The 57,671-nt window shown below is 72.7% G+C and carries 38 protein-coding genes and 1 pseudogene (1 of these 39 running past the window's edge); 16 read left to right on the top strand and 23 right to left on the bottom strand.

Going from position 1 to position 57,671, the window contains the following annotated elements; genetic code table 11:
- From ACIBVQ_RS36955 to ACIBVQ_RS36920, 8 genes are all read right to left on the bottom strand, one after another.
- Positions 1–394, bottom strand: the start of a protein-coding gene (locus ACIBVQ_RS36955) for a beta-ketoacyl synthase N-terminal-like domain-containing protein (RefSeq protein ID WP_399183337.1). Its footprint begins 749 nt before the window's first position; only the first 394 of its 1,143 coding nucleotides appear in the window; its start codon is at positions 392–394; the stop codon falls past the left edge of the window.
- Positions 394–1,596, bottom strand: coding sequence for a beta-ketoacyl-[acyl-carrier-protein] synthase family protein (locus tag ACIBVQ_RS36950; protein ID WP_399183335.1), 1,203 nt, complete (start codon positions 1,594–1,596; stop codon positions 394–396). The genes ACIBVQ_RS36955 and ACIBVQ_RS36950 overlap by 1 nt, the downstream gene beginning before the upstream one ends.
- 72 nt (positions 1,597–1,668) lie before the next feature.
- Positions 1,669–1,938, bottom strand: a complete 270-nt coding sequence (locus ACIBVQ_RS36945; RefSeq protein WP_352015745.1) for an acyl carrier protein — start codon at positions 1,936–1,938, stop codon at positions 1,669–1,671.
- A 182-nt stretch (positions 1,939–2,120) separates the two neighbouring features.
- A complete protein-coding gene (fdh, locus tag ACIBVQ_RS36940) occupies positions 2,121–5,312 on the bottom strand; it encodes a formate dehydrogenase (protein WP_399183333.1) in 3,192 nt (1,063 codons plus the stop codon).
- Positions 5,313–5,364: 52 nt separating this feature from the next.
- Entirely contained in the window at positions 5,365–6,711 is a 1,347-nt protein-coding gene (locus tag ACIBVQ_RS36935) for a hypothetical protein (RefSeq protein ID WP_399183331.1), read from the bottom strand.
- Positions 6,712–6,730: 19 nt separating this feature from the next.
- A complete protein-coding gene (locus tag ACIBVQ_RS36930) occupies positions 6,731–10,150 on the bottom strand; it encodes a hypothetical protein (protein WP_399183329.1) in 3,420 nt (1,139 codons plus the stop codon).
- Complete coding sequence (locus ACIBVQ_RS36925; protein ID WP_399183327.1) at positions 10,147–12,798, bottom strand: hypothetical protein; 2,652 nt, start codon at positions 12,796–12,798, stop codon at positions 10,147–10,149. The genes ACIBVQ_RS36930 and ACIBVQ_RS36925 overlap by 4 nt, the downstream gene beginning before the upstream one ends.
- Positions 12,799–12,815: 17 nt before the next feature.
- Positions 12,816–14,636 (bottom strand): DUF4407 domain-containing protein, encoded by a 1,821-nt coding sequence (locus tag ACIBVQ_RS36920; RefSeq protein ID WP_399183325.1) that lies wholly within the window; start codon positions 14,634–14,636, stop codon positions 12,816–12,818.
- Positions 14,637–15,288: 652 nt separating this feature from the next.
- Here ACIBVQ_RS36920 and ACIBVQ_RS36915 point away from each other — a divergent pair.
- Both ACIBVQ_RS36915 and ACIBVQ_RS36910 read left to right on the top strand, forming a co-directional pair.
- Complete coding sequence (locus ACIBVQ_RS36915; protein ID WP_399183323.1) at positions 15,289–15,960, top strand: helix-turn-helix domain-containing protein; 672 nt, start codon at positions 15,289–15,291, stop codon at positions 15,958–15,960.
- On the top strand, positions 15,957–16,982 hold the full coding sequence (locus ACIBVQ_RS36910; RefSeq protein ID WP_399183321.1) for a zinc-binding alcohol dehydrogenase family protein: 1,026 nt from the start codon (positions 15,957–15,959) through the stop codon (positions 16,980–16,982). The genes ACIBVQ_RS36915 and ACIBVQ_RS36910 overlap by 4 nt, the downstream gene beginning before the upstream one ends.
- Positions 16,983–17,105: 123 nt before the next feature.
- On the opposite strand, the gene ACIBVQ_RS36905 is transcribed toward ACIBVQ_RS36910, so the two are convergent.
- Positions 17,106–19,490 (bottom strand): M4 family metallopeptidase, encoded by a 2,385-nt coding sequence (locus ACIBVQ_RS36905; RefSeq protein WP_399183319.1) that lies wholly within the window; start codon positions 19,488–19,490, stop codon positions 17,106–17,108.
- 432 nt (positions 19,491–19,922) lie between these two features.
- On the opposite strand from ACIBVQ_RS36905, the gene ACIBVQ_RS36900 reads away from it, so the two are divergent.
- Positions 19,923–20,702 (top strand): IclR family transcriptional regulator, encoded by a 780-nt coding sequence (locus ACIBVQ_RS36900; protein ID WP_352015754.1) that lies wholly within the window; start codon positions 19,923–19,925, stop codon positions 20,700–20,702.
- Here ACIBVQ_RS36900 and leuA read toward each other — a convergent pair.
- On the bottom strand, positions 20,699–22,441 hold the full coding sequence (gene leuA, locus ACIBVQ_RS36895; RefSeq protein ID WP_399183365.1) for a 2-isopropylmalate synthase: 1,743 nt from the start codon (positions 22,439–22,441) through the stop codon (positions 20,699–20,701). The two genes, ACIBVQ_RS36900 and leuA, sit on opposite strands and share 4 nt — an antisense overlap.
- Positions 22,442–22,640: 199 nt before the next feature.
- Here leuA and ACIBVQ_RS36890 point away from each other — a divergent pair, with 199 nt between their 5' ends.
- From ACIBVQ_RS36890 to ACIBVQ_RS36880, 3 genes are all read left to right on the top strand, one after another.
- Complete coding sequence (locus tag ACIBVQ_RS36890; RefSeq protein WP_362918336.1) at positions 22,641–23,336, top strand: FCD domain-containing protein; 696 nt, start codon at positions 22,641–22,643, stop codon at positions 23,334–23,336.
- 49 nt (positions 23,337–23,385) lie between these two features.
- A complete protein-coding gene (locus ACIBVQ_RS36885) occupies positions 23,386–24,180 on the top strand; it encodes a GNAT family N-acetyltransferase (protein ID WP_399183317.1) in 795 nt (264 codons plus the stop codon).
- Positions 24,181–24,327: 147 nt separating this feature from the next.
- A complete protein-coding gene (locus ACIBVQ_RS36880; RefSeq protein ID WP_399183315.1) occupies positions 24,328–25,455 on the top strand; it encodes a right-handed parallel beta-helix repeat-containing protein in 1,128 nt (375 codons plus the stop codon).
- A gap of 2 nt (positions 25,456–25,457) precedes the next feature.
- On the opposite strand, the gene ACIBVQ_RS36875 is transcribed toward ACIBVQ_RS36880, so the two are convergent.
- From ACIBVQ_RS36875 to ACIBVQ_RS36860, 4 genes are all read right to left on the bottom strand, one after another.
- Positions 25,458–25,673, bottom strand: a complete 216-nt coding sequence (locus ACIBVQ_RS36875) for a hypothetical protein (protein WP_362918342.1) — start codon at positions 25,671–25,673, stop codon at positions 25,458–25,460.
- A 209-nt stretch (positions 25,674–25,882) separates the two neighbouring features.
- Positions 25,883–27,121 carry an MFS transporter gene (locus ACIBVQ_RS36870; RefSeq protein WP_399183312.1) on the bottom strand — a complete coding sequence of 413 codons (1,239 nt, stop codon included), beginning with the start codon at positions 27,119–27,121 and terminating at the stop codon, positions 25,883–25,885.
- 96 nt (positions 27,122–27,217) lie between these two features.
- A complete protein-coding gene (locus tag ACIBVQ_RS36865; RefSeq protein WP_352015760.1) occupies positions 27,218–27,670 on the bottom strand; it encodes a VOC family protein in 453 nt (150 codons plus the stop codon).
- A gap of 438 nt (positions 27,671–28,108) precedes the next feature.
- On the bottom strand, positions 28,109–28,384 hold the full coding sequence (locus tag ACIBVQ_RS36860) for an SAV_915 family protein (protein WP_352015761.1): 276 nt from the start codon (positions 28,382–28,384) through the stop codon (positions 28,109–28,111).
- A 508-nt stretch (positions 28,385–28,892) separates the two neighbouring features.
- Between ACIBVQ_RS36860 and ACIBVQ_RS36855 the strand changes: the two genes are divergently transcribed.
- The 5 genes from ACIBVQ_RS36855 to ACIBVQ_RS36835 all read left to right on the top strand — a co-directional run bounded on the left by ACIBVQ_RS36855 (position 28,893) and on the right by ACIBVQ_RS36835 (position 38,949).
- Entirely contained in the window at positions 28,893–29,621 is a 729-nt protein-coding gene (locus ACIBVQ_RS36855) for a lytic polysaccharide monooxygenase (RefSeq protein WP_352015762.1), read from the top strand.
- A gap of 229 nt (positions 29,622–29,850) precedes the next feature.
- A complete protein-coding gene (locus ACIBVQ_RS36850) occupies positions 29,851–31,107 on the top strand; it encodes a hypothetical protein (protein WP_399183309.1) in 1,257 nt (418 codons plus the stop codon).
- The gene (locus ACIBVQ_RS36845; RefSeq protein ID WP_399183307.1) at positions 31,104–33,212 is read left to right on the top strand and encodes a CHAT domain-containing protein; all 2,109 of its coding nucleotides are present in this window, start codon (positions 31,104–31,106) and stop codon (positions 33,210–33,212) included. Before ACIBVQ_RS36850 ends, ACIBVQ_RS36845 begins: the two co-directional genes overlap by 4 nt.
- Complete coding sequence (locus ACIBVQ_RS36840) at positions 33,209–37,933, top strand: hypothetical protein (protein WP_399183305.1); 4,725 nt, start codon at positions 33,209–33,211, stop codon at positions 37,931–37,933. The genes ACIBVQ_RS36845 and ACIBVQ_RS36840 overlap by 4 nt, the downstream gene beginning before the upstream one ends.
- On the top strand, positions 37,930–38,949 hold the full coding sequence (locus ACIBVQ_RS36835; RefSeq protein ID WP_399183303.1) for a hypothetical protein: 1,020 nt from the start codon (positions 37,930–37,932) through the stop codon (positions 38,947–38,949). Before ACIBVQ_RS36840 ends, ACIBVQ_RS36835 begins: the two co-directional genes overlap by 4 nt.
- A gap of 8 nt (positions 38,950–38,957) precedes the next feature.
- On the opposite strand, the gene ACIBVQ_RS36830 is transcribed toward ACIBVQ_RS36835, so the two are convergent.
- The 7 genes from ACIBVQ_RS36830 to ACIBVQ_RS36800 all read right to left on the bottom strand — a co-directional run bounded on the left by ACIBVQ_RS36830 (position 38,958) and on the right by ACIBVQ_RS36800 (position 53,351).
- On the bottom strand, positions 38,958–40,826 hold the full coding sequence (locus ACIBVQ_RS36830; RefSeq protein ID WP_399183301.1) for a hypothetical protein: 1,869 nt from the start codon (positions 40,824–40,826) through the stop codon (positions 38,958–38,960).
- The gene (locus tag ACIBVQ_RS36825) at positions 40,823–44,611 is read right to left on the bottom strand and encodes a DUF5682 family protein (RefSeq protein WP_399183299.1); all 3,789 of its coding nucleotides are present in this window, start codon (positions 44,609–44,611) and stop codon (positions 40,823–40,825) included. Before ACIBVQ_RS36825 ends, ACIBVQ_RS36830 begins: the two co-directional genes overlap by 4 nt.
- Complete coding sequence (locus tag ACIBVQ_RS36820) at positions 44,608–45,825, bottom strand: AAA family ATPase (RefSeq protein WP_399183297.1); 1,218 nt, start codon at positions 45,823–45,825, stop codon at positions 44,608–44,610. Before ACIBVQ_RS36820 ends, ACIBVQ_RS36825 begins: the two co-directional genes overlap by 4 nt.
- Positions 45,826–45,988: 163 nt before the next feature.
- Complete coding sequence (locus tag ACIBVQ_RS36815; RefSeq protein ID WP_399183295.1) at positions 45,989–50,941, bottom strand: DNA-binding protein; 4,953 nt, start codon at positions 50,939–50,941, stop codon at positions 45,989–45,991.
- Positions 50,938–51,804: a DUF4132 domain-containing protein gene (locus ACIBVQ_RS36810; RefSeq protein WP_362918360.1), complete on the bottom strand. Its 867-nt coding sequence runs from the start codon at positions 51,802–51,804 to the stop codon at positions 50,938–50,940. The genes ACIBVQ_RS36815 and ACIBVQ_RS36810 overlap by 4 nt, the downstream gene beginning before the upstream one ends.
- A 202-nt stretch (positions 51,805–52,006) precedes the next feature.
- Entirely contained in the window at positions 52,007–52,201 is a 195-nt protein-coding gene (locus ACIBVQ_RS36805; protein WP_362771951.1) for a hypothetical protein, read from the bottom strand.
- A 487-nt stretch (positions 52,202–52,688) separates the two neighbouring features.
- Complete coding sequence (locus tag ACIBVQ_RS36800) at positions 52,689–53,351, bottom strand: GNAT family N-acetyltransferase (RefSeq protein WP_399183293.1); 663 nt, start codon at positions 53,349–53,351, stop codon at positions 52,689–52,691.
- Between the two features lie 177 nt (positions 53,352–53,528).
- On the opposite strand from ACIBVQ_RS36800, the gene ACIBVQ_RS36795 reads away from it, so the two are divergent.
- Positions 53,529–54,191: a GPP34 family phosphoprotein gene (locus ACIBVQ_RS36795; RefSeq protein ID WP_399183290.1), complete on the top strand. Its 663-nt coding sequence runs from the start codon at positions 53,529–53,531 to the stop codon at positions 54,189–54,191.
- A 280-nt stretch (positions 54,192–54,471) separates the two neighbouring features.
- Positions 54,472–54,753 (top strand): hypothetical protein, encoded by a 282-nt coding sequence (locus ACIBVQ_RS36790; RefSeq protein WP_399183288.1) that lies wholly within the window; start codon positions 54,472–54,474, stop codon positions 54,751–54,753.
- Between the two features lie 249 nt (positions 54,754–55,002).
- Here the strand turns inward: ACIBVQ_RS36790 and ACIBVQ_RS36785 are convergent, their stop codons facing one another.
- Entirely contained in the window at positions 55,003–55,401 is a 399-nt protein-coding gene (locus tag ACIBVQ_RS36785; RefSeq protein ID WP_352015776.1) for an SRPBCC family protein, read from the bottom strand.
- Between the two features lie 151 nt (positions 55,402–55,552).
- On the opposite strand from ACIBVQ_RS36785, the gene ACIBVQ_RS36780 reads away from it, so the two are divergent.
- Complete coding sequence (locus tag ACIBVQ_RS36780; RefSeq protein WP_399183286.1) at positions 55,553–56,536, top strand: siderophore-interacting protein; 984 nt, start codon at positions 55,553–55,555, stop codon at positions 56,534–56,536.
- Between the two features lie 13 nt (positions 56,537–56,549).
- On the opposite strand, the gene ACIBVQ_RS36775 is transcribed toward ACIBVQ_RS36780, so the two are convergent.
- The gene (locus tag ACIBVQ_RS36775) at positions 56,550–56,849 is read right to left on the bottom strand and encodes an HGxxPAAW family protein (protein WP_399183284.1); all 300 of its coding nucleotides are present in this window, start codon (positions 56,847–56,849) and stop codon (positions 56,550–56,552) included.
- Positions 56,850–56,919: 70 nt separating this feature from the next.
- Here ACIBVQ_RS36775 and ACIBVQ_RS36770 point away from each other — a divergent pair, with 70 nt between their 5' ends.
- Positions 56,920–57,402 (top strand): MarR family transcriptional regulator, encoded by a 483-nt coding sequence (locus ACIBVQ_RS36770; protein WP_352015779.1) that lies wholly within the window; start codon positions 56,920–56,922, stop codon positions 57,400–57,402.
- Between the two features lie 179 nt (positions 57,403–57,581).
- Positions 57,582–57,671, top strand: a pseudogene (locus tag ACIBVQ_RS36765) (DNA-binding response regulator); the annotation flags it as partial.

The following is a 57,671-nucleotide window of genomic DNA, read 5'->3' as shown; positions in this document are numbered from 1 at the left end:
TCTGGGAGGCGTTGAAGCGGCGGCGCAGCGCGGTGCCGAAGTGCAGCTCGTCGGTGTCGAAGGCGACGCCGTCGCGCCAGCTCAACTCGACCGAGCGCAGCTCGCGCAGGGTGGTTCCCACGAGGATCGGCACGTCACGCAGGTCCTCGCCCAGACCCGCGTCGCGGGCCGCGACCCCCACCACGTGCTCCAGCCACCTGGACGAGCGCAGCGGCACGTCACCGCCCTCTTCGGGCCGGTCGTCGATCTCGAAGGCGAGCTTGGTCCGGTACTTGCTCAGATCGAATCCGCGCGGCTCGGCCGCCGCTCCCCAGCCCCCGCACAGCGAGGCAAAGATCTCCTCCACGTCGACACCGGCACTGGCGACCGCGCCGACACCGCAGACGGCGACCATCACGCCCCCCGGTACTTGCCGAGGATGAGCACGGCGTTGTTGCCCCCGAAGGCGAGCGCGTTGTTCTGCACCACGTTCAGCTCCGCCGGGCGCGCCTGGTTGGGCACGCAGTCCAGCGCGCACTCCGGGTCCGTTTCGACGTGGTTGATCGTCGGCGGGACGAAGCCCTCGGTGATGGCCAGCGCGCACGCCGCCGCGGCGAGGGCGCTGGCCGCGCCCATCGAGTGCCCGATCATCGACTTGATCGAGACGGTGGCGGGCGGCCTGGTGCCGAACACCTGGTGGATGGCGCGCGCCTCGGTGATGTCGTTGGCCTTCGTCCCGGTACCGTGCGCCGAGATGAAGTCGATCTCCTCCGGCTTCACTCCTGCGTCCCGGTGGGCCAGGCGCATGCAGTCGGCGATGCTGTCCCGGTCGGGCGCGACCGGGTGGTGGGCGTCGCAGTTCAGCCCGAACCCGAGGATCTCCGCGTAGATGCGCGCGCCACGGGCGAGCGCCGACTCCATGCTCTCCAGCAGGAGGATTCCCGCTCCCTCGCCGGTCAGGATGCCCTTGCGGCCTCGGTCGAACGGCTGGCAGACCTGGGGGGCGATCGTCCCCAGGCGGTAGAAGCCCGCGAAGGTCTTGCGGCACAGCGCGTCCGCGCCGCCGCACAAGGCGACGTCGACGTCGCCGCTCTGCACGGCGTCGAAGCCGTGGCCGATCGCGTAGTTGCCCGCCGCGCACGCGGTGGGCAGAGTGACGGCCTCGACGTCGGTCATGCCGAGCTCACGCGCGATGCTCGACGAGAGCCTTCCGGCACCGACGCGCCCGCTCAGCGCGGGATCGAGCCGGTCGAGGCCGCGGTCGATTCCCTGTCCGGCCAGGTTGTCGAAGTCCCGCCCCTCACCGTTGGTGGTGCCGACCGACACCAGCGCGCGTCGCGCGCGCAGTTCCCGCGGCTGCAGGCCGGCGTCCCGCACGGCCATCCCCGCCGCCGCCACCGACAGCTGACTGGCCCGGCCGAGCTCGGCCGGATCGAGACGGTCGATCGACGCGGCCGGATCGAAATCGGTGACCTCGCATGCGTTGGCGTATTCGAACCCGGTCGTGTCGAACGCGGTGATGGGTTTGACCCCGCTACGCCCTTCTCGTAATCCAGAAAGGAATTCCTGCACGCCGATGCCGATACTGGTGATCGCACCGATACCGGTGACGACCACCCGTCTTCTGAAATTTTTATCCGTCCGCGGTCCGCTCATCAACGCCCTCCTGTCCAGCCGCCGTCAGAGGTGTTATCGGGCGGACGCCTCCGTGACGACGGTGTAGACGCCCTCAAGGTTGGTCATCCTGACCAGTTCCTCCTGGTCGATGCTGACCTTGAGGGTGCGCTCAAGGGCCGCGAGGATCTCGATGGCCCGCAGGGAGTCCGCGCCGTGGTCCTCGCTGAACAGGCTGGTTTCGGTGACCCCGTCCGGGTCGATCTCGAGGATCTCGCAAATGAGGCTCTTGATCTGGGCGCGTTGCGCAGGAGCCAGACCGGCGGGCACGTTGAGTTCGGTCATTGTTCCTCCATTAATGGCATGAGCTCGCCGCCGCGGGCACATCGAACCGGTTAAGTGGAAGAAATATTCTGCGGACCGCTATACTTTTCCTATACAACCTCGGCTGCGGGAAATCATCGAGAATGCCGTCACGCGTCCAGGGCCACTGGAACACACCCCGGGTCGTCAGGCCGCCCGTCCGCTCAGCGGTCGCGGTACTCCCTGATCAGTTCGAGCAGCGCCGGGCCGGTCGGGCGCCTGCCCGGTCTCAGGTCGCAGGTGACGGCCTTGCCCTCCTGGATGTAGACGTTCGGGTCGAGCACGAGGGGCAGCAGGTCGTTGGCGGCGTCGCCGGTCACCAGCCCGCCCCCGCCCCATCCCCAGTGGTACGGCAGGCCGACCTGGTGGACCGTACGGCCCTGCAGCCGCAGCGGCCGGACGCGTCGGGTGACCAGGACCCGGGCCTCGATCGCGGTGCGGGTCGTCACGATCGTCGCCCAGCCGCCGTTGACCAGCCCGGTCAGTTCGGCCAGTTCCGGTGAGACCTCGCAGAACAGCGCCGGCTGCAACTCGGCCAGGTAGGGCAGCGGCCTGCTCATGGCGCCCGCCGTGTGGTGCTCGGTCAGCCGGTAGGTGGTCAGGACGTAGGGGAAACGTGGTGACTCAGGCGGGTTGTACGGGCTCTCCGGGCGGTCGTAGACGCGGCGGGCGGGGTTGGCCCGCCGGCCGTACAGGGGGTTGGGCAGCGGTGACTCGTGCGGCTCGTAGTGGGTGGGCAGCGGCCCGTCGGCCAGGCCGGCGGGGGCGAACAGCCAGCCCTTGCCGTCGGCCTGCATGATGAACGGGTCGGTCCCGGCCAGGGCGTCCTCGGCCTGCGCCCCCTGCGGCGGCAGGTAGCCGGGCGGCTTGGCCGGCTCGAAGTCGGGTACGTCGTGGCCGGTCCACTCGCCCTTCCCGGCGTCCCACCAGACGTAGGCCTTGCGTTCGCTCCACGGGCGGCCCTCGGGGTCGGCGGAGGCCCGGTTGTAGAGCACGCGCCGGTTGGCGGGCCAGGCCCAGCCCCACTCGGGCGCCACCCAGCTCTGCTCGTCGCCCGGTCTGCGCCGGGCAGCCTGGTTGACCTCGTCGGCGTAGACGCCGCAGTAGATCCAGCAGCCGCACCGGGTCGAGCCGTCCGCCTTGAGTTCGGTGTAGGCCGACAGCGTCCGCCCGTCGGGGCCGGTGCCGTTGATCTCCCGCAGCACGGCGGGCGCGGACGGCTCGGCGCGCTCGCCCTCCTCCGGGTAGTCCCAGGTCAGCTCGCGCAGCGGGCGGTCGATCTCGTCGCCGGTCAGCGCGGCCTTGATCCGCTTGCCGAGGTGGTAGTAGAACCACAGCTCGCTGCGGCAGTCCTCCGGCGCGTCGAGTGCCTTGTGCCGCCACTGCAGCAGCCGCTGGGTGTTGGTGAAGGTGCCCTCCTTCTCGACGTGGCTGGCGGCGGGCAGGAAGAACACCTCGGTCGCGATGTCCTCGGTGCGCATCTCCCCGGTGGCCAGTTCCGGGCCGTCCTTCCAGAACGTGGCGGTCTCGACGAGGGTCAGGTCCCGCACGACCAGCCAGTCGAGGTTGGCCAGCCCGAGCCGCTGCGCCCTGCCTCCCGAGGAACCGATGGCCGGGTTCTCCCCCACCACGAAGTAGCCCTTGACGGTGCCGTCGATCTGCCCCATCACGGTCGTGTAGTGGCCGTGGTCGCCGGTCAGGCGGGGCAGGTAACCGAAGCAGAAGTCGTTGTCCGGGGTGGCGTGCTCCCCCCACCACGCCTTGAGCAGGCTCACCATGTAGGAGCGTTTCCTGCCCCAGAAGCCCGTCTCCGCTCCGGCCCCCCGCAGGTAGTCGTCGAGGGTGTCGTGCCCGTGGGCGTTCGGCATCGGCAGGTAGCCGGGCAGGATGTTGAACAGCGTCGGGATGTCCGTCGAACCCTGGATGCTCGCGTGGCCGCGCAGAGCCATGATGCCGCCGCCCGGCCGTCCCATGTTGCCCAGCAGTAGCTGCAGGATCGAGGCGGTGCGGATGTACTGCGCGCCCACGGTGTGCTGGGTCCAGCCGACCGCGTACACCCAGGCGGTGGTGCGTTCCCTGCCGGAGTTCTCGGTGATCGCCCCGGCCAGTTCGGCGAAGTCCTCCCTGGAGACGCCGCAGACCTGTTCGACCAGCTCCGGGGTGTAGCGGGCGAAGTGACGCCGGAGGATCTGGTAGACGCAGCGCGGGTGGCGCAGCGTCGGATCGGCGGGCGGCCTGGCCTGTTCCCGCGCGCCGCCGGAGCCGTACTGGTCGGGACCGGCCACCTCCGCGTGGTAGGCCCCGCCTTCGAGCTGCTCGCCGCGCAGCCCGGCGGCGGGTTCCTCCTCGGTTCCCTCGTAGGACCAGCTCGACGGGTCGTACTTACGGCTGTCGGGGTCGAAGCCGGAGAACAGCCCGTCGAGGTCCTCGGTGTCCCTGAAGTCCTCGGAGACGATCGCCGAGGCGTTGGTGTAGGCCAGCACGTACTCGCGGAAGTCCAGCTCGTTGACCAGCACGTGGTTGATCAGCGCGCCGAGCAGCACGATGTCGGCGCCCGCGCGGATCGGCAGGTGCCGGTCGGCCAGCGCGCTGGTGCGGGTGAAGCGCGGATCGACGTGGAACACCTTCGCGCCCCGCGCCTTGGCCTCGACCACCCACTGGAACCCGACCGGATGGCACTCGGCCATGTTCGAGCCCTGGATGACGATGCAGTCGGCGTTGACGAGGTCCTGCTGGAAATTCGTCGCGCCGCCGCGCCCGAAGCTGGTCCCCAGACCGGGGACGGTCGAGGAGTGTCAAATACGGGCCTGGTTCTCGACCTGGATCGCGCCGAGGGCGGTGTAGAGCTTCTTCATCAGGTAGTTCTCTTCGTTGTCCAGCGTCGCCCCGCCCAGGCTGGCGATGCCCATGGTGCGCCGGACCGTCCTGCCCTCCTCCTGCTGCTGCCAGGTCTCCCGGCGGGTACGGAGCACCCGCTCGGCGATCATGTCCATCGCGGTTTCGAGGTCGAGCGGCTCCCATTCGGTGCCGTGGGGGCGCCGGTAGAGCACGTGCCGCTGCCTGCCGGGGTGGGTGACGAGCTGTTTGCTCGCCGAGCCCTTAGGGCAGAGCCTGCCGCGCGAGATGGGCGAGTCGGGGTCGCCCTCGATCTGGGTGACGCGGCCGTCCTTGACGTAGATGAGCTGGCCGCATCCGACCGCGCAGTAGGGGCAGACGGACCTGGTGACGCTGTCGGCCAGCTCGGTCCTGGGGCGCAGCGCGTCGGTGCGCGCCGAACGGGCGGCGCGCGACCTGCCGTCTTCTCCCCTGAGCTGCCGGACAACCGGCCAGCGGGAGATCCATCCCCCCTGTGCCACGTGGCGGTCCTACCCGCCGATACGGTCACTAACCACCATAACGGCCATCACGTCAGCGACGCCGTACCCCGTGGACGACCCGGCCGGGCTCGCCGCTGCCGCCGAACTCCCACGGCAGCCGCAACGTCCACAGCACCCGGTCGGCGTCGGCCTCCTCGACCGGCATGATCATCTGGGTTCCGCTGAGCCTGCCGCGCAACGCCCTGTCGTACGGCCTGCCGTCCAGGACGTCGGCCTTGCCGCCCGCGGCCCTGACCGCGTCGAGCACCAGGGCGCGGGAGCGCCGGTACCGTTCGGCCCACCAGCTGTCCGGCACGGGCAGCGGCAGCGGGAAGAACGAGGAGACGACCTCGTCGACCCAGGCCAGGTATCTGATCTCCAGGTCGCTGCCCGGCTGCAGCTCGTCGAGCTCCCGCAGCCTGGTCCACGCCCGCTCCCGGTACTGACGCCGGGTCTCGGAGTCCAGCCTGATCGGGGCCTGGGCGTCGCGCGCCATCTCGTCGAGACCGTGGTAGACGCCCGGGTCGAGCTCGGCGACGGCGAACATCTCCACCAGGATGTCGTACATCCTCTCGGTCCTCGCCGAACGCCAGTGGTCGCCGCCGGGCCCCTTGGGATCACCGAGCCCGGGGAAGCCGATCGCCGGCAGCGCCGGGACGACGGCCTCGCCCGGCTCACCGCCGAAGGTCCGCGCGAAGTGCTCGCGCTGGAACCTGGCGATGGCCTCGGGCAGCCGCAGGCAGGCCACGTGCAGGCCGATCCACAGCTCCTCGGCCGTCTCCGGGGCCTCGTCGGGTTCGCCCAGGTAGACGACGCTGTCCTGGTAGAGGCGGTCGTACTCGTCGCGCAGCCGTACGGTCAGGTCGCCGGGCCCCCTCCTGCCCGTCTCCTCGACGGGCGCCGCGACGGGGGCCGTGGGTTCCACGGACTCCACGGGCTCGGCCGGCTCCACAGCGGCCGGGGGTTCCCTGCGGGACTCCTGGTGCGGGGCGGGGTGCGTCAGGCCGAGCAGCACGCCGACCAGGCCGAGCACCAGGTCGCCGTCCGCCTCCTCCCGCTGCCGGGGGCCGTCCCTGTGCAGCAGGATGATCAGCTGTCCGGCCAGGTCGCCGAGCGCGCTCCACAGCGGCACCCGCAGCGGGCTGGCCGCGTCGTCCAGTTCGGCCTGCACCGCCCGGTGCACCTGCCTGCCCGGCACCCGGCAGACGGTGCGCAGCCGGCCGATCAGGTCCTGTCCCCGCAGGTAGAGGTCGGTCGGCACCTGCGCGGCCCGCTGGTCGAGGTGGGTGTCCAGGCGGGTGACGACGTCGCGCAGCAGGTCACGCAACGGCCCGGCGAACGGCGCCGGCCGCCCGTCCAGGCCGAGCAGGGGTTCGAGCAGATCGTCGAGCGTTCGCATGGAGTCGTCCTGTCGAAGGTCAGTGGTCACCGGTGAAGGGCTCCCACTCCGGTTTGCCGAACGGTTCCCCCGGCTCCATCGGGGAGGTGAACACCGCACCGGGGTAGTCGGCCAGGTCGGTGAGACTGCGGGCGGCCAGGTAGCGGGGGTACCCGACGTGGATCCGCAGCCTCCCCAGATGGTCGAGGGTGACGTGGTAGCGCACGTGCGCGTCCCTGCGGGGCGCGGACATCCGGAACAGCGGGGAGAGGTTGCCACGCCCGTCCACCCAGAGGAACTCCCAGGTCGCCGCGCCGTACGCCTGGGCGGGCGGGGGCAGCCAGGCCGGGGAGATCGCCCCGCTGAACACCCGGCCGTCGCCTCCGCTCTCCAGCAGGTAGGAGCGCAGGTGCCGCCGGGTCTCCTCGCCCGGCGCCAGGATCGGGAACAGCTCGACGGTCGCCCTGTCGTCGAGCGCGTCCGGGGTCCTCCTGACGTGGATGGCGGCGGGCAGCCCCGTGGCCTCCAGCGGGACGCCCCGGCGTCCGCCGTTCAGCGCCGTCGCGACCTCGCCGTGGTCGCCGTCGACGAGGTAGACGGGGTTGCCGCCGTGGCACAGGTGGATGACCGGTTCCAGCTCCTGGTTGATCTCGATCTGGAAGCGGATCCTGCCCCAGTCGACGTTGGCCCTGGTGAGCCTGTCCTGCCTGCTGTCGAAGGTGAACCTGCCCCACTCGATGGACTCGCCCCGGTCGCCGCCCAGCTCGCGGTGGATGTGGATGTCCTCCTTCATCGGGCGCCAGGCCGTACGGACCGACAGTCTGCCGGTGCGGTCGGCGACGTCGAGCTGGTCGCCCGCGTTGAGCAGCATGCCGACCCGCGTGTCGGCGTTCTGCAGGGAGAAGTCGCACGGCAGGCTCTGGAACAGGTTGTCCACGGCGATGCCGACGACGTTCTGGCCCGCCCGCAGCCGTTCGCGGCCGTCCACGTGGCGTTCGGCCTCACCCGAGGGTCCGCCCGTGTCCTCGCTCTCGATGTCGGCGTAGCGGCTGAAGCTGTGCGCCCAGCACGCGCCGATCGAGGTGGCCTGCTTGGCGTAGCGGCGCTCGACGACCAGGCGGGGAACCGGGACGGCGTCCGTCCCGTCCGTGGCGTTCAGGGTCAGCTCGCGCAGCCGTCTGGCCACGATGCGTTCGACCAGGGGCATGGTGCTGGTCTTGCCGGACAGCGCGACGATGTCGATGGGCTCCTCGGGCTCCCGGCGGCGCTGCGCGCTGAAGGTGGTGAGCGCGATGTCGACGGCCGCGGTGATCACGGGTGTCGCCAGGTGCTCGAACTGCTCGGGCAGCAGGGTGACCACGGTGTGCCCGAGCCGTTCGACCAGCGCCGCGGGCGGCCTCGACCGGCCGTCGACGTTGTTGAGCACCTCCTGCAGCTTGTTCTTCGGCAGGGTGTACTCCCGGCCCGCGCCCAGCAGCCGTTTGGCCTGTTCGGCCTCCTGCCACAGCCGGAAGAACGCCCGCCCCGGCGCGGCGCGCCCGCCCGCCGCCAGCGCCGGGCTGTGCGTGGGCAGCAGCTCCCGCAACGCCGTCCAGACCCGCTCGGGTCTCGGCCCCGGATCGGGGTTGGCGATGAAGGCCGGGGCGATGGGGCGCGGCACACCGTCGGCGCCGACGTGGGAGGACGGCCAGTGCCCCAGCCACGCCTCCTCCTCGGCGCTCCCGGCGGCGGTGTCCCCGCCGCTGCGGGTGGTCAGGGCCATCAGGGCGTCGGCGATCTCCGCCTTCAGCCAGTGGAACACCCGCAGGGTCAGCAGGTCGCCGCCGAGCTGCGGGTGCCCGGTCGAGCCACGTACCTCGGGGCGGATCACGTAGTGGCGGCCGAAGAACTCCTCGGGGACGTCCTCGGCGGGCACCTGCCGGTCGAGCAGGTGCAGCGCGAACAGCGCGACGTCCGTCGTGCCCCCGCCGATGTCGATGACCAGCATGTTCTGCCGCCAGGCGGGGCGCCCCGGCCGTACCCGCCGTGACCTGGCGCGGAACGGTTCGACACCGGTGTCGGACTCGCCGCCGAAGTCGCGCATCACGAAGAACAGCGCGGCGGCGACGGCCTCGTCGAACGTCGTGGTCACCCTGGCCATCCTGAGACTGGACTGCGCCAGTTTCTCCAGCGCGCGACGCCCCGACGGCGGAAGTGTGGTCGGGTAGGTCAGCACGAGGTGGTTCAGCCCGCGGATGCCCCACTCCGCGGAACGTTTCTCGTTACCGTACTCGATGGTCTTGTCGACCAGGTCGTTGTAGGCGTGCATCAGCAACGTGTCCGTCGTCACCGGAGCCCCGCCCTCGCTGCGCAGTTCGGGCAGCTCACGGGGCCGGGAGAAGGCGCGCTTCAGCCCCGGGTAGGCGCGTGTCACCCGGTCGGCCCGGTCGCCGAGCACCGCCCGCAGCGGGGAGCCCTCAAGCACCTTGATCTCGCTGGAGATCTCCGGCGAGTCACCGTCGAAGACGACCTGGTGCAGGTACAGCGAGCCGAGCGCGGGCGTGCCGAAGGCGTCGGCGTAGCAGCCGTCGAGGCCCATGGCGTAGGCCGTGCCCAGCTTCTCGTCCATCCGGGAGATCGCCACGTCGAGCTCCTTGCAGAGCACGTCCCGGTAGCGGACCTTCGGCACCGGCAGGTGCTGGAAGCCCGGCTGGAGCACCTCAAGGCCCTCCCTGGTGACGGTGACCCGGACGGAGTCGCCGGTGCCCGACAGGCCGAGCAGCGAGTTCAGCCGGGTGGTCAGGCCGCGCACGATGTCCTCGCGCGCCTGCGCCCAGTCGGCCTCGTGCGTCCCGGCGGGGCCGTCGAGCAGCAGCCGGTCGAACCCGGCGAGCAGCACCTCGAACTGCTGCTCGTCCATCTCGACGCGTTTGCCGCCCGTCCTGTCGTACAGCGTGACGGTCGAGGAGGAGGTGCCGAAGTCGACCGCCGCGTGCCCGAAGAAGCTCACGTGCCGCCGGGGCTCACCGATCGGGGCGACCCGCCGGGTGGCGTCCCGGTTGACGCCGCTCCTGGAGGGACGCGCCCCCGGCGGCATCAGCCGCAGTTCGAGCGTGAACTCCCTGGGCGCCGATCCCGCCTCGCCGATCCACCAGGCGATCCTGACGGTCCGCTCACCGCCGAGCCCGAGGTCGGCGGCCGGGACGGCGGGCCCCTGGACGAGCAGGTAGCGTCCCGGCATCGGGCGCGGGCGCCAGCCGGGAAGCGTGTACAGCTCGGCGATCCGCGCGGCCAGTTCGTCGCCCGGTGGCTGCGGCCCCGGCCCGTGGACGTCCACGGCGTTCGCCACCCCGTCCGGTTCGGCGAACACGTCGGGCAGGCGGTACTCCCCGTTCACCTCGAAGATCGTGAACACACCGGCTGAGGTCTCGTCGTCCCCCTCGCCGTCGTTGGGTCCCGCGAACAGCAGGCGCACGGTCATCGGGCGTTACCTCCGGACTTCCCGTCCCATTCGTCGAGCAGGTCACGGACCGGGCCGCCCGCCGGGGCCCGTCCGCCCTCGTGCGTCCCCCGCCGGGTGAGGCGCCGCACGCTCTCCTCAGCCGGTACGGCCTCACGCAGCTCCTGCAGCTCCACGCGCAGTTCCCGGCCCAGCCGGACCGCGTCGGCCAGCAGATGACGCCGTACGTGGTGGCCGACCGCCGCGACGATGTCGCCGCGCACCCGGAAGATGTTCATCTGGTGGGTGACGATCCTGGCCCCCGCGTCCCCGGCGATGTTGCGGCGTCCGCCGTTCCAGGGCAGCGCCTGCGCGGTCCGCAGCGGGAACCGCTCGGCGATCCGTTCCCTGTCCTCGTAGGAGTCCCCATAGGAGCCTCCATGGGGGTTCCCGTGGGAGCGGTCCCCGTTGGACGGCGGGACGGGCACCGGCAGCAGGCCCGCCGCCGCGTCGGGCAGCCAGTCCATCGAGACCAGGCTGAGCAGGTTGTGCCCGCGCGCCTGGCCGTCGTCCTCCGGGTCGAGCGCGGCCAGCAGCCTCCCGACGGACTCCGCCGTGTCCGGGGCGCGCAGCCGTTCGCGCACGTGGGCCAGCTCCCGGTGGCGCCGTTCCGCCCAGGCGGCGACGGCCTCCAGGTAGATCTCCCTGGCCTCGCCGACGGCCCTGACGCAGGTGGGTTCGAACCTGGCGAAGAGCCGTTCCGTGGTGTCGGGGGCGGTCGCGTCGGCCTCGGTCGGCATGCGCCGCGCCACGCCGAAGCCCCGGCCGCCCGGCGCCCGCCCCCCGCCGAGCGGCGGCCCGATCCGGCCGTCGTCACCGACCCGGTCCCGGTACTGCTGCCATTCCCGCCAGGTGAACACGTCGTAGGTGGCGCCCGCCCGCGCCAGGTCGAGGACCGCGGAGCCGCCGGGGACGACCTGCGTGCCGTCGGCCGCGAGGCGTTCCGGGTCGGCCAGCAGCCCCAGCGACCTGACCGTGTGGGAGGTCTCCTCCTCGATCATCCGGAACAGCGCGGTCAGCGAGCCCGTGTCACGCACCCCCGCCTGGGCGCCGCCGAGCGCCGGGCGCAGCATCCGGTCCAGCGCCCGCAGCGCCGCCAGCAGGTCGGTGGCGATCGGCACGACCGCCTCGTGCTTGAGGAACACGCCGTAGGTCCGCACGTGCCGGTCCAGCATGTCCCGCAGCCCCGCGACGCCTCCGTCCCGCCCGAACCCGCCGAACGCCGCGGTGTACGGGTGGCCCGGATCGGTCAGGGCCAGATCCGCGGCGATCCGCTTCCACCGCTCCGCCTGCGCCCCGGCGGCGCCGAGCGACGCGGTGATCTTCTCCCCCTCCTCACCGCCGGTCTCGTACGGCAGGCCCTGGGCGGCGATCGCGACGAGCGAGGAGGTGAAGGCCACCCGGTCCTCCCTGCGCCCGTTGAGCGTGGTGGCCATCCGGTGCAGGGAGGACAGGTCGCGGGAGGAGGCCACCAGGTCGGCCACGCCCGCGAACGGGACGTCCGGCGGCTGCAGCAGGTCGAAGCAGTTGGCCGCGACCAGGATCGACTCGCTGAGCGCGCCCTTGCCCCTGCGGTTGCGTTCGAGCAGCGAGTAGAACTGCCGCGCGTCGTCACGCTCGGCCCGGTGCGAGGGCAGCACGATCACGATGGCGTCGATCTCGTCCAGTTCCCTGACGCTGAGGTACTCGTCGCGGACCGCGGTCGCGCCCAGCCCGGGAAGGTCGCACAGCTCCGCCGCGGTGCCGTCCCCGGGCAGCGGCCCCGCCCAGTCCCCCTGGGCCACCGAGACCTGGCAGACCACCCTGCGGATCAGGGTGAAGGTGGTCCGCAGGGTCTGGGCGGTCAGCGGGTCGCGGGGCGAGAGGGGGAAGCCCTGCGCGGTCCTGGGAAAGGCGCGCGGCAGGTCCCTGATGTCCTCGATGTCGAGCGCCTGGCGGAGCATGTCCGGCTCGACCGGCAGGGTCAGCCCCGTGTGGCCGTCGAGCACGAACTCCCCGGCGAGTCTGAGCGCGTCACGGATCCTCGTCAGTTCGAGCGTGATGCCCAGCAGCCTGGAGTTCTCCATCGCCGCCCAGTCCAGCGTGTTCTCCGCCCACCGGTTCAGGACGTCCCAGCCGTCCCTGACGGGGTTGTAGCCGCCCAGCGCGGAGACGTCCCTGCCGCCTCCGGCCCGCTGCACGGTCCTGACCAGCTCGTCCATGATGTAGCCGACCGTCTCGGCCAGCTCGTCGCGGGTGAGGTACTCGATCCTGGCCGCGCGCACCCGGGTCGGCTCGCCCGGCGGGGCGGGCTCGACGCGCAGCACCGTCACGTTCCCCGTGGTGGGCGAACCGGAGACCGGCAGCAGCCCGGGGGCGCCGAGCAACGTGCCGAGCAACATGGACTTGCCCGCGCTGTACTCTCCGACGATCCCCACCGAGACGGGTTTCGCGCAGCGCTCCCTCAGTTTCACGGCCAGTCCCGCGGCCCGGTCGTGGGCCTGGCGTAAGGCCGCCGCCTGCGGGACGTCCTCCTGGCCGAGCGCGGTCATCGCCCGGTCGGCCAGCTCGCGGTAGCGGGCGATCGCCGTACGGTGGCCGGTGGCGGATGAGGAGGCCGATCCGCCCTGCCCGGCGTGGAAATCGGTCAACGAGACTCCTCAGGTTCTCAAGGAGATGGATTGCGGTCGATCCGGGTCCCCGAGACGCTCCGGCCAGGGCCGCGGATGTCCTCGCGTCCCCGGTCGTAGCTGTCCCGTGTGTTCAACCGGTCGAGGTCGTACCTCATGTCGATCTTGGCGATGTGCGAGTCGCGCAGGCGCTGCGTCTCGTAGGCCTGGCTGTAGGCCAGTTCGCGCAGCCGCCTTTCGTAGACGGTCGGGCCGCCGAAGAGCTTGACGCTGAGCGGCAGCAGGTCGAGCAGCAGGATGGTGACCCGCAGCACCCACGGCAGGGCGACGACGACGGCGCTGCCGCTGTTGTCGATGAAGTCGTGCAGGGCCTGCTCCTGGGCGACCCAGCCGACGTTCCTGCGCACGTCGGCGCGTTCGGCCTCCCGGTTCGCGCGTTCCTGGCCCTCGTAGACCTTGAACTCCCTGCTGACCGAGTCGCGGGCCAGGTCGCACCTGCCCTGGGCCGTGACGTACTCCCGCTGGGCCTTGTTGTAGTCGGCCTCCAGCTTGGTGGCGATCGGGCCGAACCCGACGGTGCCGCTGAGCCCCTCGCCCCTCCTGCCGAGCGACTCGTCCTGCTTCTTCTTCAGCGCGGCGTCGCGCACCTTCTCCTTGCTCCTGGCGGTCGCGCACAGTTCGACCCGGTCGTACTTGGCATCGAGCTGTTTGCGTTTGTCCTGGTCGGCCGCCTTGAACGTGGCGTCGAGCCGGTCGGCGCGCGCGTTCTGGTTGAAGGCGAGCTGGTCACGGACCTCGGAGTGGAAGATGAGCAGGGTCACGGCCTCGGCGATGACGAAGGAGACGCCCAGGGCGAGGACTCCACGCATCACGTAGGTCAGCCAGCCGGGCTTCCTGACCTTGCCGACCGGGTCGAGCAGACCGGTGGCGTCGGTGCCGGACAGCACCTTGCCGTAGCTCGGCTCGGCGACGATCGACCGGTCGACCCAGAAGATGAGAATGCCCCAGATGGCCGCGAACGGCAGGACGGCCGGGGAGAAGCCACCGCCGATGACCGAGGCGAAGACCGCGAACATCGTGGCGGCGACGAAGGAGACCAGGCAGACGAAGACGCCGATCGTCGAGTACCGGTACAGCTCGCTGCGGTTCGGGATGAGGGCGGGGTCGGCGCCCGCGCACCACAGGAAGGGACGCGACAGGCGGGGGACCCGGTAGGCGGTGATGCCGGTGAAGTCGGTGTCGAGCCGGGACGGGGCACGCACCGGCGCCGGCTGCGGCGTTGTGGGCGGCGGGGACTCCCGTCGCCGTCTCAGCCCGGACAGCCTCCCGGAGAGCGATCCCGACAGGCGTTCGTAGGCGGCGCCGAGTCCCCGGGGGCGTTCCTCCTCGTCCTCGTGGACGGGCTCACGCGTGCCGGGACGGTCACGGCCGGCATCGCGGTCTGCGCCGCGGATCGCGGAGAACACGTCCGTCGGGTCGTTGGCGGTCCACTCGCTGTAGTAGGAGCCCGGGCTCGGCTCCGGGGTCGTCGGGGCCTGCTCCGCGCCCGGCACCGCGTCGTCCGGCTCGCCCACGCCGGAGGCGGCCCGGCGACCGGCCGGGCTCCGGTAGGCGCGTGTCCCGTTGGGACCGCCGGGCAGGGGATGCTCAGGACCGCTCTCCCGCCCGTCCCCGTTCCTGTCCGCGGGCTCGACGCCGGAGTCGCCGCCGGTGAGCACGGTGCCCACCCGCACGGGCTGGGTCTCGTCTTCCTGAGAGGCCGGGGGGTTCGGGGGGCTCTGACCGTTGCGCGAGGGCGGCGACCAGGTGAAGTCGCCCCCCGGCGCGGCGTAGTCACGGAACCGGTTGTCTTCCGTCATCGGCTCAGCAGCACCTCAGGTCCGGTGTCGAATCCATCGTGGGGCCCGGCCTCGTGCTTCCCGGCGTCCGGCCCCCGGCCGTCCTCGCCGGACGCCGCCCCTCGCCCTGCCCAGGCACCTGCCGGTCCCGGTCACCGCTCCGTGCGGCCGCCCCGGGGCCCATGCCGGAACAATGCAATATGCCCACCGATCTAATGCATATATATGAGGGTTTATAGTACGGCCCACATTTACCCCAAACGAGGGACCCGCGGGAAGAGTTCCGGGGCGTGGCCCAGAACCTTGCTCACCAAAAGCCGCAAATCACCACTTCTCCGGACTCTACCCCCAAGAGGGCCGGGACGCGCGGAGAAGCCTCACGGCGCAGGTCACACCGCATGCCTGGCACTACGAAGCCGTTCAAAAAGAACGTACATCACCATAATTACCAAAAGTGGCATTACAGGATACCCGGCCGTCGCGTTCCGGGCGCGGCCCCGGCGGCCTTTCTCCAATCGACAGGACCCCCTCGCTTTACAATGTAGATTTTGCGAGATCCCCCATGCCCCCTGCCACGGAGCCGGGGCCGGATTAGGGCGGCCCACCGGGGGGAGGCAGGCAGAAAGAGAGCGCCGGAGCCCCGGACGCCCCTCACCTGCCATTGGAGACTGCGATGACCGAACGTGCGACGGCACCCGGCGACCTGGGCCGACGGGTGACCGGCAGACGCGAGGAGCTCGGCATGACCCGCGAACGGCTGGCCGCGCTGGCCGGGATCGACTCCGGATACCTCGGCTATCTGGAGGAGACGACCGCCTCCCCGACCGCGGAGACCGTCAGACGGCTGGCCGCCGCCCTGGACACGAGCCCGGAAGAACTGCTCGGCGGCACCGTCGACCTGCCGCCCGGCCACGGGGCTCCCGGCCCCCACGCCCGTCTCGAACCCCTGGGGACCGAGGAGTGCCTGCGGCTCATCGCCCCGGGGGGCGTCGGCAGGGTGGCCTTCGAGGAGGCGGGCGGTCCCGCGATCCTGCCGGTCAACTACGTGCTGCGCGAGGGCGCGGTGATCTTCCGTACCTCCCTGGGCGGCACCCTGGACGAGAGCCTGCGCACGGGCGTCCGGGGCGTCGAGTTCAAGATCGCGTTCGAGGTCGACCGGATCGACGACGTCAACCGCGAGGGCTGGAGTGTGCTGGCCCGCGGGGGCGCCCACCACGTCACCGGCGAGGAACGGGAGGCGGCGGCCAAGTCCGGCGTCGCCCCCTGGGCGGGCGGAGAGCGCGACCTGTACATCAAGATCGTCCCAGTGGAGATCACCGGGCGGCGGATCAGGAACACCCCGTGACCCTGGGCGGGAGCCCGGCCGAGATGGACGCCTGGATCGTCTCCCGCCCTGGGCCGATGGCCACGCGCCCCCTGGAGCGGGTCCGGCTGCCCGTCCCGGAACCGGGTCCCGGTGAGGTGCTGGTCGAGGTCGAGGCGTGTGCCGTCTGCCGTACCGACCTGCACCTGGCGGAGGGGGACCTGCCCCCCAGGCGGCCGGGGACCGTACCCGGCCACGAGGTCGTCGGCCGGGTGGCCGGGCACGGCCAGGGGGCCTCCCGGCTGCCACGCGGCACCCGGGTCGGCGTGGCCTGGCTCCGCTCGACCTGCGGGCGCTGCCGCCACTGCCTCAGGGGGGCGGAGAACCTCTGCCCGTCGTCCACCTACACCGGCTGGGACGCCGACGGCGGCTACGCCGGATACCTCACCGCCCCGGAGGACTACGTCCACCCGCTGCCGCAGGGGCCGTCCGCGGAGAAACTCGCCCCGCTGCTGTGCGCGGGGATCATCGGCTACCGTGCCCTGCTCCGCAGCGACCTGCCCCCCGACGGCAGGCTCGGCGTCTACGGTTTCGGCGCCTCGGCGCACCTGACCGCGCAACTGGCCGTGGCGCAGGGCGCGACCGTGCACGTCATGACCCGCTCGGCGCGGGCCCGCGAGCTGGCGCTGCGGCTGGGGGCCGCCTCCGCGGCGGAGGCGGCGCAGGCCCCGCCGGAGCCACTGGACGCGGCGATCCTGTTCGCGCCCGCCGGAGAGCTGGTGCCGGTCGCGCTCGAAGCCCTGGACCGGGGCGGCACCCTCGCCGTCGCGGGCATCCACCTCAGCGACATCCCCGTGCTGGACTACCGGCGCCACCTGTTCCAGGAGCGGACGCTGCGCAGCGTCACCGCCAACACCCGCGCCGACGCGCGGGCCTATCTGGAGCTCGCCGCCGGACATCCCCCCGAGGTGACGACCGTCGCCTATCCCTTCGAGGCCGCCGACCGGGCGCTCGCCGACCTGGCCGCCGACCGCGTCGAGGGCGCCGCCGTACTGCTGCGCTGACCCGCCCACGCGAAACGGTCACCCGCCCTGGGGCGTGTGACCGTTCCTGGAAAAGAGGTACGGCGGGCGGCCATGCCCGCCCGCCGTACCCGGTCTTCAGTTGTGTGAACGATCAGTCAGAGACTAGATCGCCTGCCACAGGGCCGGAACGTTCGGCGGCTCCCAGCCGGGCAGGGAGGTGTGGCTCTGGAGGCAGCGGTAGCTGGCGCCGTTGTAGGTGACGACGTCACCGGCGTTGTACTGCTTCCACTCCTGCCAGGTGGTGCCGCCCGTGTCGCCGTTGACGGTCAGCGCGAAGCTGGTGCCGTGGGCGGCGGAGGCACCCGTGCCCGTGAGGGTGATGGTGTAGTTACCAGCCTGGACGCTGGAGGAGGCGGAGATGTTGACCGTGGAGGACCCACCGGCGGTGACGCTGGACGGGCTGAAGCTCACGGTGACCCCGGCGGGGGCGCCGCTGGCGCTCAGCGCGACGTTCTGCGCGTTACCGGAGGTGACCGCGGTGGACAGCGTGGCGCTCGTCGAGCCACCGGCGTTGACCGTCGCGGAGGCCGGGTTCACCGACACCGAGAAGTCGTCCTGGCCGGGCTGGCCGGTGACGGACAGCTTGAAGGTGGTGGAGTGGCTGACCGAGCTGCCCGCACCGTTGACGGTGATGGTGTAGTTGCCCGTCGGGGTGCTCGCCGAGGTGGCGATGCTGACCGAGGACGACTGACCGGCGGTGACGCTGGACGGGCTGAAGCTCACGGTGGTCCCGGCGGGGGCGCCGGTCGCGGTCAGCGCGACGTTCTGCGCGCTACCGGCGGTGACCGCGGTGTTGACGGTCGCCGAGGCGGACGAGCCGGCCTGGACGCTCACCGTGGCCGGGTTCACCGCGATCGAGAAGTCGTTCGGGTTCTGGATGGTGCAGGTGGCCTCACCGGAGACGGCCGGAACGCTGACGGCGGTCCAGGCGGCCTTGACGGCGTTGAACTCGGTGCAGCTGTTGGGGAACTGCTGCTTGGCCGCGGCCAGCGTCGCCGAGCGAGCCCGGGCGTGGGTCAGGCTGGAGGTGGTCCGCAGCTGCAGCGAGGCCAGGTAGATCTGGCCGGCCTTCTGGATGCCGATGCCGGTCAGGCTGGACGGGCCGGCGCAGACGGGGCTGGCCGGCTTGCCGCCACCGGGGTTGGTGCCCTCAGCCAGCAGGTAGAACCAGTGGTTCTGCGGGCCGGCCGCGGCGTGCACCTCGGTGTTCGGGATCCGCGAGCTGTAGCAGTCCGGGTCACCGTTGGTGCTCGGCTTGTACATGTAGCGGATCGGCCCCTGGCCGACGAGGTTGACTTCCTCGCCGACGGTGTAGTCCGCGGGGTCGTTGGAGTTGTTGGCGTAGTGCTCAAGCAGGGCGCCGAAGATGTCACCGGTGGACTCGTTGAGGCCGCCGTCCTCGTTGCCGCCGCCGCCACCGCCGCCGGAACCGGCGAACTGGTAGATGGCGTGACCGTACTCGTGGCCGACGACGTCCATCGGGGTCGCCTGCTGGGTGTTGGCCTGGTTGTGGCCGAAGTTGGTGTAGGAGCCGTTCCAGAACGCGTTGACCTGGTTCAGGCCGACCCGCGCCGGGAAGCCACCACCACGGCCGTTGAAGCCGTTGTAGTTGAACCAGTCCTTGAGCATGTCCCATTCCTTCTGCGCGGCCCAGTAGGCGTCCACGCAGGCGGTCTCAAGGTTGGTTCCCTGACCGTTGCCCCAGCTGTCGGTGCTCTTGGTGTACGGCGTGCCGCCCTGGCCACCACACGCCAGACCGCTGCGGGTGTTGTCCCGCATCGTGTAGGAGGGGGTGGTGGTGATGGTGACCTGGCCGTTGTAGAAACCGTTACCGGTTCCCATCTTGACCGCGTCCCAGTTGCTCAGGATCGAGCCGTTCAGCGCGTCGACGTAGACGTGCTGGACGCTCGGGGCGGTCTTGGAGCTGCCGCTGACGACGACTTCCCAGGCCAGGCGGGGAGCGCCCGTCTCAGCCAGGGCGTGCACGACCAGCTTGGGCGTGGTGACGCTTTCGACCTTGGCCACCAGGGTGCGCGCCTTGTTCGCGGCCTTGCGCGCCGAGAGCGAGGGCTTGACGTCCAGGTTCAGCTCGGTCTTCTGCGCGGTCTCAAGGGTCGAGACCGTCAGGCCCGCGCCGTCGGTGGCGACGACGACGCCACCGCCGTAGACCGGCAGCCCCTTGTAGGTGCGGTTGTAGGCGAGGTACTGCGCACCGCCGACCGAGGTCGCCTTCTCCAGGGTGAAGACATCGTCCTCACTCTTGGCGAGGCTCTTCTCCTGGGCGGCGATGGCCTTGCCCGCGAGGGCGATGGCGTTCTTCTGCCCCTGGGGGGTCGGCTTGGTGAAGCCGGGTGCCTCCGCCGTTATAGTGCGGGCCGCGGTGTTCGCCGGTGCCGCGGTGGCGCTCGTGGCGCTCACGATCGACGTAGTGGTCATGGCTGCGGCCGCCAGCATGGCCACCGCGCCCAGTTTGACCTTGGGATTCACGCGGGGTGACTCCTCTCGGTGTCCCTTGGGGGGTTAGAGGGATGCAAGGAGCCCTGACAGTTGGGCTGGACCAAAGCTGACACCGAGGAGGTATGGCGGAGTACCCCACGAATTTCCATAACTTCGCGATATAGAACGACGGGGCATTGAAACATGGCTGATGGGGTCGGACGCCCCGTCCGATTCCGGTCGCCACCGGCGGGCCATCTCATTACGCCATACCTTCTTGAGCATCCTGCCGCGGCAGACACCCTCACGCGCAGGCCGCCCTGGGACATGCCCGGGAGGAGGGGACCAACCCTCCCGTTTTTCACCACTAAAGTAGCAGGAAATGCGCTTTATCCCATAATGTGGGAACAAAACCACGCAAAGCAGGTGATAAGTCCGGACCTCAACCCGGTGACATGCGGATATTTCCTATATCGTGGGAATATGGAGAAGAGCGGGGTCCCGTCCGGCACGCAGGCCGTACAGCGGGCCATGAGCGTGCTGGCCTGCTTCAGGGACGGAGGTCCCACGCTGAGTGCCTCCGACCTCGCCCGCAGGACAAGACTGTCCACCTCGACCGCGCACCGGCTGGCCCGCGCGCTGGTGTCGACCGGCTTCCTCGAACAGGACGCGCGGACCTCCAGGTACCGTCTCGGCCCCTCGATGACGGAGCTCGGCCGTCTCTCCTTCCACCAGCGGGGTCTGCACCGGGTCGCGCCGGAGCTCGGCCAGCTCGCCCACGCCACCTCCGCCACCGTCGACCTGGCGATCCGCAACGGCCCCCACGCCGTGATCCTGATCGGCGGCTCGGTCGACCCGGATGACGGAACGGGCCTGCGCAGGCCGCTGCACTCGACCGCGCTCGGGAAGGTCCTGCTCGCCTGGGCCCCGCCGGGAGAGGACGACGTCGCCGCGCTCGGCCCGCTGCGTCCGCAGACCGAACGCACCATCGTCGACCCGGAGGAACTGCGCGCCGAGATAGAGCGGGTACGCAAGGCCGGATACGCCCTCAACGACGGCGAGTCCTCCCACGGGATCAGGACCCTCGCGGTCCCGGTCCTGGACCGGGCGGAGCAGGTCAGGTACGCGCTGGCCGTGCGCTCGACGCCCGAGGTCATCACCGACACGCGGATCGGCTGGTTCGCCATGCACGCGCGGGCCTGCGCCAGGGCGCTCGAAGTGCTCCTGCTGCCGCCGGAGGAACGCAGGATCACCGACTTCTAACCCGTTTCCGGGGAGCGGCCGGAGCCGAAAGCGGCCGCCCCGTCCCGGGCGCCCTCGGGAGAGAGCACGGCGTTGACGGCGGAGAGCACGGCGAGCACGGACGCGGTGAGCACCGAGGCGTCGAGTCCGACCCCCCAGCGGGTCACCCCGCCGATCCGGCACTCCGCGTAGGCGGCGGCGTGGCTGTCACGGCCCTGTCCCAGCGCGTGCTCGGCGAAGTCGAGGACGTCGATCTCGATCCCCACCTCCGCCAGGGCCCGGGTCAGGGCCGACAGCGGCCCCTGTCCCGTCCCCGTGTGCTCGGCCCGTTCCCCGCCGACGCGGAACTCCCCGGTGAAGAGGTGCGTGCCCGGCTCGGGCTCGCTCACCCGCCAGGAACCGAGGGTCACCGGGCCGCGCCGGTCGAGATACTCGGCCCGGAAGAGGTCCCACAGTCCCTCCGCGCCGATCTCGCCGCCGTCGCGGTCGGCCGCGCGCTGCACCGCCCCGGAGAACTCGATCCGCAGGCGGCGCGGCAGGTCCAGGCCGTGGGCCGTCCGCAGCACGTAGGCGACGCCGCCCTTACCCGACTGGCTGTTGACCCGGATGACCGCCTCGTAGTCGCGGCCCACGTCCGCGGGGTCGATCGGCAGGTACGGCACGTCCCAGGGGGCCCGTTCCACGGGGACGCCCAGCTCGGCGGCCCGCCTGGCGTGATGGGCCAGCCCCTTGCCGATGGCGTCCTGGTGGGTTCCCGAGAAGGCCGTGTAGACGAGGTCCCCGCCGTACGGGTGGCGTTCGTGGACCCGGATGCGGTTGCAGTGCTCGACGGTACGGCGGACGCCGTCGATGTCGGACAGGTCGATCATCGGGTCGATCCCCTGGGCGTGGAGGTTGAGCGCCAGGGTGACCAGGTCGACGTTGCCGGTGCGCTCCCCGTTGCCGAACAGGCATCCCTCGACGCGCTGCGCCCCGGCGAGCAGGGCCAGTTCCGCGCACGCGACGCCGGTGCCCCGGTCGTTGTGGGGGTGGACCGACAGGATGACGCCGTCACGGCGCGCCAGGTTGCGGTCCATGTACTCGATCTGGTCGGCGTAGACGTTGGGGGTGGCGATCTCGACGGTCGCCGGGAGGTTGTGGATCACCGGCCGGTCCGGGCAGGCGTCCCACAGCTCCGACATGGCGTTGCAGACCTCCAGCGCGTAGTCGGGTTCGGTGAGGTTGAAGACCTCGGGGGAGAACTCGAAGCGCACCGAGCCCTCCGGCATCGCGTCCGCGCCCCTGGCGACGTCCCGGCCCGCCGCCAGGATGAGGTCGCGCAGCTCGTCGCGCTCCCGGCCGAGGACGACCCGGCGCCAGGTCGGCGCGGTCGCGGTGTACATGTGCACGACCACGCGGCGCAGGCCCGCGACGGACTCGTAGGTCCGCCGGATCAGGTCGGCGCGGGCGGCCGTGAAGACGACCACGGTGACGTCGTCGGGCACCAGGTCCTCCTCGGCCAGGTGGCGGACGAAGTCGAAGTCCGTCTGGCTGGCGGAGGGGTAGCCGACCTCTATCTCCTTGAACCCCATGGCGAGGAAGAGGTCGAACATGCGGCGCTTGCGGGCGGGGTCCATCGGCTCGGCGAGGGCCTGGTTGCCGTCGCGCAGGTCGACCGGCACCCACAGGGGGGCGTGCTCGATCCGGCGAAGAGGCCAGGCGCGTTCGACCGGCGGCAGCGGGACGCGCTCGTGCGCCGGGCGGTAACGGAAGGAGGGCATCGCGCTGGGGCGCTGGGTGTTCCAGATCACGGGGGTTTCCTTTGGGCCGTCGTGGTGACCGGCGGCACAGCGGCACTCCGCGACGGGGTGCCGGTCAGGTCAGGCCCCGCCGCGGCGGCCGAGAAGGAGAGCACGCGGTGTCATGCCGGGTAGACTAACCCCGAAACAACTCCTCAGACAACCTGAGAGGTTTGGACAGGTGACACTGAATCCCCTGACCCGCAGCCCGCTGGCCGACCAGGCGGCGCGGACGCTGCGCGAACAGGTCGCCTCGGGGCGCTGGCCGGTCGGCACCAGGCTCCCCGGAGAGAACGAGCTGGCCAAACAGCTCGGCGTCGGCCGCTCGACCGTGCGTGAGGCCATCCGCGCGCTGGCCGGGGCCGGGATGCTGCAGACCCGGCAGGGGTCCGGGGTGTTCGTCGTCGCCGTCCGGCCGGTCGAGGATCTGCGGACCACACTGCGCCGCGCCTCGGCCGTCCACCTCTTCGAGGTCCGCGCGCTGCTGGAGGTCGAGGCGGCGGGGCTGGCCGCGCTGCGCAGGGACGACGACGACCTCACCGCCCTGGACCACGCGCTGGCCGCCCGGCACGCCGCGGCCCTCGGCGGCGACGAGGAGTTCGTCGCCGCCGACGTCGCACTGCACGCCGCGGTCGTGGCCGCCGCGCACAACCCGGTGCTGACCGAGCTGTTCTCCGCCTTCGAGCCCGCGCTGCGCGACGGCCTGGTCGACCTGGTCAGGCTGCTCCCCCTGCGCCACGACCGCCCCGACCCCGGCGCCGACAGCCACACCGCCCTGGTCGACGCCGTACGGCGAGGCGAGGCCGGACGGGCGAGCGAGATCATGCGGCAGGAGGTCGAACACAACCTGACCCTGCTGAGAAACGCGAACGACTGATCACCAGGACGGTCCCGGCTAAGGTGTCGCGGCGAGGAGGTGCGTCGCCGTGGACGGTGAGAGGCCGGTGAGGGAGCTGCAGGAGAGAGCGGCCCGCGCCCTGCCCGTCGAGCACGTCAGACCCCTCGGAGAGTGGTCTCTGCGCCACACCCGCGGCCCCTCCTGGTGGGCGGGAACGGTGCTGCCCCACGGCGACCCCGGTCCCGGTGACCTCACACGGGGAATCGTCGAGGCGGAGGCGTTCTACGCCGGTCACCGTACGAGATCGCGCTTCCAGATCAGCCCGGCGTGTCCCGGAGACCTCGACCCCCTCCTGGCTGAGCGCGGCTACCTCAGGGTGAACGCGGTGTCGTTACAGGCCGCGCCCACCACACGGGTGCTGGAGCGCCTCGGGGACGCCCCGCTTCGGATACGGCTGGACGAGCGGCCGACAGCGGAGTGGTTCCGAACCTGGCAGGCCGTGAACGGCCGGGGCGGTTCCCGTGCCGAGTGGGACATGCTCACCCGTCTGGACCTGCCGTGCGCCTACGCCTGCGCGGTGGCCGGCGGGGTCGTCGCGGTCGGCAGGGCTGTCGCCGACACCGGCTGGACCGGAGTGTTCGGGATGGCCGCCCTCCCCGGGGCCAGGGGAAGGGGCGCGGCCCGCGGGGTACTCGCCGCGCTGGCCCGCTGGGCCGCAGAACGCGGAACGGCCCGCATGTACCTACAGGTCGAGCCGGGCAACGCCCCGGCCCTGCGACTGTACGGAAGGGCGGGCTTCGAGGAGGTGTGCGCCTACCACTACCGCGTCGCCCGCCGGGAGAAGGCGTCCGGCGTTTCCGATCCAGTAGCGGAAAAGCTTTAACGACGGCATTGGCGGCACAGGTTTTCTGACTTCTCGAATCAGCGCGGATCATGCAGTCTTTGGCCTTGCGCGTTCTTCGGTCAAGGAATTCGCATCGGCCCGGCCAAAACGCCCGGACGATCCGCCCAAAACAGAGAAGAGACCACCGTGAATTATGGAAAAGAACCGGGGAAAAGGCACGTTTTAAAAACGGCCGCCTTCACCCTGGCCCTGACGGCCGCGCTGGCCGTGCCCTCGCCTTCGGCCGCGGCCGACGAGGAGGTCGGCTGCGGCGCCGTACTGACCTCGGACGTGACCCTCACCCGGGACCTGAACTGCGCCGGTGACGGGCTGACGATCGGCGCGGACGGCGTGACCGTCGACCTCGCGGGCCACAGCATCGCCGGAGACGGTACCGGCAGGGGTGTCGCCGTCGGCGACAGGAAGGGCGTCGCCGTACACGACGGCGTGGTCAGCGGGTTCCGCCTGGGGGCCGAGGTCGTCGGCGGCGCGGCCGTCTTCTCCCGGGTGAGGTTCGCAGGCAACGCGCTGAGCGCGGACCAGGCCGCCTCCCTGACCCTGGTCGGCCCGCGTTCCGCCTGCCTGGCCGAGGGGATCGACGTGACCGGCTCCTCCGTCCTGACGATCGACCGGTGCACCGTGCACGGACGGCTCCAGGGGACGAACGGGCACGGGTGGACGGTCAAGGGCAGCGTGCTGAGCAACGGCTACCTTGAACTCGCCGAGAGCGGCTCCAACGTCTTCAGCGGCAACCTCTTCGACGGCTTCCCGGTGAACCTGACCGAGCGGAGCAACGACAACCTCTACACCGACAACGTCTTCACCAACGCCCAGGTCGGCTTCCGTGCCGAGCACTCGACCGGCGCCCCGAACAGGGTCGAGAACAACGTCTTCAAGGCCAACCGCTACGGCATGACCTTCTGGGTCAGCTTCTCCAACGTGTCGGTGAGCGGCAACAAGTTCGAGGGCAACCGGGTGGCCGGAATCCTCATCGACCCCATCCGCTTCACCGGGGTCACCCCCTACCCGGTCAGCGGGAACACCTTCGTGCACAACGGCCTGGCACCGCTCGGCGCCGTCGACAGGGACGGCGACCCCATCAAGGACGGTGTCCACGTCTCCGGCACCGAACAGGCGCCGGTCGAACTGGCCCGCAACGACGGCACGGACAACGGCGGGTTCGTCATCTGGGGACGGGCGGGCGAGGTGACCGACGGCGGAGGCAACCGCGGCCCGTGCGGCCCCAGGAACGACCCCGGCCTGAACTGCTCCTGACCTCAGACCCGTTTCCAGGAGTTGCGCATCCACCGGGCCTGGTCGTCCGTACGGTCGAGGAAGGTCTGGAGGAATCCGCAGGAGACACAGGCATAGAGATCCACCTTCTCGGTGTGGAGCATCCCGAACAGAGCGGTCGGAGTCTCCAGACGGGTCGACGCGGTGTAGATCTCCTCGCCTCCGCAGGCCGCGCAGACGCCGTTTCTCATGTCTGTCATTGCCGCATGATAATGCGCGCGTGTGAGAGGAAGGGAGTGTTCTCCGGGCCCGGAGGGGGCCGTGACCATAACCTTTTGCCATTCGATTAGAGCGTGTCTTCCGTGAAACGGCCTCCGCGGGAATTCCCGCGGAGGCCTGAACACGCGACCACGATGACGGTCGTGTGTTCACCGCCCGCTGGACGCAGGAACGCCGGCCCGGCGGCGGGTCAGAGCCTGGCGGCGAACCAGCCGACGGGCGCCAGGAGAACGGCCATGACGAGCAGGAGGGCCAGCGACGCCGTCCACGTGCCGGTCGCGTCCCGCAGCAGTCCCGCGGCCAGCGGACCGGCGGCGGCCATGAGATAACCGCAGCCCTGCACCACGCTCGACAGCCGGTCGGCGTGCGAGGGCCCGCCCGCCTTGGCTGTGATCATGGCCAGGGCCAGCGGGAACGAGGCGACGCTGAGCCCCAGCAGGAGCGCCCACGCGTACGGCGCCGCCCCCGGCGCGACCAGCAGCCCCGTGAACCCGGCGGCGCCCGCGACCCCGCAGGCCGCGGCGTACCACGCCTGGCTCCGGGAGGTACGCGCCAGGATCGACACCGTCAGGCCCGTGGGCAGGCTGACGAGCTGGACGAACGACAGCGGCAACCCCGCGTCGGCCGGGGCGGTCCCCGCCTCGGTGAGGACGCGGGGCAGCCAGGCGAGCACGACGTAGAAGACGACCGACTGCAGCCCGAAGAAGACCGCCAGCGCCGCCGTGGTCAGCCGCCGCACCGGCCGCCGACCGGCGTCCGCCTCCTGCGTGACCTGGGAGCCCGGTACGGCCACGGCGCCGCGCGGGGTGGCGCGGGCCAGAAGCGCCAGGGGCACCGCGGCGGCCAGGGCGGGCAGCGCCCACACCGCCAGGGCCGGGCGCCAGCCGTGTGTCAGGTCGTCCAGCGGTTTGGCCAGGGCGGCGGCGAGCATCGCGCCGCCGCCGATCGCGGAGGCGTACAGGCCGGTCATCGCCCCGGTCGCCGTGGGGAAGCGCCTCTTGACCACGCCGGGAAGCAGCACGTTGCCGATGGCGATGGCGATCCCGACCAGGACGGTCCCGAGGAGAAGGGCCGTGGTCGCGCCCGCGCCGCGCAGCAGGATGCCCGCCGCGAGCAGGGGCATCGTCGCCATGAGCGCCCGTTCGGCGCCGAACCTTCGGCTGAGCGCGGGGGCGAACAGGGCGAAGGCCCCGAAGCACACCAGCGGCAGCGTGGTCACCAGGGAGATCGTGCCCGCGCCCAGCCCCAGCTCGGTCCCGGCCTCCCCGGCGAGCGGGGAGAACCCGGCCAGGGCGGGGCGCAGGTTCAGGGACAGCGCGACGACGGCGGTCACCGCGACCACCGTCGTCACGATCTCCGCCCGGCCCCTCCCCCGGGCCGTTCCGTGGACCCCCTCCTGAGCCGTCGTCTCCTCCACGCCGCCTGTCATGGCTCCCCTTCTCCCCCGCCGGGCTCCGGCGTTCCCGCTGATTCGCCCGGGTTGTCCGGTGCCACCATGCCAGACCGGTGACATCGGCGGAGAGGGTCAGTCCCCCCAGACGGTGCGGACCTCCTCGAAGACGCGCTGGTCGTGGGAGATCTCCACGACGTTGCCGTCCGGGTCGCGCAACGCGCAGACGTAACCGACCGGCGGGGGCAGGTCCATGGGCTCCCAGTGCAGGCAGCCCCGCCTTCTCCCCTCGGTCGCCGCGCGGTCGACGTCCTCACGTTCGGGCACCTCCATGCCGAGGTGCGCGAACGGGAACAACTGTGGCTGCCGCCTGCCCCGGTCGGCGGCGAACTCCACCAGCACGAGCACGAAGGGCGTCTCGACCTGCCCCTCGTTGGACAGCCAGGCGTTGCGTCCCTGGTCGTCCTCGTGCCGGGAGACGACGACCAGCGGGGTCATCGTGGTGTAGAACTCGATCGCCTCGTCCAGATCGCCGCTGGGCAGGGCGACGTGCGTCCAGCGTGCTCTGGTGAGTCTCTTCTCCGGCATCCGCCCCTCCTTGGACCCTCCCTCGCGCCGTACAGCCGATGTGGGTGGTCCTTCCCCGGCCGCACGCCGGAACGCCTGGGGTAGGGCTCACCTCACCCCCGCGCGGCGGAAGAGGCCGGCCTGCGCCGTGGGAGCGGCCCGCCCGTGCGCTCGTTCGGCGCGCGGACGGAATACGAGCGAGGCAGGAGCGGCGTGGCGAGCAAGCGCATCAGCCGGTGGGGACCGCGACGGGGACGATTCCGACCGCCCGCTCTTTCCGCGTCCCCGTTCGCCCTCGCGGGATCCGGGAGGCCGGGCGGACGAGGCCCTGACGTCTCCGGGACCCGGCGGTCCGATCCGTGAGGGAGGGCGGCCGTTCGGCCGCCCTCCCCGTTGTTCCCGTGTCGGCCAGGCGGAGAGCGACGGGAAAACGCCCGGAACCTCCGGGCGGGGCCCGTCTCACGCCGCCTGCAGGCTGGGGTCTCCCTCGGTTCCCGCGGGGTCGATCACGATGCCGCTGACGCCGAGGTCCTCCAGCATCCTCCGCAACGCGCGCTCGGTGAGCCACATCCAGGCGTGGCCGTCGCCGAGTGCCCGGACGAGCCGGTCCCGCGAGGTGAACGCGACCGCCGTCCTCTCCCCGGTCGCCGTCCGGAACAGGCGCAGGGCCAGGCTCCCCCGGCCAGCGCGTACGGGCACCAGCAGCGGGGGGTCGTTCCGGCGCGAGATCTCCATGGACTCCTTCTCCTTCAGGTAGCGAGGCGCGGTGGCCGCGCGAGAAGCACGCTATGGCGGCCATCGATCGGAAAAAGTGATCCAAACGGGATTCTTACGCCCGCAGAGCCATCTCTGACAACCCTTTGACAGGGAAGATCCCGAGATGGCCACGAATGCCTGACTTCGCCGGACCGTACGGCTCGCGCCCGGGGCACACCGGACGGCGGGAGCGACCGGCGCCGCCCAGGGGTTTCCCGGCGATCCCCGAAACGTTCCCCGATTCCCTTAACGATCCCTTAACCGGCACTCAACGAGCGTTCAACACCCCTTGCACATACGCGAGAAAGGCGGAGGCTTCTCCCAGGCGGGACTCCTGTCCTCGTGACACTCCCCCGGCCCGGGGCGAGCACCCCCCGCGTGACGGCTCCCCGTCACGGCCTCGTCCCGGGCCTCACTCCACACGAGGATTTACTGTTAGGAAACTTTCCTTTATATTCGGAGTCACCCCCCAGCAAAGGAGCACCACATGCGGAGAACGACAACCCTCGCATCGGCCTCGATACTGGCCATGGTGACCACCGTCTTCATGGCGACTCCTGCCGAGGCACACGGTTACATCTCCTCCCCGCCGAGCCGTCAGGCGTTCTGCGCCCAGGGCAAGATCTCCTGCGGGCAGGTCAAGTACGAGCCGCAGAGCGTCGAGGCCCCCAAGGGTTCGAGGCAGTGCAGCGGCGGCTCCCGCTTCACCGAGCTCGACGACGACAGCAGGGCGTGGCCGGTCACCAGCGTCGGCAACACGGTGAACTTCACCTGGACGCTGACCGCGCGTCACGCCACCAGCACGTGGGAGTACTTCATCGGCGGCTCCAAGATCGCCTCGTTCAACGACGGCGGCAGGCAGCCGGGCTCGACCGTCTCCCACAGCGTCAGCCTGGGTGGCAGGACCGGACGCCAGAAGGTCCTCGCCATCTGGAACATCGCCGACACGGGCAACGCCTTCTACGCGTGTGTCGACGTACAGGTGGGCGGCGGTAACCCCGACCCCACCCCCACCGCCACGCCCACCGTTACCCCCACGGTGACGCCGACGGTGACCCCGACCTCCAACCCCGGCGGCACCTGGGCCGCGGGCACCGCCTACCGCGCGGGTGACCAGGTCACCTACGGCGGCTCCACCTACCGCTGCCTGCAGGGCCACACCGCCCTGCCCGGCTGGGAGCCGGCGAACGTGCCGAGCCTCTGGCAGAAGATCTGACCCCTCTGGTCGTTTCTTCGGACGGACCCGCGTCTCACCAGGACGCGGGTCCGTTCCCTTTCTCCGGAGCCCCGTAAGTAAGGCCATTTACGCACCAAAAGCCGAAATAACGGCACAAAATGGGTTTTTCCCGACGGGTGAGAACGGGCGGGCGAGGGCACCCGCAACGACCCGGTCACGAATTTCCATCCGGCCCCGGGAACGCGTTCCCCCGGCATATTTTGCTGCTGTGCATCCCGAGCGGGTCCGGGCCAGGCTGGACCGGTCTGCGACCACGGCCCTGCGCCTCGGCCACGAGATCGGCGGCTGGATGCGGCGCGGCCACGACGACCGGCGGCTCCACCGTTTCACCGGCCACCTCGACGTGCTCGACGGGGTCCTGTCGCGGATGCTCGGCGCCGTCGTCCGTGAGATCGAGGCGATCGACCCCCGCGCGGCCTCGGGGGAGGCCTACCGGCGCTGCGGCGAGCTCGACGGGGCCGTGTTCACGATCCGGCGCCTGTTCGACTGGTACGCCGCCAAGTACGACCAGCGCCGCGACCCCGTCCTGGCCGGGATCCTGGCCTGCGCCGACGAGGTCGTGCTCAGCTGCTGGCGGCAGCCGTTCGAGGATCTCGGGCGTGAGCCGCCGACCGGGCCGCTCGCCTACGTCGAGCCGCGTTTCGACGCCTTCGCGACTCCGCGCGTCTCCGTGCCGCCCGACCTGCGCCTGCCCGCCGACTCCCTGGTCGCCGAGTTCGTCGGACGGCTGCCCGTCCCGGTGGTCTGCCTGCCCGAGTGGACGGCCGTCCAGGCGTGGTGGCTGACGCTGGCCGCCCACGAGGTCGGCCACCACGTGCACAAGGACCTGGACCCCGGGCTTGAGAACGCCAGCAGGGACGCCCTCGCCGAGGCGACGGGTGACGAGAGGTGGCGCCGCTGGGCGCTGGAATCCTTCGCCGACGCCTACTCGGTCCTGATGCTCGGCCCCGCCGCCGCGTGGATCGTCGAGGAACTGGGCCACGGCCCTCCCGAGTCCCTGACACGGGCCCACGGCGGCTACCCGCCTCTCCCGGTACGGCTGGCGCTGATGGCCGAGGTCGCCAGGCAGGCGGGCCTCGGCGGCGCGGGAGCCCCCGGGCTGGCCGGGGCCGCCGGAGCGCTGCTCGGCCTGCGGGCCGGTGGCCGTACGCTCGTCGAGCTCAGCGGCCTGTCCCCCGGGTGGTTCGCCGAACAGGGCACGGTGCGGGCGCAGGCGCGCTCGCTGGCCGGATCCGATCCGTTCCTGCCCCGCCTGGCGGAGCCGTACTCGGCGCGGCTGCTCCTCGCGGCGGCGGCGACGGTCGTTGACGCGGGCCCTGCCGCTCCGTCCGCGCTCCACGCCAACCTGCTGCGACACCTGCCCCGGTGCGGCCCGCCGGGCAGGCTCGGCGTCTCCCCCGCCGGGCCGCCGGTCGCCCGGCTGGCCGAGGAACTGACGGGACGACTGCTCGGGAGCACGCGATGAGCGCCCGGCTGCTCGTCAGCGTGACCGGTCCGGAGAACACGGTGACGGTCCTGCACGAGGACAGGCCGTTGCCCTGCGACGACGGGGCCGTCTCCTATCCGCTGGAACGCGGGGCCGGGCCGTCGCTGACGGCCAGGGCCGCCGCCTGCCCCGACGCCCGCTCGTACGGCACCGCGCTGTTCGAGGCCCTGCTGCGTCCCGTCTGGCGGGCGGTCACCGGCCTGACCGGGAACGGCCGGGGGATCGAGCTGGCGTTGCGGCTGCCGATGGAACTGCAACCCCTGATCTGGGAGGCGATGTACACCGAGGACGGCCCGCTGGCCGCCCACCCCCGCCTGCTCGTGGCCGTCACCCGGCTCATCCCCGCCCCGGGGCCCGGCGGGCACCGCACCGTGCGGGGAACGCCCAGGATCCTGTTCGCCTCCGGCGCGAAGCTGACCGACCCGGTGATCCGCCCGGGAGCGATGTTCCTCGGCCTGGTCAGGGAGTGCGAGTCGCAGGGGCTCGCGATGACCAGGATCTCCGAGGAGACGACCGCGGACCGGCTGCGGCGGCGCTGCGCGTCCCTCCGACCCGACCTGGTGCACCTGGTCGCCCACGGCAGGCCCGACCCGGTGGACGGGGAGACCTGGGTCGAGCTGGCGGGTGAGTGGACCAGGGGTGGCGGCCTTGCCTCGGCGCTGGTCTCGGGAGACGCTCCCCCGCCGCTGGCCGTCGTCCTCAGCGTCTGCCACAGCGGCGCGCACGGCGGCCTCGACCGCACCTCGGGGCTGGTGGAGACCCTGGTGCGCGGCGGGGTACCCATCGTGGTCGCCGTCGCCGGGGAGGTGACCGAGTACGCGTGCCGGTTGTTCTCCCGGCGGTTCGTCCAGGCGCTTCTGCACGGGGACGCGGTCGCCGAGGCCGCCGCGCACGGGCGCAGGGCCGCCCTTCTCGGCGAGCCGAACCCCGACGACCGTCTCGACTGGGCGATGCCGACCCTGTTCCTCGCCGAGACGCTGCCCGCGGACTTCAGGGCCGTCGATCCCGGGGAGGTCAACCGCACCAGGAGCATGGCGGGAAGGCTCGAACTCCTCGAAGGACCCGCCTACGTCGGCAGGGGACCCATCTTCGACACCCTCGACGGGCTGATCGCGCCGGGAAGCGAGCGGACCTTCCTCGGCGTCACCAGCGGCGGCGCCTTCGGCGGCATGGGCGGCACCCGGCTGCTCAGGGAGATAGGGTTCCGGCTGCTGCAGGCGGGTCACCTCCCCCTGCTGCTGGCGCCGTTCAACGACGTCCAGTCCGCGCCGCACAGCCTGCGCCAGGTCGTCGGGGAGGTCCTCGCGCAGGTCGTGCGGACGGGCGAGCGTCTCTCGCTCCCGGTGCCACGGCTGCGGTCCCTGTGGTCCGGACCGCCGCGGAGCGGAGGACGGCACGGTCCTGACGCGGACGAGGACGAGGCGGTGGCACGGCAGCGGGTGAAGTCGGCGGTCGCCCGGTTCGCCACGGCGGCGGCGCCGCTCGCGCCCAGCGCGGTCGACACGCTGCTCGCCGCCGACCTGGCCGACCTGGCCGGTGCGGCGGAGACGCTCGGTCCGCCGTTCGGCGCCCACACCCGCGTGGTCGTCCTGGCGGAGGCGCTGCACCTGTGGGTCGGGGCCCTGGGCTGGACGGAGCCCTCGCAGGGGCTGCTCGACCTGCTGACCCCGGACGGTCTCGGCACCGCCGCCAGGCCGGTCCCCGTGGTCGCGACCGCCGCCCTCGGTGAGTGCCCGCCGTTGCGCAGCTTCCGCGAGGAGAAGGCCGGAATGCCGTGGTGCGCCTTCCACGACCTCGAACCGCTGTCCGACGAGGAGGCCTCGCTCGGCTTCCAGTGGGTTCTGCTGCAGCCGTGGCACCCGAGGGAGCGCTTCCGCCTGACCTACTACGCCGCGCCGGGCAGTGATCCGGCGGTGCTCAGGGAGAGCTTCAGGCTCCACCTCGAAGGGCGTCCCGGCCTGATCAAGACCGAGCTGTACCGGATGGCGCAGCTCCTGGCCCTGCACAAGGTGTTCCTCACCCACGACGACACCGAGGGCTGGAGCGTCTACGCCCGAACCCACGGCCTGAGGTACGAGCCGTGAACCCGGCCGACCTGGGCGCCGAGCTGGAACGGCACGCCGCCGCGTGGCGGGCCGAGCAGTTCGGCCGTTTCGACCCGGCCCGGCTGGCCAGGCTCGCGCTGCTGCCCGAGTGGACCACGGAGCTGGCCGTACGGCTCTCGCTGGCCCCCGAGGAGGAACTGTCCGGGTTCCTCGACGACCTCGACGACCTGGGGCTGGTCGAGTCACGGACCCTGCCGACCGGGCGGGAGGCGTTCTGGGTGCGTGCGAGCAGGCGGCCGGAACTCGGCTCCCACCTGCGCCAGGCGCACGGGCGGCTGCTCGACGAGGTCACCGGAGAACTGCTCCAGCTGACGTACCGCGTCGCCGAGCTGGGCGACTGGCGGCGCGCCGCGACCGTCTACCGCGGGGACCGCTCGGGCGCCACGCTCATGGCGGACGTCTCCGGCCTCGTCGAGTCGGGCGCGGTGAGCGAGGCCGCCCAGCTCGTCGCGACCGCCCGGATGCTCGGTGAGGTCCTCGGCGAGCCGCTCGCCGGCGCCGCGCGGCGGGCCCGGCGCCGGGTCGACCGCGCGGCCCGCGAGGCCGAGGACGCCCGTTTCCTGCGCCACTACCTGCCCCGCGCGGGTATCGAGGCCGCCCTCGCCGACCTGCTCGGCGACGACCCGCCGTACTGGGCGCTGCACCTGCTGGGCGCGGGCGGGACGGGCAAGACGATGGTCGTGCGCCACCTGGCCTCCGGCCGTTACGCCCGGGACCGGGGGCCGGCGCCCGTTCCGGTGGCCAGGGTCGACTTCGACCACCTCGACCCCCGCTATCCGCAGGACCGTCCCGGGGAGATCCTTCTCGCCCTCGGCGAGGAACTGCTGGGGTTCGGCACCGGAAGGGACGCCGAGAACGCCCACCGCAGGTTCGTCGACTCCGTCACCGGCCTGCACGAGGAGCTGGCGCGCGGCAGGCGCCTGTCCGGCAGGGCGGCCCCGATGCTCGACCACATGGTGAGGGCCTTCGCCCGGTTCGTCGGGGAACTTCCGGCTCCGGTGGTGCTGGTGCTGGACACCTGTGAGGAGCTGGCCAAGCTGTACCCGCCGGGGGCGCCCGCACCGGCGATCGACATGACCTTCGGCCTGCTGGAACGGCTGCGCGAACGGGCGCCCTCTATCCGGGCCCTGCTGGCCGGGCGCCGGTGGCTCGCCACGCCGTACGACGCCACCGGGGAGGCCGAGGAGGCCGGGACGTCCGCGGGGCCCCTGCTGCGGCCCAGGCCGTACCTGCGGGTGGTCAGGACGCACGGCTTCACCCGCGCCGAGGCGGACGACTACCTCGCGGCCCGTGAGGTGCCGCCGCCGCTCAGACCCGCCGTGCTCGCCCGGTCGGCGAACGGGGACGTCTTCAACCCCTTCGACCTGGCCGCCTACACCGAGTGGGCGCTGAGCGAACCCGGGCTCGACCCTCTGCGGCTGCGCGACGCCGAGGGTGATCCGTACGTCGAGCACCGGATCATCGGCCGTCTCGCCGACCAGGGGGTGACCCGGACGCTGGCGGTCGCCGCCGAACTGGGCAGGTTCGACCGGGCACAGGTCCGCCCGGCCCTGCTGCGCCTTGGCCTGGACCCCGACGCGGTCTTCGACGGCCTGGCCGCCCAGGAGTGGGCACGCGTCACCGAGACGGGACGGGACGGCCGCCCCCGGGTGGTCGAGCTTGATGAGCAGGTCAGGATCCGCCTGCGCCGCGTGACGGCCGCGGACCCGGGCAGGTTCCCGCTCAGGAGGGACCTGCTCGGCCGGGACGCCGCCGCCGTCGCCGACACCGCCCCCGTCCTGTCCGAGGTCTCGGCGGCGACCGTGCTGGCCGCCGTCCGCCTGCTGCCCGCCGGGGAGGCGGCGGATTTCTGGCGAAGGGTCGAGAACAGGGCCGCGACGCAGGAGGCCTGGCCGTGGGCCGAGCAGGTCACGGTGCGCGCCGCCGCCGAGGAGGCGCCGCGGGCCGGGGAGCCGGGGCCGTCGATCCTGGCCGCGATCCTCGCCACCCAGGCGGCGGCCAGGACGCACACCGGGACCGGGGGCACCGGCGAGCTGTGGCGGCGGGTCGCCGAGCACGCGCCCGGGCATCCCGATCCGGCCCAGGCCGTCGTGCTCGCCGATCGCGCCCTTCTCGGCCTGGCCGCGTCCGGGGCCGATGTCCCGCTCGGCGACGTCCTGCCCGGCGTGGTCGCCCGGCGCGCGGCCCCCGAGGGTTCCTTCGTCGCCGCGCTCGACGGGTGGATGCGGCACGGCGACTGGTCCGTCCTGCGGGACGCGGACCTGCGGCGGATCGGCGAGGGCCTCGACCGCGCCGAGGAGGGGCGTCCGGACGCCGCCGCGCGGACGGGGATCGCCGCCGCGGTCACCGCCCAGCGTGCCCTGCTGGCCCTGCACCACGGTGATCGCGAGACCGCCGGACGGCTGGCGGCCCACGCGTTCGCCGCCGCCCTGCCCGCCGTGCGGAGACCCCTGCCGGACGCCCCTGAGGGGAACGCCACCGCCCTGTCCCTGGCGCTGGTCGCGGCCGCCTCCCCCGGCGACGCGCCCGCCCCCGCCTGGGCCGACTGGCGCGTCCCCCGGCGTCTGGACGCGCGCTGCCTGCTCGTGTGGCGGCTGGTCACGGCGGGGCTTGAGGAGCACGACGACCTCCAGACCCCGTGGCACGCCTTCTCTGCCCCGATCGACGACATCGACGTGGAACGGCTGCTCTCCTGGCGGGTGCGCGTCCACAACGGGAGACGGCCGCTCGACCCGCACGTCCTGGAGTCGCTGACCGTCCTGGACGCCTACTCCCCGGCCAGACGCGCGTCGGTGTGGCAGCACCACCGGGTACGGCCGCTGGTGGCCGAGGTGGCCGAGGCGTGGCTGACCCTCGGTGAGCCCGCCAGGGCCGCGGAACTGCTGCGCGGGCGCGTCGAGGCGGCGGTCGCCGCCGGGGACGACCCGGACACCGTCGAGCAGTGCCAGCTCGCCCTGATCCGGGCCTGCCGCCGCGTCAGGTCGCTCGCCCTCTGTCCGGAACTGGCCTCACTCGCCGTCTCGGGGACGCCCCTGGTGCGCGCGGAGGCCTGGATCACCCTCACTCTGGTGACCGGGACGCGGCCCGCCTCGCCCGAGGAGGCGGGCAGCTGGTACGGCTGGTGGCAGTGCCAGGACAGGCGTTCCCTGGCCGGTGGCCGGCCCTGGGGTCCGCCGTCCACGGCCGAGCCCGGCATCCCCTGGGAGCTGACGCTGGCCGCCCGCGAGGAGTACGCCGGGAACCCTGAGACCCCGGCCGTTCGTCCCCCGGTGCCGCCCCCGGGACCGGGAGGCGAGGGCAGACGGCTGCTGGAGAAGGCCGAGACGCTCGCCCTGCGCTCCCCTGACCTGGCCGGGCCGATGCTCGACGAGGCGGCGGCGCTGCTCGACAGGGCGTACGACCGGCGTGGCGCGCTTCAGGCCCGGATCCTGGCGTTGCTGGCCCGGGTGCGTGTCGGCGACCCGCGCGAACGTCCTCCCGTCGCGGTCCTGGACGCGCTTCCCCTGGGGGAGGTGGACCTCCCGCCCGGCTCCGGCTGGCCGGAACGGATCGCCTACCTGCGCGGCCTGCTTGAGGACCCCGCCGCCACCGGCTCCGACCTGCCGGAGCTGGCCCTGGACCTCGCCGCCTCGGCTCCCCTGTCCCCCGGGGCCTCCTCCGCCTTCGCCGTCGGCGGGTTCGGCGGTGCCGTACGAGGGGTGGCCGTCGTGGCGCTGCTCGCGCTGGCCTTCGCGGCGGGGCTGCTTCCCGTCGCGGACCGTCTGCCGTCCGTCCTGCGGTTCCTGTCCGCCCTGGTCCCGTTCACCGCGGCGGTCGTCCTGGTGCTGCCCTCCGGCTGGGAACGACGCGTGCCGGTGGGCACGATCGGTCTCCTGGACCGGCTGATCCCCCGAATGCTCGTCGTCGCGGTCATTGGCGTCGGGCACCGTCGCGCGGTGATCCGCGTCGTCGGCCGCCGGTCCCTGCGGAACCGGAGGCCGGACTGGGCCGACGTGGCATGGAGCGGGCCCCCCGACGGCGGGGAGTTCGCCATGTGGAGGTTCCAGCGCCCCTATTTCGCCGATCGTCTCCGGTCCCTCGTCCGGCTCGAACTTCCCTCCTCTCTCGACGACGAGCCTTGGGAGTCACGCCTTCCGCCCCACGCCCAAGTCTTCCGAGGCGCCGCCGCGCCGCCCGCGCAACCGCCCGTCCCTGAGCGGAACGCGGACGGGCAGGTGGTGCGCCGGACGTCCTTCTCCCTGCTGCACGTCGTCGGCACGGCCGTGACGACGGCGGCGGGACCGCGGATCCGCCTCAACGGGGACCTCCAGGGCAGACGGTCCGAACTGCTCGGCCCGATGTCGATGGAGGCCGGGACGAGAACCCTGGTCGCCCTGCAGGCCGACCCGGTCGACGGGCCCCCGGCGCCGCTCGCCGAGCAGCGTGGCCGTTTCGCCGCCATGGCGAGGGAACTCCTCGCCATGGGCACCCGCGCCGTACTCGTCGTCCCTCCGCTGCCCGACACCGTCGCCGACCAGGCCGTGTCCCTGGTGCGGTCGAGGGCCTCCGGGCACGGAGCCTCGCTTCTTCCCCGGCACCTGCTGCGGCTCCAGCGCGACCTGCGGGCCCTCGTCGGGAAGGCGGGCGGCGAACGGGAGGCCGTCTGCGACGTGCTGCTCTTCCTTCCGACCACCTTCACAGGAGAGGACACCCCCGGATGACCATGTGGCAGCGGATCGAATCCTGGTTCCACGCCGCCTCGGAGCACATCACCGTCGGATTCGTCCCCGAGGAGGGCGCGACGGCGCCGGCGCCGTACGAGGGATACGTCCGGCTGTTCGTCGCCGAGGGGTTTCTCGCCGACCGGCGCAGCTGGGCCGCCGACCAGTATCCGGCGCTGCACGGCGGGGTCTCGCTGTCCTTCCTCGGCGGGGAGCCGCTGGCGTTCACCACGATGGCCGGGCAGTCCTCCTGGATGGCCCCCGGCGTCACGCTCGGCGAGCCGATCACGCCGCTGCTGCCGTACGGCGGGGGCACGGTGACGGTGCAGGCGGGCCTGTACCGCGTCTCGGGAAGGGGGCCGCTCGGCACCGCCGTACAGATCGCCGGGGGGCTGGCCGGGCTGGTGGCGCCGCCGCTGGCCGCCGCCGCGACCATCGCGACCAAGGTGTCCGAGGGAATCGACAGAATCCTGGGCGACCTGGGCGAACAGCCGGTTCTCGGCGTGCACTGGACCATGGTCGCGCCCGTGCCCGGCGTCTCCGGCTCCGGCGTCAGGACCGTGCGCGCCGGGCACCTGGTGGTGATCGACTCTCCCGAGCCGCCGGGGACGCTGTCGATCGAGGACGGCAGGCTGCTCGTGGACGGCAGGCCCCCCGTCGGGGCCGACTTCCTGGTGCTGCGGATCGAGTGCAGGGCCGAGCGGGACGACTGGCGTTTCCCCGAGCTGGCCCAGCTGATCGACCGCGCCGGGGAGGAGTATCTCCGGCGCGGGGAGACCCAGACGTTCCGGGACCTGCGCTCCGACGCCGTGGTGCGGGCCTGGTGTTCGCCCGACCTGACGCCGCTGGACAGGAAGCGGGTGGCCACGCTGGTCGCCGGGGAGATCGACGAGGTCAGGCGGCTCGGGGTGGTTCCCGGCGGGGAACGCTCGCTTGAGGAGGCCGTCGCACTGCGGCTGCCGTCACGGGACGCCCCGGAGCTGGACGGCCTGCGCCTGGCCGACCTGCTCGCCTGACCTCCTTCTCAGCCGGGACGCTCCGGCTGCCAGGAGGCCCTGACCAGCGCCCGTTCGGTGGCGGCGAGGTGGAGCGCGGCGGCCAGCCACGCCCAGGCGTACCGGTCGCCCCCGGTGTCCGCCAGGCGGCCGAACACGTCGCGGGCACGGCGGTCGGCCTCGGCGCCGAGCGCGCCGACCAGCTCCGCCGCGGTGCCGAAGCCGGCCCGGCGGAGCGAGGCCCGCTGGGCGAGGCAGTCGCCGCCCCTGGCGGACTCGGCGAGCGCCCGTCTGCCGCCGGTCACGGCCAGCTCGACCAGGCGGCGCACCCGCCACAGCGGTGAGCCGGTCACCGGGTCGGGGCCCGGCGCCTCGTCCCCGGCCGGCCCGTCCTGCGCGCAGGCCTCGCGAGGGGGCAGGTGGGAACCGCTCAGCCGGTCGTAGCCGAGATCGGCGTGGCCGTGCCACTCGGCGGGCAGGCGAAGTGTCGGACCCTCCCCCGGGACCGGCCCGGCCGCCAGCGGGCGCATGGTCGCCGCCCTGTCGGGGTCGAGCCGTCCGAGCACCCTGACCCGCAGCCCCGGCCGGGAGGCCAGCTGCCGCAGGTTGGCGACGTGGGCGAGGCCGGGGTCGGAGCTCGCGGCCATCAGGCGGATCAGCGGCCCGTCCTGCGCCGCTCCCCCGGGGGACAGCTCGCGGGCGAGCAGCAGTTCCCCGACGGCTCCGACGACCATCAGGTCGCAGCCGACCGGCCGGTTCGTCTCGTCCGTCTCCCGTGGTTCACGCCAGGCCTCCTCGGCGAGCCTCAGGTCCGCCGCCTGGGCCAGGGGCCGGGAGAACAGCACCGCCAGCGGCCCCTGCGACCAGGACGGCCTCGTGACGGAGGTGGCCCTGACGCCCTTGCCCGAACCGAGACGCCCTTCGGGGGAGACCGTCGCGCCGGAGATCAGCAGGCCTCCCCTGGCCAGTTGCGCGTGGTTCAGGGCCGCGGAGCCGAGCGCGACGGCCGCCGTGCCCGCCCCCTTCGCGCGGGCCGGTCCTCCCGGCCTGACGTCGGCGACGGAGAACCAGCGGCCGTCCTCGGTGACGAGGTGCGTGACCACCCCGCCGTAGCCGGTCGCGCTGATCACCGGTTCCCGGCAGACCCCGTAGACGCGCAGTCCCTCACCCTGACGGTAGGCACGGCGGGCGGTTCCGACCAGAGCCGGGTCGGGGTCGGAGGCCGCGAGCCTGCCGGAGGTCAGCAGCAGGTCGCCGAGCGCGGAGACCAGGTCGGACAGGCGGTGGCCGTCCTGGCGTTCGCGGGCGGCGCGCACGCCGCGGACGACGCGCAGCGCCGCGGCCTCCGCCCTGGGCAGTCCGGCGAGCCTGGCGGTGTGCGCGGCCCTGAGCAGCTCGGCCTGGAGCAGCGCCCCCGTTCCCGGCACCCCGGCCGCCAGCACGGCCGTGCCCGCGGCCCACAGCTCGGCCGCCGCCGCGACCTGTCCCTGAACGGGTCTCCTGGCCTGCGGTGTCTCAGCCGGGGCTGCCTCGGCCTGGGGTGTCTCCGCGAGGACGGGCTCGGCCGCCGCCGCGACCGGGTCGCCGTCGGAGCCTCCCTCCGCGACCGGGCAGGCGCTGAGGACGGCCGCCAGGTGCAGACAGCGCGGCGCCAGCAGGCAGCTGCACAGCGCCGCCGCCGGGTCGGTGACGACGCCCGTCCCGGCCGGGCTGAGGGTGACCACCGCGTCCGCCCCCCAGCTGACCGAGACGCGGCCCTGCTCCTGGGTCATGGGCAGGCCCGCGCAACGTCCGACCGCCTCCTCCAGTCTCCTGCGCAGCCGGGGGGTGAGGTTCTCGACCGCGGTCGCGGCCACGTGCGGCTCGACCTGCGGCAGCCGTACGGCGGGCGGGGTCAACGGTTCTCTCCTCTGAGGCGGTCGCCGACCCAGCGGGCGAGGGCGAGCGGGCTGAGCGCGGCGACGGGCATGCCCGCGGCGACCAGTTGCTGGGCGACGGGCACCGAGTAACGGGGTGCCCCCGTGTCGTCAAGCGCGGCGCACCCCAGCAGGTGCACTCCCGACGAGACGAGGGAGCGGACCTCTCCGAGCAGGCCCCCGATCGGGTAGCCCTCCTCGAAGTCGCTGACCACGACGACGAGCGTCCGGCTGGGCACGGTGACCAGGGACCGCGCGTGGGCGAGCCCGGCGGCGATGTGGGTGCCCCCGCCGACCTGGACCTCCAGCAGCAGGGACAGCGGGTCGGCCACCTGGCCGGTCAGGTCGATCACCTGTGTGGAGAAGGCGAGGAAGTGGGTCGAGAGCGTCGGCACGCCCCCGAGGACGGCGGCGGTCAGCGCGGACCAGACGACCGAGGCCTCCATCGAACCGGACACGTCGACCACGAAGATCAACCGCCAGTCGGCCTCCTTGCGGACCGAGGTGTCGAAGATCGGCCGTTCGGGGACGACGACGAACCCGCCGTCGGAGTTCCTGCGGGTGTGCGCCAGGTTGGCCCTCAGGGTGGCGGGCAGGTTGAGCCTGCCGTTGCGGCGGCGGCTCTGCCGGGGCGTCGACAGGCCGGTCAGCGCGGGGCGCAGGCGGGTGGCGAGCTCGCGCGACAGTTCGGCGACCAGGCGCCGCACCAGCGGCCTCAGCTTGGCCAGCTGCTGCTCCGGCAGGCCGCCCGCCAGGGACAGGACCGAGGTCAGCAGCTCCACCGAGGGGCGCACCGCGTCCGGGTCGAGCACGGACAACACGTCGGTCCTGCCCTCGTCCGCGGCCCTGGCCAGCACCTCCTCACGGACCTCGGGCCCGAACAGGGCGTCCAGCTCGGCGGCCCACTCGCGGGCCCCGGGGAAGGAGGCCCCCTGGCCACCGGCCTGTCCGCCCTGCCCGGCCGTCAGGTCGTCCGCCCCCTCTCCCCGGCCTCCGCCGTACAGCTCGTCGAGCGCGTGGGCGTAGCGGCGGGCGTCCTCGGGGAGCCGTCCGGTCTCCCTGCCGAGCAGCAGACGCCACCTGTCGGCCGGGGTGAGCCTCCGGGCCGCCCGTGACGGCGTGCCGGGGTCGCGGGTGGTCGGCGGCCCCTCGTCTCCGGTGTCCGTTTCCTCGGGGCCCGGAGACGGCAGGGGGACTCCGAGGGCGCCGAGGGCGGCCAGCCCGGCGGCGTCCGCCGCCGTCCACAGCGCGAGCAGCGCCGGTGGCGCGCCCAGTGCCAGGTCGATGCGGTCGCCGAGCCGGTCGGTCACCGCCAGCAGCAGCCGGTCACGGGCGGCCGGGGTGAGCGTGTCGAACCCTCCGCGCAGGGCGGGCAGCCGGTCGAGGAACTCACGGTCGGCGAGGCCGTCGACGCGGTCGAGCAGCGGTTCGAACACCGGCGTCGCCGACTGCAGCAGCGGCCCGGCCGCGGTGAGCAGTCCGGTGACCAGGCGGGACAGGCGGTGACGCCCCTCGGGACCGGTCGCGGTGTCGATCCACCCCGCGGCGCGGGTGCCGAGGGTGTGCGGTTCGTCCAGGTCGAGCAGGACCCTGGCGGCGAGCGCCGCCCCCTGCATGAGCGGGGACCCCTCCTTCGCCAGGGTGGCGAGCACGTCGTCCATGCGCATGCTGAGGCGGTGCTCGCCCGCCCTGGTCACGAGCGCGACCAGGGCGGCGGCGTCCTCGTGCCGGTCGCTGCCGGCCAGGCCGGGCAGCGCGCGGACTGCGGCGTCCAGCAGGGTCGCGGCCAGTTCGGCCGCCTGCTGTCTGCTGTGCGGGGTGGTGCCCGGCAGGTGCCGTCTCCGCAGCGCCTCCAGCAGGTCGAGCGCCCGCAGCAGGTCGGGGAGTCCGGCGGTCGCGGGGAGCACGGCCGCGGCGTCCTCAAGCCGGTCCGTGACGAGGCCGGGCAGGTCGCAGACGGCCGCGGCGCGCAGTCCCGTCAGGATCAGCTCGCAGGTCGGACCGCCCTCCGCCGACTCCCGGCGGAAGTTCTCACGCAGGGTGCCCGCCGCCGCAAGCTCCGCGGTGACACCGCGGATGCCCGCCAGGTCGAGCAGTGCCGCGACGGAGGGGGTCCATGAGAGCCGCCAGCGGGTGGTGAGCGCGGAGGCGTCCCCCGTCCCGGTGACCTCGATCTGCTTGCCGTACCCGACCCCGCACACCAGGAGGCGTTGCAGCAGGACCTCGCGGCGGCCGTCCAGGTCGGAGCGGAGCGGGTCGAGCCGGACCTCCCTGGCGTCGGGGTTGTCCGGGCAGGGCAGTTTCAGCGCCGCCAGTTCGGCCTCGACGGCGGGGCCGAGCCCGGAGCGGGGCGTGCCCGGGGCGGTCCTGCCGCGTTCGGCGCCGACGAGGACGGCCTCCAGGGCGCGGGCGAGCGCCCTGCCCCGGCCCAGGGGTTCGCCCTGGCCGAGCACCATGGTCACCGCCTCGACGATCTCTCCCCGGCCCGGCGCGGGCAGCCCGCGCAGGCGCGCCAGGTCGCAGGCGACCCGCAGCGTCTCCACGGCCTCTCCGGTGCCCGCGGTGTGCCCGGCCTCGCGCAGTCTCCTGCACACGCCGGTGATCGCGCGGGCCGCGGCGTCCCTGACCCTGTCCGGGTCTCCGCCGGCCGCGAAGACCTCCTGCTGCCAGCGCGGGTCCCGGATGCCCGCCGGGTAGCCGGAGCGGGAGTCGAGCAGGTCGAAGGCGTACGGCACCAGCGACGTCGCGGCCGGGACGGCCTCCGGGGCGGGGACCCGTGCGGCGGCGCGGGCGTGCTCTTCCGCCCGTGCGGTGGCCTGCCCCTGTGCGGAGGCCACGGCGCCGGGTTCCTCATCCGCGAGGAGCAGCGCGGGGGCGTGGAAGGCGCCGACGACCGCGGCGACCCGCGCCCCACGGGCCAGGGCCCCGGCGATCACCTCGCGCATGTGCGCCTCACGGGCCAGGTCGGCCTGGGGCACGCCTCCGGCGGACTCGGCGTCCTGACGCAGTGCCCAGCCGACGCCGAGCGCGGCCCGGCGCACCTCCTCGGGGGAGCAGCCGGGGGCGAGCACCTCGACAGCGCGGTCCCACATGTCGTCGCCCTGCCTGCCGGTGCAGGAGGCGGCGAGCCCGTCAGCGAACGCGTTCCCCATCGGGAGGGCCGTGTCCCGGGCGTCCCCGTGGTCCGTGGGGGTTCCGGGGGGCTCGGAGGTCTCGGGCTCCTCGAAACCCGGCCTGGCGGCGACGCCGGCCCGGCCCGCCTGGTCGCGGGAGGACGGGACGCGCGCCCCGTCCCGCGTCCCTTCCCGCGCCGCGGCCGGGGCGGACAGCGGAAGGTCGCAGCAGAGCACCTCGGCCCCGTGCTGCCTGGCCCAGCGGACGGCGGCCAGCTCCGGGGAGAAGTCGGCGAAGGGGTAGAACCCGAGTCTGCCGTCCTGCCCGGTCCCGGCCAGGGCCACCGGCGCGACGGTCGCCGGATCGGCCAGGTGGACCAGCCACGGCTGGAAGTCGGCGGGCAGCTCGACGCAGACCACCTCGGCCCCGGACTCCGCGAGCAGCGCCGGCACGGCCGCCGCCAACGCGGGACTGTGGTGGCGGACCCCCAGGAGGTACGGCCGGGCGCAGGCGGCCAGCGTTTCGACGGCCCGCCGGGGGCCGTCGGCCGCCCTTCCAAAGCCTCCCGCCGCCCGGGAAGCGCTCTCCGGCTCCCGGAAGGCGTCCGTCGTGTCCTCGGGGGCCCCGTTCCCCCGGCCTTCTCCGGTGGTCAACGCAGGTTCTCCCGCAGGTCCCACAGGCGGCGCCACATCGCGGAGCCCTCCTCGGCACGGCGCCGTACCGGGCCGTCCCAGTAGCCGAGCAGCCTCGAATGGTCGGCGGGGTCGTCCTTGCGGACCACGCCGAGCAGGTGACCGGGCACCAGGTCGAGGACGTCCCCCGAGGGCAGGTAGGCGGCCGCGACCCCCAGGGAGGCCGCGACCTGCACCGCCTCGGCGGTCGACATCACCGTTCCCGGCCGCTCGACGTCCCAGCCCTCGGCGGAACGACCGGAACGCAGGTCGCGGAAGACCGTGACCAGGGCGTCCAGCACCGCGTCGTCCACCCGGAAGGCGGCGCCCGCCCGCCCGACCACGGCCGTGGCCTGGCCGCGCACCAGGGCGGCCTCGGCCTCGGGGTCGGCGATGGGGTTGACGGTCTCGAAGTTGAACCGGCGTTTGAGCGCCGCCGACATCTCGGAGACACCCCGGTCACGCAGGTTCGCCGTGGCGATCACGGTGAAGCCGGGGGCCGCCGCGACCTGGGCGTCCGGGGTGCCCGCCAGTTCGGGCACGCTGACACGGCGGTCGGACAGGATCGACACCAGGGCGTCCTGCACCTCGGGCAGGCAGCGGGTGATCTCCTCGACCCTGGCGACGCGCCCGGAGCGCATGGCGGTCAGCACCGGGGAGGCGACCAGCGCCTGGGAGCTCGGCCCCTGGGCGAGCAGCAGGGCGTAGTTCCAGCCGTAGCGGAAGGCGTCCTCCGTCGTGCCCGCCGTACCCTGCACGGTGAGGGCGCTCGTGCCGCAGACGGCGGCGGCGAGCAGTTCGGAGAGCATCGACTTGGCGGTGCCCGGTTCGCCGACGAGCAGCAGCCCGCGCTCGCCCGCGAGGGTGACCACGCAGCGCTCGACCAGGGCGCGCTCACCGACGAACTTGGCTTCGACCACGAGCCGGGACGGCGGCGCCTGGCCGTCGCCCGGGGTGGTGACGCCGGCGCCGGAGCGGCGCCCCTTCGGCAGTTCCAGGGCTTCGCCGCCGCTGCCGCAGATGAACGTGACCACCGCCCGCGGGGTCAGCGCCCAGCCCGGCGGGCGGGGGCCGTCGTCGTACGCCGCGAGGAAGGCGAGCTCGGTGGCGTGGCGTTCCTCGGCCGGTTGTGCCTGCCTGGCCGGGGGAGCCCCGTCCGAGGTCGCGGCGGGCGCCGCCTGTCGCGTCGTGGTCATGGAGGGAGGTCCTTCGGGTCTCGCGCCCCTCGGGAGGGACGTGTCGTGTGGATGGTGCGGTGGCGGGGGCGGCTTCGGCATCCGTCCCGGGGTCGTTCCGCGCCCCCGCCGTCGATCGCGGCCGGGACTCAGGCGAGAGGCCCGGGCCGTGACGTCATGGGGTTCAGCGGCGTCTGCCGCGCCGGATGCGGAGCTCCTCGAAACGGGGGACGTCCCCGTCGCGGACGCGCCTCCACGCCCTGGCGTGGAGGGCGGCCGCAGGCTCGATGGGCACGACCACCCCGAGCTGCGCGCTCTCTCCGCTGATCAGGTCGTACAGCGGGGCCTTCCACTGCTCGAACGGCAGGCGCGGCGTCCTGAGGTCGGTCCAGGCGCCCGGCAGGAACAGTGAACGCCCCGCCCTGACCCGGCTGGCCTCGACCACCAGCTCCGTCGCGGCCAGCTCGGCGCGGGCCGCCTTCAGCCGGGCGGGCTTCCAGCCGGTCCACCGGGCGACGTTCCTGTCGGTGGGGTCCGGCATCGCCAGCAGGATCAGGTAGAACGTGGCCGCGTCCGCGCCGATGCCGTACGCGGCGACGACCTCGGAGACCAGCTCGGGCGCCGAACGGGAGGGGTCCTGCGGCCACCAGGTGCCGTCGGCCGCCCGCTCCCCCGCGGCCGGGTCGCCCGGGTCGGCCAGGAGCGCCTCGAAACGTGTGTCCCTGGCGGCGCGCAGCGCCAGCTCGACCGGGAACGGCGCCCCGGCCTCCCCGGCGAGGGCCCGCAGGGCGGGCAGGTAGGGGTCCTCCCCCGAGGCGTCGAGCAGGGCCATCCTGATGCCCGGAGCGGGCTGGTTGTCGTGGGTGGCCATGATCACGGCGCCGTAGCGCTCCCACCCGTCCGCGACCTCGCTGGGGGTCCCCGCGACCTTCCTGAAGCCGGGCAGGTTGACGTAGCGGCCCAGGCTGAGCATCAGGTCGGGGTTGGCCAGCCGTTCCCTGACCGTGGCCAGCGCGGCGGGCAGCACGGCCCGCACCGGGTCTCCCGCGGGCAGCCGGTGGGCGAGCCAGGCCATCACGGCGACCACGCTGACGAGCGTGGACTCGGTGAAGCCCACGGTCCCCTCCTCGATCGGGGAGACCCGGTCGCGGTACACCCGCCAGCGCAGGTCTCCGCTCAGCTCGGGCGCGGAGGCGGGGTCGAGCAGCGCGGGAAGCGCGCGGCTCGGCTCCCAGGGGGTCCGCACCGCGCGGGAGGCCTCGGAGACGATCCACTCGGGGACGGCCACCCGCCTGCCGACCCTTTCGTTCCACACCCGCGCCGCCGCCGCGACGTCCGGGCCGTCCGTCCACAGCGTCGCGAGGTCGGCGGGCAGCAGCGCCGCGACGACCTGCCTGCGGACGGTGGCGTCCAGCTCGCGCAGCTCGTCCCTGGCGACGACGGCGTCGGCGGCCTTCAGCCCGAGCCCGGTCCTCACCGCCGACGGCAGGAAGCCCCGGTCGTGGCTGTCGACGTACGGCAGGCCGGCGACGACCAGTCTGGCCGTCGTCAGGGTGACACCGGTGAGACGGGCGAACTCCTCCGCGGCCTCCGGCCGCCAGGGGGCGGGGCCGTGTTCGGCCCACAGGGCGAGCAGCCCGTCGATCCAGCCGTCCTCGCGGTCCTCACCGACCGGTGCCGAGAGGCGCGCGGTGTAGGGCGGCGGGACGTCGAAGCGGCCGGACGGGTCGTGGAAGAGCGCGGTGAAGTCGCAGCCGCCGTTGTCGAGGGAGTTGTTCTGGAAGGCGATGAAGGCCCCGTCCGGCAGGGGCAGCACTCCGCACCAGGTGCCCTCGCGCCGGTTGCCGCCCTCGTCGACGAGCCACTTGTCGTCGAGGTGCAGTGACATGCGGCGCCAGACGGCGGGTTCGGCGGCGGAGCCGAGGCCGAGCGCGCCGATCTCACGGAGCAGGTCGTGCGTCGCCTCGGTGTGCCCGGGTTCGAAGGCGGCGGAGACGGCGCGGTAGGCGACGGCGGCGCAGCGGTCGAGCAGGGGCTCCCATCTAAGGGAGGTCTCCGGCAGCCGCGGCCCGTCGAAGTGGAGGGCGACGCCCTGGACCGCGGCCGGGCCCTCCTCGGGGACCGTGTCGGCCGAGGCGGAACGCAGGACCCCGCCGATCGTCCTCAGCTGATGGAAGGAGTCGTGGGAGGCGTTGCCGTACCACCAGGGGCCGGAGACTCCCAGGCCGTTGAGGGCGCGGGCGAGCACCTGGTCGGGGGGGCCGGACGGTGCCCGGTCCTCGTGGCCGCCCGCCAGGGCGCGGTCGAGCCTGGTCGCCACGGCGTCCAGGGTGATCTGCTGGGTGGCGGCGAACCGGGCGACCCCGGCGATTCCCGCGATCAGCGCCTCGTCCCTGACCTGGGGCAGCAGTGCGCGGACCTGCGCGTGCAGTTCCTCCCGCACGGCCTGGGCCGGCTGTCCCTGCCGTTCGCACTCGGCGCAGACGGCGGCCTTCAGCAGGGCGACCGCGGTCTCGGTGTCGATCCGGCGCAGCGCGAGGGAGCCCTCGGGGTCGCGGGGGCGCAGGCAGCGCCAGTAGCGCGGCGGCGGCAGCATCGCGGTGCCCTCGGCGAACATGCCGGGCTCCCGGCCCACGGTCACGGCCGCGACGACGACCCCTTCGGGATCGACGAGCTTGATCCTGGGGTAGCTCTCGACGAGGGCGCGCGGCCGGTCGTCCCCGGGGAAGGTCACGGCGCCCGAGAGGGTCTCCCGGTCGCCGGGCAGGGTGACGACGCGTCCCGCGAGGTCCTCTCCGCGCAGTCCTCCGCCGGGCAGACGGACCACCCGCCAGCCGAGCAGCCCGCCGACCGGGACGGCGACCGGGGTCGCCTCGGCCGAGGGGAGGGGCAGCAGCCAGCCGCCGTCGAACACGCTGCCGGGCGGGGCCGAGCGCACGGCGTCGGCGAGGAAGCCGGGAAGCCCGGGCCTGCCGTACGTCCCGCTGACCGGGTCGTACTCACGCCAGCCGTCGCCCTGCTGGTCGGGCACCCAGAAGGAGGCGCCGTCGCTGATCAGGTTGCTCCTGGCGGGCACGACGGTGTCTCCCTGGTGGATGACGCCCGCGCCCGTCGTCCGGCCGCCACCGGGCAACGGCAGGGTCACCAGGTCGTTGCGCAGCGCCCATATCCCGGCCCGTCCCTGGAGGGTGCGCAGTGACCCGGCTGAGGAGTGCCAGTATCCGCGTAGCTGGTCGCCCGCGCCGTAGGCGTTCCAGTAGACCAGCAGTTCGCCGTCCACGTAGTGGAAGCCGGGGTCGCCGTAGACGTCGGCGGGCGGCCTGCGCAGGTCGTGGACGAGCACGGTGCCCTCGGTGCCGATGACCCTGGCCTGGGAGGGGCCGGAGACGACCAGGTGGGGCCAGGCGTCGGCGACCTCGATCTCGTCGAGGTCCTTCGGGCTGACGAGCGCGGCGATCGCCTCCTCCCAGGCGGGCCAGCCGAGTTCGTCGACGAGACCGCCGCGCAGGGTCCTGGCCAGTTCGGCGGCGAGGTCCGCCCGCGCGACCGCGGCGACCTCCTCCGCGGCCAGGACGAGGCCTTCGGCGGGCAGCCAGGTGAGCCTTCTGAGGGCGTCGGGCAGCTGCGGCAGGCCCATGGTGAACGAGCGGCCCGCGACCTCCCGCATCCAGCGGGCCAGCATCGGCCTGCCGCCCGGGGAGGCCGCGAGCACACGCACGGCCCGCCTGCCGTCCTCGTCGTCGCGGAACCGGTCGGCGGCCTGGTCGAAGGCCGCGGTGAAGCGAGGGTCCGCGGCCAGGGCGAGCAGGTCGCGCTGTCCTTCGCCCCGCGCCCACGGTTCGAGCAGCAGGGCGGCGTCGTCTCCGGGGGCGGCGACCGGCACCCGCTGGGCCAGCAGCAGGTCGAGCAGGTCGACGTCGAGTTTGATCGTCAGGCTCTCGCCCGTCTCGGCCAGCTCGGCGCGCAGCCGTCCCGCGATCTGTTCCACCAGGTCGTACAGGCCCATCAGGCGCGGCTCCGCCTGCCAGCCCGGGCTCCAGAGCCGCTGGAAGCGCCTGAGCCAGCCCGCGGCGCCGTCGCTGGGCCGTTCCTGCGGGGTCACCTCCCCCTCGCCGAGGCCGGCGTCGGCCCCCGACTCCTTGAGGATCTCAAGCCAGAGGGCGGGCAGCTGCCGCTCGTCACCGCGGGGCATGAGGTTGAGCAGCGCCCCGCGCACGGAGGCGTCCCGAGCACCGAGGGCGACCAGGGCGGAGCGGTGCGCCTTCCACCAGCCGAGCGGAGCCCCGGCGGTCGCGGGCAGGCCGAGCAGTTCGGCGAGGTAGTCCTGCTCCTCGGCCTCGGCGTCCCTGCCCGCCGCCTTGGCCAGGCGCCGCAGGTCGCCCGCCATCTGGGTCGACGGTGCCAAACCGCCCGCCGTACGGCGCACGCACAGGCCGCGGAACCTGCGCAGCGCCTCCTGGGCGGGCACCCTGGCTGCCAGCTCCCTGGCGTATCCGGACAGCGCCTTGACCGGCAGCGCCCCGGCGAGCGCGAACTCCAGGAAGACCGCGTCGAGGCGTTCCTCGTCGACCGGCAGGCCGTGCTCGGCCTCGGCTCTGCGCGCCTGGCCGAACATCTGCGCCGCGTAGGTGACGCTCTCCGCGGCGAGGAAGGCCCGGCCCGCCTCCTCGAAGAAGGTGGGCAGGAAGTGCGGGACCGATCCGGCGAGCTGTGCGGCCAGACGCAGGTAGGCGTCGAGGGCGGCCTTCGGCTTCGTCCTTGCCTGTCTGGCGGTTCGTTCGAGCTCGGGCACGACGGCGAGCGCGTGGTGGCCGTCGCGGGGGTGGTGCACCAGCACCCACTCGGGGAAGCCGAGTGAGCGCCGCAGGCCGACCCCGACCACGACCGGCTCACCCGCGGCCTCAAGCCCGAGGAAGCCCGCAGCGGCGTCCTCCGCGACCCCCAGGTCCTCGGTGACCAGGCGGACGACCACCCGGCCGTCGAGCCCCGGGTGCCGGTAGGGGCGCGCGGTGAGCGCGACCGCCCGTTCGTCGCCGCCGTCGGCCCCCGGGAGGAGGACGGCTCCGGCGTCGAGCAGCCCGTGTGCCCCGTCTCCCGTCGCCGTCGCGGCGCCCTCAGTCGGCATGTCCCCGTTCACGCGTCTCTTCCTTCCTCGACCGTCCGCCCCGCGTAGAGGGCCGCCGCCATCCGCATCCCCTCCGACCAGGCGACCGGGCCGACCTCGCGCTCCGACAGTCTCCTGCCGTCGTGGCCCTGCCAGGTCAGGCCGCCCGTCTCCGTCTCGCCGTCCCAGTAGGGTTCGCCGATCCACACCGACGCCTCGGTGACGCCCCCGGCGTCGCGCGCCGCGCAGGTGACGTAGCCGCCGGAGACCCGGTAGCCCAGCGAGGCCGCCCTGGCCGCGAGGCCGAACCGGGAGTCGAAGCCGCCGCCGGAGAACTCCGTCACCTCGGCGACCCGGTCGGCGGGCTCGGCGGGCCTGGACCAGGTCGCCCGGTGGATCTGCTCGACGCGCTGGACGATGCCCAGCTCCGCGGCGAACTCCCTCAGCTCGTCGAGGTCGGGCAGCAGGACGGGATGCGGCAGGGTGACCGTCAGCGGCGACAGCCGTACGGTCTCGCCGTCGAGGTTGACCACCCGCAGCTCGCCCGTGGCGGTGACGTCGCGCAGGAAGCCCGCCTCCTCCGGGTCGTCGCCGACCACCACGAGGTCGCGCAGCACCGACTGCCAGGCCTCGTCGGGCCAGACCGCGGCCACCAGGCCGGTGGGGACGGGAAGGGAGGAGACCATCCAGGTGTCGGCCTGTGCCAGGCAGGCGGCGGCGTGCCGGTCGAGCCACTCGGTGAGACGGCGCAGCCGTTCCGCCTCGGGGTGCTCGCGCACCTGCTTCGGCAGCGACTTCAGCTGCCTTCCCGCAGCCTTTCCGGAGGTGGACCTCGCCACCACCCGGCCCTCCACGAGGGCGACCTCGTACCCGTCGCCCGCCGACAGCCAGCCCAACGCTCCCCACCTCTCGACACGACACGAATCCGCCCTCAGGGATCGGTACCTGTGACGGTGATGCGCGGAACGCTAATGCCCCGCACCGACAATCCCGTACTCGACGGCCTGCCACGTCGGCCGTACGCCCCGGTTTCCGGTGTGGAACGCGCCGGGGCCCGTGCCCGCGCGTGCGCCGCGCGGGGTCCTTGTCCGTCCCCTGTCAGGAGTGCCGGGCGTCCGGCCTCCGGCCCCCGGGCACGAAGGGCCGGGGGCGGTCGCGGTTCAGGGGGTCACCGCTGCCGAAGCCGCCCGTCACCGGCGTGCGGGAGGCGGCGTCCGGCCGGACGGCCCGGTTTCCCGCGCCGTCGTCCCCCGAGATGCCGAACATCGAAACCAACCGGATCGTCCTGGTCACCGGACTCCCCCATGCGCCCCGTCTCCCTGTTTCCGTCCACCACAAACCGGCTCAACACCTAAAATAACCATTTATCGAGACTTAGTAAATAAAAGACATTTCTGTCATACATAGTTTGTTTCACGCGCTTACCCGAAGCGACACGGAGCCCTACCTCTCGGGCTCCGTCACGGCCGGTATCCGGCCGGCCCCGGGCGACCACGGCCACCACCGCCAGGCGAAACACATTCACATACGGTCGCCACCGGCCGAAAGCGCGCCCAATTACCTTTGACCGGAAATCGTCGGCGCCCGATGAACACCGCCCTGACTTTCCGATATGGCGGACGGTGAGGAGCCGGTCAAAACCCGTGACCGTCACCGATGGCGGGGTGGCGAAACCGCTCTGTGAAACTCCGCCCTTGAGCGACAGCCGAACGGCCGACGGCGACGGCGAGCCGGTTCGGGCGGAGCCACCGCTCGCGCCGGCGAAGCTTGGGCGAAGGCGTCACCGGCCTGGCAGCGGACGAAGGTCCAGGATCATGTCGAACGACCGCGCGCCGTCCCTCCCGGTGAAGGAGCCGACCAGCCGGAAGCCGTGCTTCTCGTAGTAACGAATGGCACGTGGGTTGTCGGCGAGAACGCCGCCGAACAGGATGATTCTCTTCCTGCCGAAACGCTGTGCGACATCCACGACGAGGGGGAAGATCCGCGTCCCCACCCCCCTCCCCTGGTAGTCGTCGGCCAGGCTGAGGCCGAAGCGACAGTCCGTCGCCTCCAGGTGGATGCCGGCCTCCCTATAGCGGGCGATGTCCGCCGGATGGAGATCGAGACTGAATTCGACGAGGCCGACGATCCTGCCGGACGACACGTCCTCAAGCACCAGCCTGAGCTTGTCGTAACGCGCGATCGCGTCACACAGCTTCCGGGCAGCCCCGAGGTCGTACCCGTCGAAGGGACTCAGTCGCCTCGATTCGGCGGACAGCTCCTCAAGGAGGCCTGCAAGACGCTCCGCGTCGGCGTGCACGAGGGGCCGGAAGACGACCTCCGAACCGTCGTTCAGGTTCAGGCGACGCGTCAGGACAAGCGGGTCTTCGGCGACCGCCGCCAATGTGAGCACCTCAGCAACCCCTTCCCGCCCAATCCCCGGTGGCGTGAACCTACTGATCACCGACCTCCGGTGACAACGCGCGGTGTTCGATGTCACAGGACGCCGTGTGCGGAACACGGCAGGCATCCGGCCAGGAGGGCCCTGGTACTCGGCGCGTTCGCACCTCCGCCCTCACCGTCGCGCGCCCCGCCCGCGCACTGAGCCTCGCGGCGATCTTCCACGGCACATAATGAGCCCATGTGGCACTTGTCCCTGCCCGGGGAGTTCCTGCTCCTCGCGCACCAGGAGTCCGGCAGGGTGCGTGACTCCGAGCAGGTGGCCTACGGCTGCGCCGCCGCTGAGCTCGGCGAACTCGCGCTGCGCCGCAGGCTGCGGGTACGCGTCCGCAAGTCCGAACTGTTCGGTTTCGAGGTCTACCGCCTCAGCGGCACGATCGAGCTGCTGGACACCGGCCGCACCGGTCTCGGCTGGGCCGACGACCTGCTGGACGCGCTGCAGTCCGGCTCGGGGATGCACAAGTGGCTGCGCCATCGCCGCCGCGCGGCTCTCACCCTGCACCGCGACGCGCTGATCGAGCTGGGCCTGCTACGCCACCGGCCCGGCAGGTTCCTGGCCGGAGAACGTCACCATCCTGATCCGTCGGCCCGCGGCTCGCTCATCGCCCGATTACGCGCCGTCTACGACCAGCGGGCCCCGCTTGATGAGCGTCTGCTGTTCCTGAGCGACCTCGTGGACGGCGCGGGGTTCGCCGGGGAACTCGGCCTCAGACTGAGCTGGCAGCAACGCAAGGACCGCGCCCGCGGCGTCGGGGCCGTGCTGGCCTTCCCCGAGGACCTGCGTGACACCAGCACCGTGCTGGGCGGCGCCATACCGAGCCCGCGCAGCGGAGGCGGCGGTTGAGGCGGTGACGGCGGCGGCGAGGCCGGGCGGCCGCCGTAAAGAAAGCCTCTCTCCAGACCGGAAGGCGACAGTGCGCCCTACGCATAGACCGGTGCGCCCGCAGCCAATGACGCATCAGCGCGGAACATGAGTGAATTGCCCCGGACGTTCAACGTGCCAGACGGGGAAAGCGCGGGCCGTGGAATTACCCCCTTGCGATTCTCCGCGCCGGCGAGAAAAGGGGGTTCTCATGTTTCGGCCTAATCGCAAGATCGGAATCGCCTTGTCCACGGCGGCGCTGGTGACCGGCGTCGCCGCTGTTCAGGCGAACGCGACCGCCGCCCGGGAGCGGATCACTCCGGCGTCCGCAGCCGTCGCCGGAGGTACGGCACCGGCCTGCGTCGGCCGGGAGGTGCACGAGAACATCAAAGTGGCCCGGGTCGCAAACGGCTGTGGCGGAACGATGAGGGTGAGGATCGCCATCGACAATGGCCCCGACGACTCCTGCCACTCCCTGAAAAACGGTCAGGCTCTTACCTTCCGCTGGAACCTGGGCTCCTATGACCGCACCGTGACCTGCTAGCCATGGCCTCCCCGCGCGGGCCTGCCGCGCATCCTGCCGCCGTGCTGGACGCCGGGCCGCCGGGCGATGACCGGCCTGGCGTGGGCCCGGAACCCTCATTCACCTGTTCCGCAAGGCGACCTACGCGACTCGCCGGTTTCCATTCGGCCGTTTCGCACCTCGCCAAAGGATGGAAGGGCCGCGACGCCGGGACGGGTCCCGGCGTCACCCTGGCGTCACCCTGGCGTCACAGCCTCCGGCGACCCGTTCTCAGGCCGGCTGCCGTACCTGCTCGGCGAGCCTGGCCAGGCTCTCGTCGAGCGCGCGCTCGACGTACTCGCCGGGCGGCGGGTGCTCCTCCTCGAAGAACGACAGGTGTACGGTCACCTCGCTCTCCTGGGGGGAGATGCCGGCCACCTGCAGCCAGCCCGCGTAGCTGTCGTCGTCGCGGGTGCCCCACTCCATCCGGAGCTGGTCACGCTCCGCCTGGAACAGGCCTCGGGCGTCGCGCCCCGTCTCGTCCTCGTGCACCGTGACGGCGGGCAGGTCGTCCGGCCGTACGTGCAGGTCCCTGGGCAGCCAGCGATCGATACTGTCCAGGTCGCTCGCCCGGTCGAAGACCTGTTCCGCGGAGGCGGAGATCCTGCGGGAGCGCTCATGCTCACTCATCGTGTTCACCTTCCTCTCTGCCGACACCTGATCCGTGTCCCGAATGTCGGGTTCTAACCGCCCAACCGCACCCGAAAAGAGAGTAGGTTAGCCTTACCTTTGCTCGCCCCGGGACCGTCTCCGGCGGCACACGCAGAGGAAGGCACAGCCGATGATCGACCCGTTCCGCTTCTTCCACGTACAGGTGAGCGGGCTGCGACGGCTCAGCCCCTCCTTCCTGCGGGTCACCTTCACCGGCGACGACCTCGACCTGTTCGCGGACAACGGGTTCGACCAGCGCATCAAACTCGTCCTCCCCCACGAAGGGCCTCGCGAGAAGGCCCGTGGAGAGCACCGCTTCGCCCATCTGCCGACCGGCTCCGACTGGTACGCCCGCTGGCGCGCCCTGCCCGCCGGGCTGCGCAACCCCTTCCGCACCTACACCGTCAGAGCCGTACGGCACGGCCTCCGCGAGGTCGACCTCGACATCGTCATGCACGAGGCCGCGCACGCAGCCGCGCGCGAGACCACGCATGGAACCGGGAGGCTCACCCCGACCTGCGCCCCCGGCCCCGTCGCCCGCTGGGCCCGTGCCGTACGGCCCGGTGACGAGGCCGTGCTGCTCGGGCCGGACGCCCGGCACGGGGGCGAGCCGACGGGGATCGAGTTCCGCCTGCCCGAGGGGGACGGGCCGATACTGCTGGCCGGTGACGAGACCGCCGTTCCCGCCGTCGCCTCGATCCTCGAACGCCTGCCCCGCGACCGGCGCGGCGAGGTCCTGCTCGAGGTGCCGTGCGCGGCGGACGTCCTCGACCTCGACGCGCCGGAGGGGGTGGCCGTCACGTGGCTGCCGCGCGACGGCGCCGGGCACGGCGACCTGCTGGTGCCCGCCGTACGGGCCGCCGCCGACCGGCTGCTGCCCGCCCCTGGCCGACCGGCCGCCCCACAGGGTCTTCCCGAGGTCGACGTGGACAGCGAGATCCTGTGGGAGGTGCCGCCGGAGGGGCGGGAGGCCGGTTCGGTGTACGCGTGGCTGGCCGGTGAGGCGGCTGTGATCAGGACGCTCCGCCGCCACCTGGTCGCCGAGCGCGGCCTCGACCGGCGCTCGGTCGCCTTCATGGGCTACTGGCGGGCGGGCCGCGCCGAGTCCGCCTGAGCGCCGGTCTCGATCAGGCCCTCCCCGCCAACCGGCACGCGAGACAGTCGCGATGGCCGGTCATGGGGTCCTTCACCCGCCAGTCCCGCCGCCCGGCGGGCCGGGGGCCGCTCGGCTTGCCCCAGCCCGCCAGGTGCAACGCCCAGGTGACCAGGCCGGCACAGAGGATCACTCCGGCGCCGAGCCAGAGGCCGGGCGCCCATGCGGCGCACATGGCCAGGCCCACCGCGGAGAAGCCGGCCAGGCCGATGACACATCCGGTCCATCCCGCGACGGTGTGTCCTAGATCGACGTCACCGTGCACACCGCTCATTGCCTCTCCTCGGCGAACGTAGAATACTTATCTCACGTAATAATTATCTTAGATGCTAAGGAGAATGCCTGTGGAGGGCAAGCCGCGGCCCGAGGCGACGGCGGAGCGGGCCCTGGCCGGGATGGACGGCCTCATCGCGCTCAGCCTCGTCGGCCAGCAGCACATCGCCCAGCGTCTCGGGCTGAACACGACGGACCTGACCTGCCTGGGCCACATCATGGGGGCCGGGCGACAGCCGATCAGCGCGGGCGAGCTGGCCGAGCGGGCCGGCCTCACCACCGGTGCCGTCACCGGCGTGCTGAACCGCCTCGAACAGGCCGGATACGCCCGCAGGCAGGCCGATCCCGCCGACCGGCGCCGGGTGCTGGTCGTCGCCGACACCTCGGCCGCCGCCCGTGTCGCCGCCGTCTACGAGCCCTTCTACCGGCGGCTCTCCGACCTGTTCGCCGACTACACGCCCGACGAGATCGGCGTACTGGCCGACTGGTTCACCCGCGCTACGGCCCTCATGCGGACCTCCCTTGAGGAGATCGGACGGGAGCCGTCCCCCTGAGCCCGTGACCCCGGGAGGCCCCGGCATGCCCTTCGCACCGGCGGCCCCGTGTCACGGCCGTCGTCGAGGACCACCGACCAGGGGAACCTCTCGCCCGGCCTGAGCCGCGAGGGCCTTGAGGAGGTCATCGGGGACCAAGGTCCCTACCCCGCACGGCCACAAGCGACTAGCTTCGGAGCATGATTCGCGTGTTTCTCGTGGACGATCACGAGGTGGTACGGCGGGGCGTCGCGGCCCTGCTGGAGTCCGAGGACGACATCGAGGTCGTC

Origin of the sequence: Streptosporangium sp. NPDC049376 (assembly GCF_044466505.1) — a bacterium.
Lineage (GTDB): Bacteria > Actinomycetota > Actinomycetes > Streptosporangiales > Streptosporangiaceae > Streptosporangium.
Note: the sequence above shows the minus strand (reverse complement) of the source record. Positions and strands in the feature narration are given on the sequence as shown.

What these genes read in the sequence shown, in the direction of transcription:
- ACIBVQ_RS36945 (WP_352015745.1), bottom strand. Translation starts at nt 1,938, where the DNA reads ATGACCGAACTCAACGTGCCCGCCGGTCTGGCTCCTGCGCAACGCGCC.
- ACIBVQ_RS36935 (WP_399183331.1), bottom strand. Translation starts at nt 6,711, where the DNA reads ATGCGAACGCTCGACGATCTGCTCGAACCCCTGCTCGGCCTGGACGGG.
- ACIBVQ_RS36930 (WP_399183329.1), bottom strand. Translation starts at nt 10,150, where the DNA reads ATGACCGTGCGCCTGCTGTTCGCGGGACCCAACGACGGCGAGGGGGAC.
- ACIBVQ_RS36920 (WP_399183325.1), bottom strand. Translation starts at nt 14,636, where the DNA reads ATGACGGAAGACAACCGGTTCCGTGACTACGCCGCGCCGGGGGGCGAC.
- ACIBVQ_RS36915 (WP_399183323.1), top strand. Translation starts at nt 15,289, where the DNA reads ATGACCGAACGTGCGACGGCACCCGGCGACCTGGGCCGACGGGTGACC.
- ACIBVQ_RS36900 (WP_352015754.1), top strand. Translation starts at nt 19,923, where the DNA reads ATGGAGAAGAGCGGGGTCCCGTCCGGCACGCAGGCCGTACAGCGGGCC.
- leuA (WP_399183365.1), bottom strand. Translation starts at nt 22,441, where the DNA reads ATGCCCTCCTTCCGTTACCGCCCGGCGCACGAGCGCGTCCCGCTGCCG.
- ACIBVQ_RS36875 (WP_362918342.1), bottom strand. Translation starts at nt 25,673, where the DNA reads ATGACAGACATGAGAAACGGCGTCTGCGCGGCCTGCGGAGGCGAGGAG.
- ACIBVQ_RS36870 (WP_399183312.1), bottom strand. Translation starts at nt 27,121, where the DNA reads ATGACAGGCGGCGTGGAGGAGACGACGGCTCAGGAGGGGGTCCACGGA.
- ACIBVQ_RS36865 (WP_352015760.1), bottom strand. Translation starts at nt 27,670, where the DNA reads ATGCCGGAGAAGAGACTCACCAGAGCACGCTGGACGCACGTCGCCCTG.
- ACIBVQ_RS36860 (WP_352015761.1), bottom strand. Translation starts at nt 28,384, where the DNA reads ATGGAGATCTCGCGCCGGAACGACCCCCCGCTGCTGGTGCCCGTACGC.
- ACIBVQ_RS36855 (WP_352015762.1), top strand. Translation starts at nt 28,893, where the DNA reads ATGCGGAGAACGACAACCCTCGCATCGGCCTCGATACTGGCCATGGTG.
- ACIBVQ_RS36845 (WP_399183307.1), top strand. Translation starts at nt 31,104, where the DNA reads ATGAGCGCCCGGCTGCTCGTCAGCGTGACCGGTCCGGAGAACACGGTG.
- ACIBVQ_RS36835 (WP_399183303.1), top strand. Translation starts at nt 37,930, where the DNA reads ATGACCATGTGGCAGCGGATCGAATCCTGGTTCCACGCCGCCTCGGAG.
- ACIBVQ_RS36820 (WP_399183297.1), bottom strand. Translation starts at nt 45,825, where the DNA reads ATGACCACGACGCGACAGGCGGCGCCCGCCGCGACCTCGGACGGGGCT.
- ACIBVQ_RS36795 (WP_399183290.1), top strand. Translation starts at nt 53,529, where the DNA reads ATGTGGCACTTGTCCCTGCCCGGGGAGTTCCTGCTCCTCGCGCACCAG.
- ACIBVQ_RS36785 (WP_352015776.1), bottom strand. Translation starts at nt 55,401, where the DNA reads ATGAGTGAGCATGAGCGCTCCCGCAGGATCTCCGCCTCCGCGGAACAG.
- ACIBVQ_RS36780 (WP_399183286.1), top strand. Translation starts at nt 55,553, where the DNA reads ATGATCGACCCGTTCCGCTTCTTCCACGTACAGGTGAGCGGGCTGCGA.
- ACIBVQ_RS36775 (WP_399183284.1), bottom strand. Translation starts at nt 56,849, where the DNA reads ATGAGCGGTGTGCACGGTGACGTCGATCTAGGACACACCGTCGCGGGA.